The sequence below is a fragment of the Stenotrophomonas sp. B2 genome (assembly GCF_014947095.1).
Taxonomy (GTDB): domain Bacteria; phylum Pseudomonadota; class Gammaproteobacteria; order Xanthomonadales; family Xanthomonadaceae; genus Stenotrophomonas; species Stenotrophomonas maltophilia_P.
In genome coordinates, this window is the sequence record NZ_JADCQA010000004.1 from 57,090 (window position 1) to 112,294 (window position 55,205).

Below are 55,205 nucleotides of genomic sequence, written 5' to 3' on the forward strand. Positions count from 1 at the left end.
GGCACCGAAGCCGGCCAGTTCACGCGCGATGGCCAGGCCGATGCCGGCGCTGGCGCCGGTGATCAGTGCGGTCTGCCCGTCCAGTCGCCACCGTTGCTGTGTCATGTGTCCTCCCGGGCTGCGCCCGCTGTGTTCCGATGCAGAAAGGATACGCGCTCACGGCACGCCCCTGCCGGCGGTGCCACACTGGCCGCACGCCCGTCGTGGAGAGCCGCCATGCGCATCCTGATCCTGTCCGTACTGCTGTCGGCGACTGTATTGCTGGCCGGCTGCCAACGCCCACCGGCACCGGACCCGGAACGGCCGCCGGAACCCCAAGCACTGGCCCGTGCAGCGCAGCAACCGATCGATCGCGCGCGCGCCGTGCAGAAGACCGTCGATGATGGCGCCGAGCGCGAGCGCAGCGCGGAAGCCGACGCAGCGCGCTGATCGCCGCGATGGCGCTGTCAGCGGAGCGCCGCCAAACGAAAACGCCCGGCCAAGGGCCGGGCGTTTTCCGTCGATCCACGCTACGCGTGGCTGGCTGTGCTCAGAACCCGCAGAAGCAGTACGCCAGGGTCTTTACCGGAGCGCCGTTACCCTTCTCGCGCGCGGCGTTCTCGACGAAGCGCAGCTGGGTATCCACTTCCGGCATCGTGCGCGCCAGCATCATCCGCGCCACGCCCGAATCGGACAGCATCCAGGCACCAGTACGGCTGCCGGCAAACCCACTGACGAACTGCGCGAACGGGGTCGCGGCCTTTTCGATGTAACGCACGCGGAACTTGTCTTCGCCGCCCAGCTTGGCGCGGCTGGCGGCGTCGGCCACGGCGTCTTTCAGGCCACCGAAGGCATCGACCAGACCACGTTCCTTTGCCTGCGCGCCACTCCAGACACGGCCACGGGCCACCTCATCAATGGCCTCGACCGGCTTCTTGCGTGCTTCGGCGACACGTCCGGTGAAGTCGGCGTAGCCCTTGTTGATGACCGTCTGGATGACCTGGCCCACCGCCGGATCCATCGGACGGGTGACGTCGAACGCACCGGCGAAGCGCGTGGTACCGACACCATCGGTATGCACGCCGATCTTGTCCAGCGCGCGGCTGAAGTTCGGGATCATGCCGAAGATGCCGATCGAACCGGTGATGGTCGAGGGATCGGCGTAGATGCGATCGGCATTCATGCTGATCCAGTAACCACCGGACGCGGCCAGGTCACCCATTGACACCACCACCGGCTTGCCGGCGGCCTGCAGGGCCACCACTTCACGGCGGATCTGCTCGGAGGCGAACACTTCGCCACCCGGCGAATTCACGCGCAGCACCACGGCCTTGACCTGCTCGTCGTCGCGCGCAGCGCGCAGCAGCGCCGACGTGGACTCACCACCGATGCGGCCGGCCGGCAGGTCACCGCCACTGATCTCGCCGGCGGCAACCACCACGGCCACCTGCGGGCGTGCATCCACCGGACTACGGCGGGCGTCGAGCAGGGCCATGTAGCGACCGAAATCGACATTGCGGAAGCCGCCCTCAGCGTCTTCATCGGCCACGCCGCGTTCGATCATCAGGTCTTCGAACTCCTCGCGGGTCTTCAGCGCGGTCACCAGCTTCTGCTGCAGGGCGAACTTGGCCAGATCGCCACCGGCAGCCGCCACGCCTTCGGGCAGCGTATCGATGCCGGCGGCCAGTTGCGCCGGATCCAGCCGGCGCGCCTTGGCGATGTCGCCCAGATAGCGCTGCCACACGTCGTTCATCCAGTACAGGTCGGCTTCCTTGGCCGCCGGCGAAGCAGCATCAAGCACATAGGGCTCGGCCGCGGACTTGTACTCGCCCACCTTGAACAGGTGCACGTCCACGCCCAGCTTGTCCTGCAGGCCGGAGCGGAAGTACTGGCGGTAGCGGCCCAGACCCTCGAGCACCACCGATCCCATCGGATCCAGGTAGACCTCGTCGGCCTGCGCAGCCAGCAGGTACTGCGACTGGCCCATGCTTTCGCTGTAGGCCACCAGCTGCTTGCCGGACGCGCGCAGGCTCTGCAGCGCGGCGGCGACTTCACGCAGCGAGGCGAAGCCGGAGGGCTGCAGCTTGTCCAGTTCCAGCACCACGCGCTCGATCTTCTTGTCCTCGCGCGCCGACTCGATCACCCGGACCAGGTCACGCAGCTGGACCTCTTCGGCGCTGTTGTCGCCCACGGCCTTGGCCAGCGCGCGGCTGACCGGATCGGCGCTGAACTGCTCGACCAGGCGCCCTTCCGGTGCGATCACCAGGGTCGTGCGGTCCTGCAGCGATTTGCTGGCACCGGCGCCCATGCCGGCGGCGATGACGAACACCACCAGCAGCAGGAACAGCAGGCCGAAGAACACCAGGTTGAGGATCAACCGGCGGGTGAAATTCATGACGTCCCACAGCCCGATGAAGAAACTGGCGACGGGATTGCGACGCGCCTGGGGCAGCGGGGGCACGGGTTGATTCATGGAGCGCTCCGGATGGCTTCTTGCCGTGGTAACAGCATAGCCGGTGCCGTGTGAGGCGGCATCGGACACAAGTCAGGGGATCGCCCGTCACGGGGTGACGGGCGGAGGGTCAGGACAGCGCGGACTGGCCGATGCGCTGGCTGCTGCGACGCAGGCGCCAGCCCATCAGGATGGCGGCGGCAGTGAGGCCGACGATCAGGCCGATCCACATGCCCTGCGGGCCCATGCCCAGCCCCAGGCCGAGCCCGGCGCCGAGCGGCATGCCCAGGCCCCAGTAGGCGAACATGGCGATGAACATCGGCACGCGGGTGTCCTTCAGGCCGCGCAGAGCTCCGGCCGACAGCACCTGGATGCCGTCCGGGAACTGGAAGGTGGCCGCGTACAGCAGCAGCGTGGAGGCCAGGCCGGCCACCGCCAGATCGTTGGTGTACACCCCGACGATGGCATCGTGGCCGAACAGCAGCACCAGCGCGGACAACGTCTGTGTACCCATGATGATCGCGTAGCCGGCCCAGGCTGCACGACGCACACCGAAGCCATCACCCCGCCCCACTGCATGACCCACGCGCACCGTGGTGGCCTCGGCCACGCCCATCGGGATCATGAAGCACAGCTGCGCCACGTTGATCGCGATCTGGTGGGCTGCCGCCTCGTTGGCGCCGAGGCGGCCGATCAGCAGCGCGGTGACGATGAACAACCCACCTTCCATCAGCACGGTGATGCCGATCGGCAGACCGGTGCGCAGCAGGTCCCAGATCGCCTTCCAGCGCGGCCACTCGAAGTGCGAGAACAGCTGCAGATGGGCGAATCGCCGGGTACGCCACAGATAGAGGGCAAATGCGCTTGCCTGCAACCACATCATCACCGCCGAGGCGATGCCCAGGCCCTCGGCACCCAGCTCCGGGAAGCCCAGCTTGCCGTTGGCCAGCACGTAGCCCATCGGCGCCAGCACCACCAGGCCGCCGAAGCCGATCAACATGGTCGGCAGCGTCCAGTGCATGCCCTCGCTGAGATAGCGCATGCAGAAGTACAGCGTCAGCGCCGGCCCGCCCCAGCGCACCGCATGCAGGAACGCTGTTGCGCCGGGCACGATGTCCGGCGCGATGCCGAAGGCGGGCAGCAGCGGCGGCACCACCGTGAGGAAGGTGAACATGATCAGGCCCAGGCCCAGCGCCAGCCACAACGCCTGCCGGAACAGCGGACCGATCTCGCGCTCGCGGCCGGCGCCGTGCAGCTGTGATACGGAGGCGGTCAGCGAGATCAGCGTGCCGATCGGAATCAGCATCGGCAGCCAGAGCAGGGCCGTGCCGATGGTCACGGCCGCCAGGGTTGAGGTGGCGTGATGACCGGCAATCACGTTGTCGACGAAGGAGATCAGGCCGGTGGAGACATGCCCGAGCACGAGCGGCAGGGCGAGCAGACCGGTGGCGCCGACTTCCTTGCTGAAGCGCGGCGTGGAGGTTGCGTTGGACATGGGATGCAGAACGCGAACTGCGGTTGCGCGCGAAGGGCACAGGCACCGGGTTGCGGGCCGTCATCTTACGCGCGCGGTGCGTTCATTCCCATGACATGGCGTGAACGCTGGGTTTGACCGCGCGCTTACTGGCCGGCCTGGCGCTTGAGCCAGGCGTCTCGTTCCGCAGCAGGTACGGCGAGGAACGCGCTGCGCACCGCATCGCGTTCCTGCGGCGGCGTGCGCTGGGCCACCAGCGCCAACTGCGCCAGCTGTGCCGGGCTGAGCTGGTGCAGCACGGCCAGTGCACTGTCGCGCTGCTGCGGTGGCAGGAAGCCGAACAGCCCATGCAGCTTGGGAAACTCCACGCCCAGTTGCGGCCCCAACCGCCAGCCATCGCGGAACGCCTGGTCCTGTGCCTGGAATTGCGAGCGCAGGCGCTCCTGCTGTGCGGCCGGCAGCGCGGCGAACCGCGTGGCCGCCTGACGGATGCGTTCGCGCTCGCTTTCCGGCAGCGCGCGCCAAGCGGCGTAGTCGGCGCGGCGCTGCCGCTGCTGCTGCGCGTCGAGCTGGACGAACGCGGTGGGTGCCGCCGATGGCGGGACCACGGGCGCGGCCGCCGGCGCGGGTGGCAGTGGAACATTCAGGGTCTGGGGCGTTGCGGACAGCGACAACGGGATGGCCAGCAGCAGGCTGGTGATCACGGACTTATTCATCGGCGGCGGCGGTTTCCAGCACTGCGCTGGCCGGCTCTGGCCGGCTCGGCTTGGTCTGCGACTCGTCCACCGGCAGCGGACCACCGGCGGCCGTCCAGGCATACAGATCGGCCTCGGCCAGCAACGGATAATCGCGGTCGGCCAGCATTGCTGCGTCATCGCTGGCCGGGGCGCTGTCCGCCTGCGGCGTGGCAGCGACCGTGCTCGGCGGCAGCGCCTCGACCGTGACCGGGCCGGCCTCGGCAACCACCCCCTCCGGCAGCGGCGCATCGCTCACCAGCGACCGACCGCTCCAATGGCGCCAGCCCAGAGCGGCTGCCAGCAGTACTGCCACCGTCAGCAGCAGGATCGCCGGCCCGCGCCAGCGCGGTCGGGCATCGGGGCGCCGGCGCCGGGGGCTGGCAGCGCTCCGTTCATCGCGCTGCGGTGCCCTCCAGCTGGACGTCGGCGCCTGCGGATTGCTGCTGGTGGCAGCTGCCGGCTGCTGCAGCTGCTGCAGCCGCTGCGCCGGCAGGTCGCGGATGCGCTGCTGCACCTGTTCGGCCAGGCCGCGCCAGGCAACGGCATCCGGCTGACCCTGGGCATCACGCGGGCAGGCATCGGCCAGCAGCTGCTGGTAGCCGGCCTCATCACGATCGAGTACCCGCGTGGCGATGTTCTCATCCAGGCTGCCGCCCACCCGCAGCAGCAGGGCCAGCCGTGGCAGCGGTGCCATGCCGCCCAGTGCGGCGAGTGCCGGCGGCCACTGGCCCGGGGCCGGCTCGCGCAGTGCCTGCCGCTGCCCCAGCAGGGTCCAGAAGCGGGTCGGCCACTGTGCCATCGGCAGATCGCTGGCAACGGCCGAGAAGGCGCGCATCACCGCCACCAGGGTCTGCTCGGCCCGGGCCGGGTCGCCGCATTGCAGCTCCGCCACTACCAGGGCACGGCGCTCTACGCCACGCAGAAACGCCGACAGCGCACCGGCCGCGGTCGAGGAAACAGGGGCGGGCACAGCGGTCATCGGTCACTCCAGAGGTCTGCCGGCATGATAGCGGCAGGCCATCGGCGCCCGGCAGGACTTGCGTCCGTGGGCACTTCATGCTGCAGGTTGTGCACAGCACCACGCTGGCGCCCGGCAAAACCGCGACATCTCGCTGAATTCACTCTGTTTCAGCAATGTTTCACACATAACATATTGATTTTAATACATTTTAAAGTATGGCGATTTTTTGACCAACCCAAGGGCGAGGCCGTCGCCATCGGCGTCCTGCGCAGCCGTTGACCGGTAACGCACAGTGTTATCCACAGAACGTGTGGATAAGACTGAATCTCCAATGGACACCGATATTTAGGTGACATTTATGATTCGGCGACGTCCCCCGTGTGGGCCTTCCGGGCGGCATGCGGGTGCACACGGCCCGTTACACTGCCCCGATGCTCGACCCGATTCCGACCCTGCAGGTCGCCCTGCCCGTCCCCCTGCCCCGCCTGTTCGACTATCTGTCGCCGCAGGGCGATGCCCCGGACGTGGCGGTCGGCTGCCGGGTGAAGGTGCCGTTCGGCAACCGCGAACTCATCGGCGTGGTGGCCGGCCACGGCCAGGCCGACGACGGCCAGGGCCTGCGTCAGGCGCTCGCGTGGTGCGACCCCGCGCCCCTGCTGCAGGGCGAACTGTGGCAGAGCCTGCAATGGCTGGCCCGATACACCCACGCGCCGCTGGGCGAAGTGCTGAGCACGGCCCTGCCGGGGCCGCTGCGGCACGGCGAAGCCCTGCCCGACACCCATCATTGGGGCTGGCAGCTGACCGCCGCAGGCCACGCGCAGCGCGGCACGCTGCGCGCAGGCAGCCGCCCGCGGCAGTTGGCGGAACTGCTGGCCGACGCCGTCGTGGACGAGGACGTGCTGGGGGCGCGCATGGAGGACTGGCGCAGCGCGGCGCGCAGTCTCGGCAAGCGCGCACTGGCCGAGCGCGTTGCACTGAGCGTGGCGCCACAGCACGCGCAACCGCTGCCCGGCCCGACCCTCAATCCGGACCAGGCCGAAGCCGTTGCCGCGATCAACGCCGCGGAGGGGTTCCAGCCCTTCCTGCTCGATGGGGTGACCGGCAGCGGCAAGACCGAGGTCTACCTGCAGGCGATCATCCACTGCCTGGCCCAAGGCCGGCAGGCGCTGGTGCTGGTGCCCGAAATCGGACTGACGCCGCAGACCCTGGCGCGTTTCCGCGGCCGCCTGGGCATCGCCGTGCATGCGCTGCATTCGGGATTGAACGACAACGAGCGCGCGCGCGTCTGGGCAGCCGCCTCGCGCGGCGAAGCGCGGGTGATCGTCGGCACCCGCTCGGCGGTGTTCACGCCGCTGCCGCAGGCCGGCCTGCTGATCGTGGACGAGGAACATGACGGCAGCTACAAGCAGCAGGACGGCATCCGCTACCACGCGCGCGATTTCGCCCTGGTGCGTGCCAAGGCGATGGGGGTTCCGGTGCTGCTGGGCAGCGCGACACCGTCGCTGGAAACCCTGCACAACGCCTATGCCGGTCGTTACCTGCACCTGCGCCTGAAGCAGCGCGCCGGCGACGCTCGGCCGCCACGCGTGCGCATCCTGGATGTGCGCAAGCGTCCCCTGCAGGACGGTCTCTCGGCCGAAGTGCTGGCCGGCATCGGCGAGCACCTGCAGCGCGGCCAGCAGGTGCTGGTGTTCAAGAACCGGCGTGGTTACGCACCGGTACTGCTGTGCCATGACTGCGGCTGGACGGCGCCGTGCCAGCGCTGTGATGCGCCGATGACCGTGCATGGCGGCGGCCGTCGCCTGCAGTGCCATCACTGCGGTGCGCGGCAACCGGCGCCACTGGCCTGCCCCGCCTGCGGCAGCCTGGCCCTGCAGCCACAGGGAATCGGCACCGAGCGGCTGGAGGAGCACCTCACCGCCGCCTTCGCCGAGTACCCGGTGGTGCGCATCGACCGTGGCACCACCGCCCGCCGCGATGCGCTGGAACAGCAGCTGGCCAAGCTGGGGGACCAGGCCGGCATCCTGGTCGGCACGCAGATCCTGGCCAAGGGCCACGATCTGCCCAGACTCACGCTGGTGGTGGTGGTCGGCATCGACGAGGGCCTGTTCTCGGCCGATTTCCGCGCCAGCGAGAAACTTGCGCAGCAGTTGATCCAGGTCGCCGGCCGCGCCGGGCGCGCCCGCGATCCGGGCGAGGTGTGGCTGCAGACCCACCATCCGGGTCATCCCCTGCTGGAGACGCTGGTCAACGGCGGCTACCACCCGTTCGCGCAGGCCGAGCTGAACCAGCGGCAGGCCGCCGGCTTCCCGCCATTCGCGCATCTGGCACTGATGCGTGCCGAAGCGCAGCAGGTGGAGCACGCCAACGCGTTCCTGCTGGCTGCACGGCGACTGCTGGGCGAACAGGCGCTGGTGGAAGCGTACGGACCGATGCCGGCACCGATGCCGCGCCGGGCCGGCTACCAGCGCACGCAGCTGCTGCTCTCATCGGCACAGCGCCCGCCTCTGCACGGCGTGCTGGCGCAGCTGGTACCGCAGCTGTATGCCTTGCCGGAAGCCCGCAAGGTGCGCTGGTCGCTGGATGTGGATCCGACGGATCTGTATTGAATGCAAGCGGAATCCGCCGGGCATGGCCCGGCGCCATCGTTACCGCACGCGATTCCCGCTTACGTCAGCGGTGACATCACGCCGCGCTGGTAAGCGGGTCGCTCACGCAGGCGGGCGTACCACTCGGCCAGGTGGGGCAGGTCCGGACGCTGGATCGGCAGTTCATACCAGGCGTACACCAGTGAACCCAACGGGATGTCGCCCATCGCGAATGTCGCGCCCGACAGCCACGGCTGCGTGGCCAGCGTCGCATCGGCCATCGCCAGGTAATCGGCGGCGCGGACGATGGCGGCATTGATGCGCGATTCGTCGCGGTCTGCCGGCGCGGTGCGCATGATGCCCCAGATCAGATCGCTGTACAGCGGCGCCATCCGCGAGGTGCTCCAGTCCATCCATTTCTCGGCCTGTGCGCGTTCCATCGGATCCTCCGCGTACAGTGTCCCCAGCGCGTAGCGCGCGCTCAGGTAACGCACGATGGCGTTGGACTCCCACAGCGGCAGGCCCTGGTCCTCGATCACCGGCACCAGGCTGTTGGGGTTCATCGCCAGGTATTCCGGCGTCTGTGTGCCACCGTGGCTGCCGCCCACTTCGATGGACTCGTAGGGCAGGCCGATCTCTTCGGCACACCACAGCACCTTGCGGACGTTGCTGGAATTGCGACGGCCCCAGATCTTCAACATGCGGGTATTCCTTGCGGGCAATGCGAGCGGCAACGATACGCCTGATCGGTGTACATGTGGGCGTGCGGAATGATGCGCGGGGGCGTCGGCCGGGCATGGCCCGGCGCTACCGGTTCTTCTTCGGCAGCGCGCGCACGTAGGACGACTTGCCATCCTTCTTCAGTTCGAACAGACCGATCGCCGCCAGCAGATCACTCAGCTTTCCATAGCCATAGTTGCGCGAATCGAACGAGGCCTGGTTGGCGATCTGGCTGCCCACCGGCCCCAGGTGCGACCAGCCGTCTTCGCCTTCCGCTGCGGACACGGCGCGGCGCAGCATCTTCACCAGACGTGTATCGCTGCGCATTTCCGCGCCGCTCTTGCGCGGGCGCACTTCCTCGCCGCTGCCCGTCTCACCGGTGGCCGGCTCGATGGCACCCGGCTCTGCCGTGCCCTGTTCCACTTCCGGCACGCTGGCATGGGCCTGGCCCAGTGCTTCCAGATAGGTGAATTTGGAACAGGCATTGACGAAGGGCTCCGGCGTCTTCTTTTCGCCGAAGCCATACACCTTCACCCCGTCGGTCAACAGCCGCATCACCATTGGAGTGAAATCAGCATCGCTGGAGACGATGGCGAAGCCGTCGAGGTTGCGCGCGTACAGCAGGTCCATCGCATCGATCACCATGGCCATGTCCGAGGCGTTCTTGCCCTTGCTGTAGGCGAACTGCTGGATGGGCCGGATCGCGTACTCGTGCAGCACCGCCTCCCAGCCTTTCAGCCGTGGGCTCTTCCAGTTGCCGTAGGCACGGCGGACATTGGCCACGCCGTAGCGGGCCACCTCCGCCAGCACTTCGTCGATCTTCGATGCGGGCGCGTTGTCGGCGTCGATCAACAGGGCGATGCGCTTTTCCGGTTCGCTCATGGGCCTCTCGCTGGCGGTTGCCTGAATCCGAGTATCGCCGATCCGCGCGCACGCTGACGTGACAGGCCGCCGCCGTGCGAAGATGCCGGACGGTTCCCCATGCCCCCTGGAGTGAGTCGATGAGTCGTGAGCGCGTTCCCCACCTGGTCGTTGTCGGCGGCGGTTTTGCCGGCCTCTGGGCCACCCGTGCGCTGGCACGCGAACGCATCCGCATCACCCTGGTCGACCGCCGCAACCATCACCTGTTCCAGCCGCTGCTGTACCAGGTCGCGACCGCAGGCCTGTCAGCGCCGGACATCGCCGCACCGCTGCGCCACATCCTCGGCCACCAGCGCAACGTGGAAGTGCGGCTCGGTGAGGTCGTGGCCATCGACAGGCAGGTCCGCCAGGTGCGGCTGGCCGACGGCAGCACGCTGGACTACGACAGCCTGCTGCTGGCTACCGGCGCCACTCACGCCTACTTCGGCAACGACCAGTGGGCCGATGATGCGCCCGGCCTGAAGACCCTCGACGATGCCATTGCCCTGCGCCGCAAGCTGCTGCTGGCGTTCGAGCGCGCCGAAGCCGAACCGGACCCGGCCAGGAAGGCGGCGTGGCTCAGCTTTGCCGTCGTCGGCGGCGGCCCGACCGGCGTCGAACTGGCGGGCACCCTGGCCGAGATTGCACGCCATACGCTGCGCAATGAATTCCGCCACATCGATCCGGCCAGCGCCAAGGTGCGCCTGGTGGAAGCCGGTCCACGCGTGCTGTCCTCGTTCCCGGAAGTGCTCTCGCTGAAGGCGCGCCGGCAGCTGGAAAAGCTGGGTGTGGAAGTGCTGACCGGAACGCCGGTGAGCAACATCGACAGCCAGGGCTTCACGCTGGGTGACCAGTTCGTGCCGGCGCGCACCGTGGTGTGGGCGGCCGGCGTGGCCGCCTCGCCGCTGGCGCGCACGCTGGACGTGCCACTGGACCGTGCCGGGCGCGTGCAGGTGCAGCCGGACCTGACCCTGCCCGGGCATCCGGAACTGTTCGTGGCCGGCGATCTGGCCGCGGTGAACCAGGCCAACGGCAAGCCCGTGCCCGGCGTAGCGCCCGCCGCCAAGCAGATGGGCAAGTACGTGGCCGAGGTCATCCGTGCACGCCTGCACGGCAGGCCGGAGCCCGGGCCCTTCAAGTACGCGGACTACGGCAACCTGGCCACCATCGGCCGCATGGCCGCCATCGTGCACCTGGGGCGCCTGCAGCTGTCGGGCGTGCTGGCCTGGTGGTTCTGGCTGGCCGCGCACGTGTTCTTCCTGATCGGCTTCCGCAACCGCATCGTGGTGCTGCTGAACTGGGCGGTGGCGTATTGGAGCTACCAGCGCAGCGCACGCATCATCTTCGGCGATGACCAGGATGACCGCCGGCCGAAACGGTAGCGCAGGTCTGCAACGGGGTCAGATCCCTTTCCTGCGGAAAGGGATCTGACCCCACGTTGGGCACGGCGCTACAAAGATGCGGAATCCAATGCCTGCAACCACGCCAGCTTGCGCTCGCGCGGCAGCTGTTTGAGCTGCCATTCGGCGCGCGAGGCGGCGGAGCGGTCCGGGTACTCGCGCACGGCCAGGATGCGCAGCGGCGGGCGGGCCCGGGTGTAGCGCGCCCCCGTGCCGGCGCGATGGGCGGCGAAACGCGCGTCCACGTCGGTGCTGATGCCAGCGTAGTAGCTGCCATCGTGGCATTCGAGCAGGTACAGGAACCACGGGCGGTGGGACGGGGCCATGCCGGGATTATGCCGTGCTGCACCGCAGCGGATATACTGCCCGCGAATGCAGGAGAGAGGCGCCGCGCTGGCGCCCGCCGAAGGCGCAGGCTCCCATGATCGCTCAGGCCGGTGGGCTGGAATCCCACCAACCATGCATTCGACTCGCCGAGCTGGAGAGAGGTCACCGGGCATGCCCGGTACGATCCGCCGAAGGGGCACGCGGCCTACGCCGCTGAACTCTCAGGCAAAAGGACAGCGGGAGCGGCACCGGTCATCGTCATCCCGTCATTGCGCAGGCAATGGCGGCGTCCGCGCATGGCCGGCCCCACCGCGTCCGGAGCCTGCCCCATGTTGCTGTCCATCATCTACCTGATTGCCATTTCCGCCGAAGCCATGACCGGCGCACTGTCCGCGGGACGCCGCCGCATGGATCTGTTCGGCGTGGTCATGATCGCCTGCGTTACCGCGCTCGGCGGTGGTTCACTGCGCGACATCCTGCTTGGCCACTATCCGCTGGGCTGGGTCAAACATCCCGAGTACCTCGGCTTCACCGTGTGCGCGGCGCTGATCGCCACCTGGGTCGCACGCTGGATGCACCACTTCCGCCGCACCTTCCTGGTGCTCGACGGCCTGGGCCTGATCGCCTTCACCCTGATCGGCTGCTCGATCGCGCGCGAGGCCGGTCATGCCACGCCGATCGTGCTGATCGCCGGCATGCTGACCGGCGCGTTCGGCGGCGTGCTGCGCGACATTCTGTGCAACGAAGTGCCCCTGATCTTCCAGAAGGAGCTGTACGCGATCATCGCGCTGCTGACCGGCGCCGCCTATCTGCTGCTGCTGCACTGGAACGTGCCCGATGCCACGGCCATCCTGTGCTGCCTGGCGGGCGGCTTCGCCCTGCGCCTGCTGGCGATCCACTACCGCTGGGAAATGCCGAAGTTCGTGTATCACGACGAAGTGCATTGAACGATGGCGTGTTCGCCGGGCGTGGCCCGGCGCTCCCCTTCGTGCCCTGCACCACCCCGGCGATGGACCTGGCGCTGTCGCTCATGCGCAGCGCCAGGCGCATCGCCGGTGCGGACGGGCCGGTCTCCAACTCCGACCGGCCCTGATCGCGGCCGCACCCCCGCAGGCGCAGGCCGCCATCCACACACATGCCGCGCTCAGGCGGCTTCTGACACCGTCACTTCGCGACGGGCGCGCACGGCCGCAGCCAGTCGCTCCAGCACCGTCACCGTGGTGTCCCAGTCGATGCAGCCATCGGTGATGCTCTGCCCGTAGACCAGCGGCTGGCCTTCCACCAGTTCCTGCCGGCCTCCCACCAGATGGCTCTCGATCATCACGCCCACGATGCGCTGTTCGCCTTCCTCCAGCTGAACGGCGATGTCTTCGATCACCTTCGGCTGGTTTTCCGGGTTTTTCAGGCTGTTGGCATGGCTGGCATCGATCATCAGCCGCGTCGGCAGCCTGGCCTTGGCCAGTGCCTGGCAGGCGTCGGCCACGCTGGCCGCGTCGTAGTTCGGCTGCTTGCCGCCGCGCAGGATCACATGGCAATCCGGGTTGCCGGTGGTCGAAACGATGGCGGTGCCGCCCTGCTTGGTCACCGACAGGAAGTGATGCGGGTTGGAGGCCGCGCCGACCGCATCGGCCGCGATCTTGACGTTGCCATCGGTGCCGTTCTTGAAGCCCACCGGGCACGACAGGCCGGAGGCCAGTTCGCGGTGCACCTGGCTTTCGGTGGTGCGTGCGCCGATCGCGCCCCATGCCACCAGGTCGGCGATGTACTGCGGCGAGATCACGTCGAGGAATTCAACGCCGGCCGGCAGGCCCAGCTTGTTGATGTCGCGCAGCAGGCCGCGGGCAATGCGCAGGCCCTTGTCGATCCGGAAGCTGCCGTCCAGGTCCGGGTCATTGATCAGGCCCTTCCAGCCCACCGTGGTGCGCGGCTTCTCGAAGTACACGCGCATGACGATCTCCAGCTCGCCGGCCAGCGCGTCGCGCAGCGGCTTCAGGCGCTGTGCGTACTCGATGGCCGCATTCGGATCGTGGATCGAACACGGGCCGACCACGACCGCCAGGCGATCGTCGCGGCCATGCAGGATCTGGTGCAGGGCCGCGCGCGAAGCACTGACGGTGTCGGAGGCTTCATCGTCACACGGCAGCATCGCCAGCAGCTGGGCAGGCGGTGTGAGCGGTTCGATGGTGCGGATGCGCAGGTCGTCGGTATGGGGGGGCATGGGGGAGGTCTCCGGTACGTAGGGGGGTCCCCAGCGAGGCGGCATGAAAAAAGCCGCCAGGTTCGCTGGCGGCTTTCGGGAATGCGTCTGAAGCTTTCTTCAGGGTGAGCGCAGTCCTTCCTCCGCCAGTGGCTTCGGAAAGTAATACCAGTAAAAGCGGGTAGCGGCTGCGTTCATGGGGTGTATTGATAGCACAGCTTCTGCGCAGCACAAAATGTTTCATCCGCAACTGGGGAAGCGGTTCAGCAGCACGGCGATCTAGCGACTGCCATGCACTTCCACGTCCAGCAGCAGGCCCTCGTGGATATCGGCCCAGCGCTCCAGCACCTGATCCAGCTCCCGCCTCGCCTCCTCCAGCTGCTCGGGGTTGAGCAGGGACCGCGCCGTGTAGAGATCGGAGACCAGCCGCCGCAGGGTCGATTCCGGTATCGCCACCGAGGGCCCGTCCACATCCGGCAACTGCAACGCCGGGGTGTCGCCGGGAGGGCCGAACAGCGTGACCTGGAGCGTGCTCTGCATGATCGACTTCCCTGTGGGTAGACGTGGGCAATGCACTGTTTACCGCGTTCGGATGACCGGCGCATGTGCCGGTGTACGGATCGATCGTGTCGCGACTGGACCGATGGTGCCACCACGTTGAGATCTTCCTTCCAGGCTTCCCACTCTCCGGCCTGGAGGGGCCTGCAGGCGCTCAATGCGCGGTTATACGGGCAACGGCATATGCGATACTTCCTCCGTCTCCATGACGTGTCGCGTACTGCCTTGGCATTCCACGCGGACATGTGCTCAAGATGGTTTGCCACCGGAAAAGGGTGGCCGGGTCGGCAAAGCCCGTGTGTCACTGAAGTTCGCGTTTGTCAGCCGGCGTCGCCTTGGGCGGCGCCGGCTGGCAATCCGTCCGCGTTCCATGGCGGGCGGTGCGGGGGGGCGCTTGCGCCCGCCGGATCAGTGACCCGGTCTTTGCCGCCACGTACCGTCCGCCACCTCTTCCGGTGGCGGTGTCGTCTGTCCTGTACGGAGCACACGCCATGAAAACACCACACGTTCCCTTCCCGGGTGCCCACCCCGATCCGGCCAATGCCGATCAGGCGCCGATCGATCCCAACAGTCTGGTCGCCAATCTGCAACGCATCGGCAGCGGTGCGGCCGCCGATGGCCAACCCTGGCCCGAACGCCATCCAGCGAACGGCCGGCGCATGATGCTGGCCGATGCCGATGGCGCACTGGCCGGCCTGCGCATCGTGCAGGAGGTGCTGCTGGCCGCCGAACGCTGCCGCCAGAATGCCGCGCCCGAACATCACGTGAGCGACCGGGTGATGGAAGGGTTGATGCTGGCATCCCTGGGACTGGCCACGCATGCGGCCGAACGCCTGCAGCCCCACTAGCCGCGTCCGCGCAATGTGACCGGGCCCGAGGGCCCGGTCATGGGCCGGCACCCGCCGGATCACAGTGAACGCAGTGCGCGCCTGCGGATGTAGGCGTTGGCAGGGCTGTCGCGCTCGCGTTGCCAGCGTGTGCACAGGTCACGCAGCCACTGCGGCTGGGTCTTCCCGGCATCGTTGAGCCAGTTGCCGACGGAATCCTGCACATAGCGTTCGGGATCATCAGCCAGTGCCTCCAGCAGCGAATGCGCGTGTTCGGGATGCTGCTTGAAAAGAGCGATGTGCGCCGCCCAGACGCCACGGGGACGCAGTGCTTCACAGGCAAACCGGCGCAGATGCGCGGACGGTTCCTGCGTCCACGGCTGCAGGCATTCAAGCGCCAGCAGTGGCCCGGCAACGATGTCGGTGCGCAGTGCCAGCCACGCCCATTCGCGCACGCCGAAATGCGGATCATCTGCCAACGGGCGCATCTTCTCCAGCTTCACCGGCAGGGAGGCGGTGGCATCGCCACCGATCAGGTAGCAGGCCCAGCCGCGCACGGTGTCGGATGCATGCGACTGCCATTGTGCAGGATCACCCTGCCTGGCCTCACGCAACAGCGTTGCCGCCAGAACCATGCGCTGGGTAATGCCTTTGCTGGCGGCATCGCGCATGCATTGAATGGCAGTCTCCGGCAGCACCGCAACGGTCTGCAGCAACACCGCGAAGTCCACGGCCAGACATTCCGCCAGATGCGTGCTGGCGGCTGCCCCGGTATTCAGCTGATGCTTTCGCGCCGGGCTGATCGCTGCGCTCACTGCAGGTCCTTCCGTCCGCCGCCGGTGTGCTGCCACACCTTGGCCAGCAGCTGTGAGAGCTGCACCTGCTCGGCAGTGTCCAGGCCGTTGAACAGGCCCGCGATCCACTGCGTGTGCTGATTGAAGAGGTCTTCGGCCAGGCGCTTGCCCTGCGCGGTCAGCACGATCTGCAGGCGACGACCATCGTCCGCATCGCTGCGCCGCTGCAGCAGACCTTCGCGCTGCAGGCCATCGAGCAGGCCGCTGATGGTGGCGCGGGTCACGCCTGCACGTTCGGCCAGCGCATGCGGCGACAGTGTGCCGCCGGCACCGTGCAGCAGGAACAGCACGATGAAGCGGCCTTCACTGAGCCCGTGCGGTGCCAGCCGGCGGGCGCAGTCGCGATCGATCGCCGAGGACAGCGACAGCAGCTGGAAGCACAGATGCAGCAGGGCGACATTGGCGTGGCCACGTCGCCGGGCCTCGTCCAGAAGGGCGCCATGTTTTGCATCAAGCACGGTGATTTCCAATATGTTTAGGCGCCTAATCATACTCATGGCGGGATGGAACGCAACACCTACGGGGCCTGCCGCCGGGCCCGGCCGGGCGCACTCCTCGCGCAGGGGGCTGCAAGCAGCCGAAGCTGCGGTAGCATCGCGCCACGTCCCGCCAGGAGTTCCACGCATGCGCCGTGCCGTCCTGCTGTTGCTGACGCTGTTCCCCGCCGCCGTAATGGCCGCTCCCCCTCCCGTGCCCTCCCCGGCCCGGATCGATGCCGAAGCCATGCGCCTGATGCAGGTCGCCCACGCCCGCGGGATGGCAGTGGCCGTCGTCGACGGTGGCAAGGTCGTGCACGTCGCCGCCTATGGCGAGCGCAACGCTGCCGGCGAACCGCTGCAGACCGACACGGTGATGTATGCGGCATCGCTGACCAAGATGGCCTTCGGCCACCTGATCGCGCAGCTTGCACAGGACAAGGTGATCGATCTGGATGCCAGCATCGCCAGCGCGCTGGACAGACCGCTACCGGACTATCCGGCCGAGCCGAAGAAGTACGCCGATTACACCGTGCTGGCCGGCGACGAACGTTGGCGCCGGCTGACCCCGCGCCTGCTGCTCAACCATGCCAGCGGCTTTGCCAACTTTGCATTCCTGGAACCGGACGGAAAACTGAAATTCCACTTCGACCCGGGCAGCCGCCATGGCTATTCCGGCGAAGGCCTGATCCTGCTGCAGTTCGTGCTGGAGCGCGGGCTGGGCCAGGACGTGGGTACGCTCATGCAGCAGCGCGTATTCGACCGCTTCGGCATGCCCCGCACCAGCATGATGTGGCGCGAGGATTTCGCCACGAATCTGGCCGACGGCTGGACCGCCGAAGGCACGACGGAACCGCACGATGAACGCAGCCGCGTGCGTGCCGCCGGTTCGATGGACACGACCATCGCCGACATGGGCAATTTCGCGGCCGGCTATGTCAGTGGCCAGGGGCTGTCGGCATCGATGCGTCGGGAGCTGGTGCGGCCGCAGCTGCCGATCACCACCGCCAGCCAGTTCCCGACGCTGCAGCCGGAACTGCCGGTGGCGCAGCGGCGCAGAAACTTGGCTGCGGGACTGGGCGTGGTGACATTCACCGGTCCACAGGGCGCAGGCTTCTACAAGGGCGGACATGACGATGCGGTGGGCAACACGCTGGTGTGCGTCGAACAAGGCCAACGCTGCGTAGTGATCCTGGGCAACGATGTGCGCGCCGAAGCGACCTTTCCGGCACTGGTGCGCTTCGTGCTGGACGAGACGGGGGTGCCGTGGGAATGGGAATACGGCGCCACGAAGGCATTCGTGCGCTGACAGGTCGACCACGGTCCACGTCCAGCAGAGGGGGCGGAACGCCCACAAAAAAACCCCGCCTTGCGGCGGGGTTTTTCACTTCATCGGGAACAACGCAGACCTTAGAAGTCCATGCCGCCCATGCCACCCATGCCGCCCATGCCACCGGCGCCGCCCAGGGCCGGCTCGTCCTTCTTCGGAGCTTCGGCAACCATGGCTTCGGTGGTGATCATCAGGCCAGCGATCGAGGCCGCGTTCTGCAGCGCCGAGCGGGTCACCTTGGTCGGGTCCAGGATGCCGAACTGCAGCATGTCGCCGAACTCACCGGTGGCGGCGTTGTAGCCGAAGCTGCCGCTGCCTTCCTTGACCTTGTTGACGATGACGGACGGCTCTTCGCCGGCGTTGGCGACGATCTCGCGCAGCGGGGCTTCCATCGCGCGCAGGGCGATCTGGATGCCGTGGTTCTGGTCTTCGTTGGCGCCCTTCAGGCCGGCCAGCGCGGTGACCGCACGGACCAGTGCAACGCCGCCGCCCGGAACCACGCCTTCTTCAACGGCTGCACGGGTAGCGTGCAGGGCGTCGTCGACGCGATCCTTCTTTTCCTTCATTTCGATTTCGGTGGACGCACCCACCTTGATCACGGCAACGCCGCCGGCCAGCTTGGCCACGCGTTCCTGCAGCTTCTCGCGGTCGTAATCCGAGGAGGTGTCCTGGATCTGGGTCTTGATCTGCGCAACGCGCGATTCGACCGCAGCCTTGTCGCCCACACCGTCGATGATGGTGGTGTTCTCCTTGGAGACCTGCACCTTCTTGGCGCGGCCCAGGTCCTTGATGGTGGCCTTCTCCAGCGACAGGCCCACTTCTTCGGAGATCACGGTGCCGCCGGTCAGCACGGCCATGTCTTCCAGCATCGCCTTGCGACGATCGCCGAAGCCCGGGGCCTTCACGGCCACGACCTTGACGATGCCACGGATGGTGTTGACCACCAGGGTCGCCAGCGCTTCGCCTTCGACTTCCTCGGCCACGATCAGCAGCGGCTTGCCGGCCTTGGCGACGCCTTCCAGCACCGGCAGCAGGTCACGGACGTTGGAGATCTTCTTGTCGTGCAGCAGGATGAACGGGTCATCCAGGTCAGCGGTCTGCGACTGCTGGTTGTTGATGAAGTACGGGGACAGGTAGCCGCGGTCGAACTGCATGCCCTTGACCACGTCCAGCTCGTTGTCCAGGCCCGAGCCTTCTTCAACGGTGATCACGCCTTCCTTGCCGACTTCCTTCATCGCGTCAGCGATGATCTGGCCGATCGACTCGTCCGAGTTGGCCGAGATGGTGCCGACCTGGGCGATCGCCTTGTCGTCAGCGGTCGGCTTGGAGATGTTCTTCAGCTCGGTGACGGCAGCCACGACGGCCTTGTCGATACCGCGCTTGAGGTCCATCGGGTTCATGCCGGCAGCAACGGCCTTGGCGCCTTCGCGGATCAGGGCCTGGGCCAGCACGGTGGCGGTGGTGGTGCCGTCGCCGGCGTCGTCGTTGGTGCGCGAAGCAACTTCCTTCACCATCTGCGCGCCCATGTTCTCGAACTTGTCAGCCAGTTCGATTTCCTTGGCGACGGAGACGCCGTCCTTGGTGATGGTCGGGGCGCCGAAGCTCTTCTCGAGCACGACATTGCGGCCCTTCGGGCCGAGGGTGGCCTTGACGGCATTGGCGAGAACGTTGACGCCGCGCACCATGCGCGAACGGGCGTCTTCACCGAAACGGATATCCTTGGCAGCCATTGCAATTACCTCATTGGTCGCGCCGGGCCGTGCCCGGCGGCTGGGATGTGGGGATCAGGTTGAAACAGGTCGCGGCGGGGCTCAGCCGATGACGGCGAGCACGTCGTCTTCGCGCAGGACCTTGTACTCGACGCCTTCGCTCTTGTACGAGCTGCCGGCGTACTGGCCGTAGATGACCTTGTCACCGACCTTCAGCGACGGCGCGCGCACGCTGCCGTTGTCCAGCGGCTTGCCGGGGCCGACGGCCACGACTTCACCCTTGGTGGACTTTTCCTTGGCCGAGTCGGGGATGACGATGCCACCGGCGGAGATTTCGTCGGCTTCGATCGGCTTGACCACAACGCGGTCGTGCAGCGGCTTGATGCTCATAGGAGACCTCTTAAGTGATTGATTGGTCTAAAAAAGTCCGGCGATGTTAGCACTCGCACCAGGCGAGTGCCAGAACCGCACGTGAAGAAACCCGACAAGGTCGGGAGCACGGCAGAGATGGAGCCCCCCGGGAGGCTTTCAAGGGGCGTCGCGAAAAAAGTTTCCGCGCCGGACGCTGCGGCAGTGCGGTGGGGTGGCCCCGAATTAGGTGACCAACGTCGCACTGTCAGATATCTGACGTTCATTTACGACAAAGTGTCACTGGATCGGCCTTAGGCTCGGCCGCGCATTCCCAATCACAAGGAGTCGTCGATGCGATTGCTGTCCCCGCTCGCCACCGCCTGCGTGCTGGCCCTGGCCACCGCGCCGGCCCAGGCCGAGGTCTTCATCAACGAACTGCATTACGACGACAGCACCGCAGCCGGTGACGTCGGCGAGGCGATCGAGGTCGTGGCCACCGCCGGCGAGGATCTGTCCGGCTATCGGCTGTATCTCTACAACGGCAGCACGCCGTCGGCCGCTTCGGTGTACGCCAACACGGCCGTCCCTGCCGGCAGCGCCGCCGGGTGCGGCAGCGCCACCCTGGCCGTGGTCAGCTATCCGACCAACGGCATCCAGAACGGTCCCAACGACGGCATCGCGCTGGTCGACGCCAGCGGCAAGGTGGTCCAGTTCCTCAGCTATGAGGGCACGATCACTGCCTCCGGCGGTCCTGCCGCAGGCATGACCAGCCAGAACATTCCGGTGGCCGAGACCAACAGCACGGCCCCTGGCACCTCACTGCAGCTGACGGGCAGCGGCAGCCAGTACGCCCACTTCACCTGGGCCGAATCGGCGACGCAGACCTTCGGCAGCTGCAACAACGGCCAGACCTTCAGCGGTGGGGGTACGCCCGGTCCCAATACGCCGCCATCGGTGTCCACCACCACCCCCGCCCAGGGCAGCAGCACGTTCCCGGCCGCGGCCGATCTGGAAGTGGTGTTCAGCGAGACGGTGAACCTGGCCAGCGGCGCCTTCGCGCTGAGCTGCGGCGCCTCCGGCAGCGTACCGCTGACCCACCCGGCCAGCGGCAGGAGCGTGAAGCTGTCCACCAACACCGCGCTGGTGGCCGGTGAGGCCTGCCGCTTCGACATCCGCGCCGCGCGCATCACCGACCTGCAGGGCGCGCATCCGGCTGCCGACAGCCGCATCGCCTTCACCGTGGCCAGCGCCACGGGCAACCCCGATCCGGGCAATCCCGGCGTACCGGCGGGCTACTACTCCAGGGTCAACACCTCCAGCCCGAGCCAGCTGCGCTGCTCGCTGCACGCGACCATCAAGGGCCACACCGCCTATCCGTACAGCGGGTCGGGCACCAGCACCTGGACCATCCTGGAGATCGCCGACGAGGATCCGAACAATCCCAACCGCATCCTCGATGCCTATCGCAACCGCAGCTACGCCAAGGTCAGCGATCGCGCTGGCACGGGCAGCGGCCTGACCTACAACCGCGAGCACACCTGGCCGAACTCGCTGGGCTTTGCCAGCACCACCGGCGACAAGGGCCTGCCCTACGCGCCCTACACCGACACCCACATGCTGTACCTGACCGATGCGCAGTGGAATGCCGACCGCGGCAACAAGCCGTTCGGCAAGTGCGATGCCAACTGTGGCGAGCGCGCCACCGAGGCCAACAACGGCCATGGCGGCGGCAGCGGCGGCTACCCGGGCAATTCCAACTGGGTGCGCACGCCGGACGGCAACACCGGCACCTTCGAGGTGTGGGGCCATCGCAAGGGCGACATGGCGCGCGCGGTGATGTACATGGCGATCCGCTACGAGGGCGGCAAGGATGCAGCCACAGGCCAGTCCGAGCCGGACCTGGAGCTGACCGACGACCGCAGCCGGATCGTCAGGACCAGCAGTTCGCCGGCCTACATGGGCCTGCTCTCGACCCTGATCGACTGGCATCTGTCCGATCCGCCGGACGACGCCGAGCGCGCGCGCAACGACGTGATCTACAGCTTCCAGGGCAACCGCAACCCGTTCATCGACCACCCCGAGTGGGCGACGCCGGCGTTGTTCACCTCGGCCAAGCCGGCGACCTGCCAGCTGGCCAACTGACCGCGCAACGCAGCGGTCCATCGCCGCCGTCGGACCTTGATCCGGCGGCGGCCCTATACTCGACGGTCATGCCGACCGTCGATCCCGTCCTGCTGCTGTTGACCACCTGCCCGGACCGGGCCAGTGCCGAGCGCATCGCGCATGCGCTGGTCGGCGAGCGCCTGGCCGCCTGCGTGACGCGCCTGGAAGGGGCGCAGTCGACCTACCGCTGGCAGGGCGAGGTCACTACCGATGCCGAGCTGCAGCTGCTGGTGAAGACCACGGCCAGCCGCGTGGAGGCAGCGATGGCGCGGATCGTCGAACTGCATCCGTATGAACTCCCCGAGTGCATCGCGGTCGAAGCCCGGGCCGGACTGCCGGCCTATCTGGATTGGATCCGGGCGCAGACCCGGGAGGACACCGCTTGATGAATCTGTTTGCCCGTGCCGCCGCGCTGTGCGCCCTGCTCTCGCTGGCCCTGCCTGCATTCGCCCTGGACGAGAAAGATCTGCTGCCGGTGGACCAGGCGTTCGCGCTGACCGCCAGTGCGCCGGAGCGGAACCAGATCCAGCTGCAGTTCAAGATCGCGCCGGGGTACTACCTCTATCGCCACCGCACCAGCGTCAAGGCCGACCCGGCCTTCAATGCCGGTGCGCTGCAGATGCCCAGCGGCACCAAGCACCACGACGATTTCTTCGGCGAGGTCGAGACCTACCGCGAACGCCTGCAGGTTTCGCTGCCGGGCGCCCCGACGGATGCGGCCGGCACCCTCAGCTTGGAAGTGCGCTACCAGGGCTGCGCCGATGCCGGTGTCTGCTACCCGCCGCAGAAGCGCGTGGTCCAGGTGACACTGCCCGGTGGTGGCGGTGGCGCCGCAGCCGCCCTGCCAACCGCGCGGGTCACCGGCGTGAACGCGTTCAACACTCCGCTTGCCGGGGCCGGCAGCGGTGGTGGCCTGCGCCTGCCCGGCAGCAGCAACAGCCAGGCGCTTCCGCTGCCCTCCGAACAGGCCTTCGGCTTCGACGCGATCGCCAGCGATGGCAACACCCTGCTGCTGCGCTTCAGTCCCGCGCCGGGCTACTACCTGTATCGCGATCGCACCTCGCTGAAGCTGGAAGGCAGTGCCGGTGTGCTGGCAGATGCGCCGCGCTGGCCCGCCGCGCAGTCGCATCGCGACGAGCACTTCGGCGATGTGTCGGTGTACTTCAACCAGGTCGAAGTGCCGCTGCCGCTACGCCGCACGGTGACCGACGCGGTGGACAGCACACTGGTGGTGACCTTCCAGGGTTGCCAGACCGATGGCATCTGCTACCCGCCGATGACCCGCCGGGTGAAGCTGTCGATCCCCGCGGGAAAGATCAGCGCCCACGCCGGCCAGCCTGCGCCACGCAGCGAAATGATCCGACCGCTGCCGGCGGGCAGCGCCGCACCGCGCGAGGCGGCCAACGGCACCCCGTTGCGCCTGCTGCCTACCGTGCCGAACAGCGAACCAGCGCGTACCGATGTGGACGGCGCGCAGGCAGGGTTCGCCGCCGATGCGCGGGGCGACAACGCGCTGCGTACCCGCCCGCCGGCCACCACCCCGGATCCGGACCGTTCGTTCCTGTGGGTGCTGCTGCTGGCACTGGCCGGTGGTCTCGTACTGAACCTGATGCCCTGCGTGCTGCCGATCCTGTCGCTGAAAGTGCTGGGCCTGGCACAGAGCGGTGAGAGCGCCGAGCGCGCCCGCAGCCACGCCATGTGGTACACGCTGGGCGTACTGGTCGCCTTCGCGGTGATCGGCGCGCTGATGGTCGGCCTGCGCATGCTTGGCAATGCGGTGGGCATCGGTTTCCAGCTGCAGCACCCAGGCGTGGTCGCGGCACTGGCCTACATCATGTTTGCGGTTGGCCTGAGCCTGTCCGGCGTGTTCACCCTCGGCGGTGGCCTGGGCAACCTCGGCCAGTCACTCGCCCGTCGCAGCGGTCCGGCCGGCGATTTCTTCACCGGTGCGCTGGCCTGCGTGGTCGGCAGCGCGTGCGTCGGTCCGTTCATGGGAGGCGCGGTCGCCTATGCCTTCGTTGCCACGCCCGTACAGGCGATGGCCGTGTTCCTGTTCCTGGGCCTGGGCCTGGCCCTGCCGTTCCTGCTGATCGGCTTCGTGCCGGCGCTCGCGCGGCGCCTGCCCAAGCCCGGCCCGTGGATGGAAACGCTCAAGCACGTGCTGGCGTTCCCGATGTATGCCACCGCACTGTGGCTGCTGTGGGTGCTGGGCAAGCAGCGTGGCGTGGACGGCATGGCGCTGGCGCTGGGCGGACTGCTGCTGCTGGCCCTGGGCCTGTGGTTGTTCGAGCGCAGCCGCTGGCGCAGCCAGCGCGCCGCCGGCCTGCTGGGCGTGCTGCTGGCAATCGCCGCGCTGGTACCGGTGTGGGGCGTGACCCAGCTGAAGCCACCGGCACGTGCGGCACAGGCCACCAGCGAGAACGTCGTGGAGTATTCGCCGCAGCTGCTCGACCGCCTGCGTGCCGACAACCGCGTGGTGTTCGTCAACATGACCGCCGACTGGTGCGTGAGCTGCAAGGCGAACGAGCGCGCCGTGCTGTCGCGACCGGAGTTCAGGGAGCTGCTCAGGCGCACCAACGCGGTTTACATGCGCGGCGACTACACCAACGTGGACCCGCAGATCACCGCTTTCCTCGATGAGCACAAGGCCGTGGGCGTTCCGCTTTACGTGGTGTACGGGCCCGGCGCACCGCCGACGGTGCTGCCGACCCTGCTTACCCAGGCCGTGGTCGAAGAAGCGCTGCTGCGCACCGCACGATGAGGTGGCAACGGCCAGCGCTGCTGTGGACCGCGGTGCTGGCTGCCGGACTGGGCCTGTGGGCCGGCCATCGGCTGACGCCGGTGCCGGCGGCAGACGCTGGCGATCCAGACGTGCAGCCACCTGCAGCACCGCTGCCCGTGCTGCAGGCAGGCGATGCCCTGCCCGCACTGGTGCTGCCGGACCTGCAGGGACAGCCGCTCGATCTGCGCCAGCGTTTTGCCGGCCGGCCGCTGCTCATCAATGTCTGGGCCAGCTGGTGCGGGCCCTGCGTTGAGGAAATGCCGGAACTGTCGCGCTTCGCGCAGGCGCAGCAACCTGACGGCGTGCAGGTGCTGGGGCTGGCGCTGGATACACCCGAAGATGTGCAGCGCTTCCTGCAGCGGGTGCCGGTGGACTACCCGATCGTGCTGGAGACGCCCGGTCCGCGCGATGCCAGCGTGCAGCTGGGCAATGCCCAGGGGCTGCTGCCTTACAGCGTGCTGGTGGATGCACAGGGCCGCATCGTGAAGCAGAAGCTGGGGCCGTTTGCCGCCGGCGAAGTGCAGACGTGGGCCCGGCTGTAAGCCTGGCCGCGGCCGGCATCCACGCGTCCTGATCCCGGTCAGACCAGTGAGCGCGCCCAGAGCTGGGACACCTGTGGCTGGCCGAACAGCTGCTCGTGCTGCTCGGTCATCAGTTCGAAGCCGGCCCGTTCGTACAGGCCGCGGGCGTCGATGAGCGCGGCATTGGTCCACAGCACCATGCGCTTGTAGCCCACCGCGCGCGCGAAGCTCATCGCCTCGTCCACCAGTCGCTGCCCGATGCCCCGCCTGCGCGCGCTGGCATCGACATGCAGCAGCCGCAGCTTGGCATTGTGCGCGTCGTGCCGGACCACGAACACCGACCCCACCGGGGTGCCGTCCAGTTCAGCGATCCAGCAGCGCTCGGTCTGCGGGTCGTGTTCGCGCAGGTAGCGGGTGACGATGTCGGCCACCAGCGCTTCAAACTCCGCGTTCCATCCGAATTCGCGTGCATACAGCGCGCCGTGCTTCTGGATCACCCAGCCCATGTCGCCGGGGCGGGGATCGCGCAGCACGCAATCCGACGATGCACCTCCCAGCAGTGCCTGGATGTGCGCCATCGCCTCAAGAAGGCGCTGGCATCCTGCTTCGCTGATATCTCCCAGCATGGCAGCGACGCTTTCGCTGGACGCTGCATCCAGCTGTGCGAAGGCGGCGCGGCCCGACTCGGTCAACACCAGCCGGTTCGCGCGCGCATCCATCAGCGACGGTTCGCGTTGAACCAGACCGCGCGCCTGCAGCCCGCTCAGCAGCCGGCTGAGGTAGCCCGCGTTGAGGTCCAGCCGATGGCCCAGCTGCGCAGCCGTGATGCCCTGGCCCGCCGCCAGTTCGAACAGCACCCGCGCCTCGGTGAGGGTGAAGTCGCTGTGCAGCAAACGCTCCTCGAGCACCGCGATCCTGCGGGTGTAGAAGCGGTTGAAGGCGCGGACCTGTGCGACGGGATCGGAAGTGAGCGCAGACACGGGGACGTTCCTGATGGTTGCCTTGGGCACATAGTACATGCCTTGAGCAACCATATAAGGCTGTTTTGCGATCCATTCCGCGTCTTGGCGCCTTAAAACGAAAGATTCGTTGCAGTACGGTTTACGTTCTGTTAATTCTGCGTTTAGCGACCAGGGCCCTGGCTGCAAGGAGAACCAACAGGATGAACGACTGACCGACAAACCACTCAAATCGACTGCAGGGTGCATGCATGAAACACGGAATTCGCAGAAGTGTTCAGGCTCCAGACGCAATCACGCCATTGGCATCCGCAGTAATGGTGGCCCTCGCCACCGCGCTGCTGTCCACCAGCCCCGTTGCACGGGCGCAGCACAGCGGCACATCGACGACGCCCGACGCGGCCACCACCCTGGATACCGTTTCGGTACTGGGCAGCCGCACCAAACCGCGCACGGTGTCCTCGTCGGCGGTGCCGATCGACATCATCAGCGGTGAAGAGTTCCGCAACCAGGGCGCGACCGACGCCCTCGACCAGCTCAAAGTGCTCGTGCCTTCCTTCAACGTCAGCACGATTCCCATCGACGATGCGGCCAGCCTGGTGCGTCCGGCCAACCTGCGTGGCCTGCCGCCGGACAACACCCTGCTGCTGGTCAACGGCAAGCGTTTCCACCGCTCGGCGGTGATCACGTTCCTCGGCCACGGACTGTCCGACGGCGCACAGGGACCGGACCTGTCCGTGTTCCCCTCGCTGGCGCTGGAACAGGTGGACGTGCTGCGCGACGGCGCAGCGGCACAATACGGCTCGGACGCCATTGCCGGCGTGCTCAACTTCAGCCTGAAGAAGCTGCGCGAAGGCGGCACCGCCGAGGTGTTCGCCGGCCAGTACTACGAGGGCGACGGGCTCACCACCCAGTACTCGGCGCAGATCGGCCTGCCGCTCACCGAGCACGGCTTCGCCACCCTTACGGCCGAATGGCGCAACGCCGACGACACCTCGCGCAGTGTGCAGCGCGACGATGCCGCCGCGGTCGCAGCGGCAGGCTACCCCGGGGTGAAAGATCCTGCGCAGATCTGGGGATCGCCGAAGGTGGACGACGACCTCAAGCTGGTCGCCAACCTCGGTTACGACACCGAGAACGTGGAGTTCTACCTGTTCGGCAATTACGCCAAGCGTGAAGTGGATGGCGGGTTCTACTACCGCGACCCCACCGCACGTTCGGGCGTCTACTCCAACGATGGCGGCCAGACATTGCTGGTGGGCAACCTGACCGGCGTGGGCGCCTGCCCCACCATCGCCCTGCGCGATGGCGCCGGCAACCTGCTGCCGTACGGCACCGTGAGCGGCGCGGTGGCTGCCCTGCCCGCCAACTGCTTTACCTTCCTGTCCAGCCTGCCCGGCGGCTTCACCCCACGCTTCGGCGGGAAACTGGAAGACGCCTCGGTGTTCGCCGGCGCCAAAGGCACCTGGGGTGAGTGGTACTGGGACGTGAGCGGCTCCTGGGGACGCAACGACATCGAGTTCACCATCTACAACACCGTCAACGCCTCGCTCGGTCCCGACCAGCCGGCCGGGCTGTTCTTCCGCCCGGGTGGCAATACCCAGACCGAAAAGAACCTCAATGTGGACGTCAGCCGGGACATCCCGGTCAGCTTCAGCAGCCAGCCGCTGCGCCTGGCGATGGGTGCCGAATGGCGCGAGGAGAGCTTCAGGATCAGCCCGGGAGACGGCCCGTCCACGGCCATCGGGCCGCTGACCGAGCAGGGCTTCGCGCTGGGCTCCAACGGGTTCAACGGCTTCAGCACGCGCACCGCCGGCACCTTTGATCGCCGCAACTGGGCCGCCTACGCCGACCTGGAAGCCCAGCTCACCGAGCGGCTGCTGCTGGCCGGTGCGCTGCGCTACGAGGACTACGATTCGTTCGGCAGCACCACCACCGGCAAGCTCACCGCGCGCTTCGACTTCAACGAGCACTTCGCTCTGCGCGGCGCCTACAACACCGGCTTCCGTGCGCCGACTCCCGGCCAGGCCAACATCAGCCAGATCAGCACCGTGTTCGGCGGTACCGCACTGGAAGACATCGCCACCCTGCCGCCGACCAATCCGATTGCCCAGCTCAAGGGCGCGCAGCCGCTTACTCCGGAAGAGTCCAGGAATGTGTCATTGGGCGCGGTGTGGACCGAAGGTGACTGGCTGGTCACCCTGGACGGCTATCAGATCAAGGTGGAAGACCGCATTGCCCTGAGCACCAGCTTTGCAGTCACTCCGGAGGAGCGTGCGGCGCTGGTGGCCGGCGGCAATGCAGAAGCCGCTTCCATCTCGCAGGTGACCTACTTCGGCAACGCCTTCGATACCACCACCACCGGCGTGGACCTGGTGACCAGCTTCAAGAGCAACCACTTCGGCGGGGTCACCACCTACTCGCTGGCGGCCAACTGGAACCGCACGAAGGTGGACCGCTACGACACCGACTTCATCGACGAAGCGCGCGTGTACAAGCTGGAGAAATCGCTGCCCAGGACCAAAGGCTACTTCAGCATCAATCACCAGCGGCAGATCTTCCACGCCAATCTCCGGTTCAACTATTACAGCAGCTGGTACGAGGATCACCTGGACAGCGGCGTGATCTCCGCCGAGGACGGCGGCCTGCCGATCTACGGGGGCAGCGCGTTGATCGTGGATGCGGAAGTGGGCTGGAAGTTCGATTCGGGCCTGTACGTCAGCGTGGGCGCGCAGAACCTGTTCGACCGTGTGCCGGCCAGCAACCCCTGGGGGGGTGTGGCCGGTGCGCAGTATCCGGTGCATTCGCCCTACGGATTCAACGGCGGGTTCTATTACACGCGGGTGGGCTGGAAGTTCTGACGCAGGTGCAAGTGCACGCAACGGTGGCCATGGAAGGCCCCGTCGCTGGCGCCACCCCACCGGCTTGACCGCAGGCAGGGCGCCCCCGAGAATTACGCGACTAATTCTCATTTGCTGTTGCGCAGGATGCGAGCGGCAGCCCTCCTGGCTTTCATCCCCCGATGTTCAAGAACGTCCTGTTCCAACTGCACTGGCTGCTGGGCATCACGGCCGGCACCGTTCTGGCCATCATGGGCCTGAGCGGCGCAGCCCTGTCTTTTGAAGATGAACTGCTGCGCGCCGCCAACCCCGGCTTCGCCGCCATCGCCGAACATCACGCCGAAGGCCAGCAGCCGCTGCCCCTGAGCGAGCTGGTGCCGATGCTGCAGGCCGACAGCAAACGGCCGTTGCAGCGGCTGCGCGTGGATGCCAGCGGCCAGCGCCCATCGGTGGCCCGTTTCGCCGGCGGCAAAGCGCACTGGGTGTACTTCGACCCATACAGCGGCGAGCGCTTCAGCGCCCTGCGCGGGCAGGCCTTCTTCGACTTCGTCGAAGACCTGCACCGCCACCTCGCCGCGGGCGAGCGCGGAAAATGGATCACCGGCAGCTGCGCAATCGCCCTGCTGTTCTTCACGCTGTCCGGGCTCTACCTGCGCTGGCCCCGCCGCTGGTGGCACTGGCGAAGCTGGCTGGCCGTGGAATGGAAGCGCAGCGGCCGCGGCTTCCTGTGGAGCCTGCATTCGGTGGCCGGCACCTGGGTGCTGCTGATCTACCTGATGAGTGCCCTGACCGGCCTGTGGTGGTCGTTCGACTGGTATCGCAGCGCGGCCAATGCCCTGCTCGGCGTGGCGCCACCGGCCAAGCAGGTGATCGATGCCGGCGCCGTGCTCGACCTGCGCCGCGTGGAAACGACGCTGTACGCGCAGGCCGGGGTGCGCACCGGTTACATCGACCTGCGGCTGCCCGAGAAGCCCGGCCAGGCACTGAATGTGCGGACCATGGCGGGCGATCCAGCATTGCGCGGCGGCCATCATGACCGCGCGCACGATCTGCTGCAGCTCGACCCTGCCAGCGGTGCGATTCTGGACGCGCGTCCCTACGCGCGCCAGGGCGCTGGCGGTCAGCTGGCTACCAGCGTGTTCGCGCTGCACTCGGGCAGCTACTTCGGGATTCCCGGGCGCATCATCGTGATGCTCAGCAGCCTGGGCATGAGCCTGTTCTTCATCACCGGCTGGCTGCTCTATCTCGACCGTCGCCGCAGCCAGCGCGCCGCACGTGCGCTGCGCCAGCCGCTGCCGGCGGCCGCAGCCAACGGCGCCGCATGGCTGATGGTGCATGCCAGCCAGAGCGGCCTGGCCGAGCAGCTGGCATGGCGCGCGGCAGCGCAGCTGCAGGCCAGCGGACAGGCGGTGCAGGTATTGCCGCTGGCAAGGATCGACGCGCACCGCCTTCAGGCGGCGAGCCACGCGCTGTTCGTGCTCAGTACCTTTGGTGACGGCGAACCGCCGGATTCGGCACGACGTGCCTCGCGCCAGCTGCTGGGCCGATCCCTGGACCTGGCCACACTGCAGTTCGGCATGCTCGCGCTGGGCGACCGCCAGTACCCGCACTACTGCGCCTTCGGCCGCCAGTTCGATGCGTGGCTGCTGGGCAACGGTGCCCGCGCGATGTTCGACCGCATCGACGTGGACGCTGCATCGGTCGCGGCATTGCGCCAGTGGCAGCAGCAGCTCGGCCTGTTGACCGGCATTGCTGCCGACGACAGCGTGCTGCCGGCGGCCACCCGCATGCACGACTGGCAGCTGCTGGATCGCCAGCAGCTGAACCCGGGCAGCGTCGGTGGTCCGATCTGGCGGATCCGGCTGGCCGCGCCGGATGACGTGCAGTGGCAGGCCGGCGACATCCTGCACATCGCGCCGCGGCACAGCGCCGCGCATGCCCGTGCGGTACTGCTGGCGCATGGACTGGACCCGCTGCAACCGCTGCTGATCGAAGGCGGCACGCAGACCCTGCAGTGCCTGGCCAGCGAACGCGAACTGCCGGACGCGGCCAGTGCGCTGCAGGTGCAGGATGCCGGACGCTGGCTGACGGCCCTGCCCGTACTGCCGGGCCGCGAGTATTCGATCGCCTCCTGCCCGGCTGATCGCGTGGTGGAACTGGTCGTGCGCCTGGTGCACGACAACAACGGGCGCCCGGGGCTGGGGTCGGGCTGGCTGTCGCTGCATGCGCCGGCAGGCGCGCACATCGCCGCGCGCGTGCACCGCAACCGCGGCTTCCATCGCGTGCCGGGCGCACCCATGGTGCTGATCGGCAACGGCACCGGCATCGCCGGCCTGCGCGGCCTGCTGCGCGAGGCGGCACACGCAGGCGAGCACGGCCACTGGCTGCTGTTCGGCGAGCGCCAGCGCGCTCATGACTTCCTGTTCGCCGATGAGGTGAGCGCATGGCAGGCGCAGGGCCATCTGATCCGGGTCGACCTGGCGTTCTCGCGCGACGCAGCGGGCGGTTACGTCCAGGACCGCCTGCGGTCGGCCTGCGATGAACTGCGGGAATGGATGCAGCGTGGCGCCGTGATCCATGTCTGCGGCTCGCTGCAGGGCATGGCCGAGGGCGTGGATCAGGTACTGCGGGGCGCGCTCGGTGACGAGGTGGTGGAAACGCTGCTCGAGAGCGGCCGCTACCGGCGCGACGTGTATTGAGCCGCGCCGCCGGGCTGGACCCGGCGGCGGACGCGATCACGCCGCCGCGCGGGCCTGACGGTCCGGCTGCAGGCGGAACGCGGACACGGCTTCGGCCAGCGCGCGCACCTGCGCCTGCATCTGCGCGGTCGACGAGCCGGCTTCTTCCACCAGGCTGGCGTTGCGCTGGGTACTGGCCTCCATCTGCACGATGGCGTGGTTCACCTGGGCGATGCCTGCGTGCTGATCCTGCGAGGCGCTGCGGATGCCGGCGAGCAGGTCCGCCAGTTGCTGCACGCTGCCGACGATCTCGTCCATGGTGGTGCCCGCCTGCGCGGCCTGCACGCTGCCCTGGCCGACGCGTGCCACGGAATCCTCGATCAGCGCCTTGATCTGCCTGGCTGCCTCGGCACTGCGCTGCGCGAGCAGACGCACTTCCGCCGCCACAACCGCGAAACTGCGGCCCTGCTCTCCGGCACGCGCAGCCTCCACGGCGGCGTTGAGCGCAAGGATGTTGGTCTGGAACGCGATGCCGTCGATCAACTGGGTGATGTCCCCGATGCGGCGCGATGCTTCACTGATGCCCTGCATGGTCTCCACCACCTGACCGACGGCCATCCCACCCCGCTGTGCAACCGCTGCAGCCCCCTGCACCAGCGCGTCGGCACGTCCGGCGGCGTCGGCGTTGCGGCCGACGGTGTCGGTCAGCTCATGCATCGAGGCTGCGGTCTCTTCCAGATTGGCCGCCTGCTGCTCGGTACGCTGCGAGAGGTCGTGATGGCCAGAAACGATTTCACCGACACCGCTGTCCAGGCTGGCAGCGGCGCGCTGGATGCGGGTGACGATGCGGCCGAGCTGTGCGACGGTTGCATTGGCGTCGTCGCGCATGCGTGCGAACACGCCCTGCAGCTCACCTTCCATGCGCACGCTGAGATCCCCACGGGCCAACGCCGCCAGCAATGCCTGCAGGTCCCCCAGGTTGGTTTCAAAGGTGGACAGCAGGCGGTTGATGCTGGTGGACAGCGTATGCACGAAACCGTGCTTGCCCTGCAGCGAAATGCGCCCGTGCAGGTCACCCTGCGCGGCAGCGTCGACCAGTGCCGCCACCTCGGTCTCCAGCAGCGTTTCCAGCGCACGGCTGCGCCACTCCAGCGCCACGCCCAGGAACTGGTCGTCATCGACGATGGCATTGGCGATCAACTGATAGCGCACACCGGCATGACTGATTTCCCGCTCCTGGCGGTGGCGCGCGTCGACCAGGCCGGCCAGGGCCGGATGCAGGTCCCGCGCGTCAGTGCCGACCAGCGCGTCGGCCTGCAGGCCCAGCACGTGCCGCAACGCAGGATTGGCGTAGGCCACCTGGCCTTCGGCATCGACCACCATCAGCCCGGTCTGCGCGCAGTCCAGGGCCTGGCGTACGCGCGTGTTGCCACGGGCCATCGCACGCTCGGTCTCGATGCGCGCACGCAGCCGCTGCTGCATGTCCACCAGGCGCTGTGCCAGCTGGCCGATCTCGTCGTTGGCGTTGTGCACGCGCAACGTGGTATCGAGCCGGTCATCGGCGATGTCGCTGGCGAACCGCAGGGTGTCCTGGATCGGCCTGCGCACCGCGCGCAGCACCAGCAGCAGGCTGGTGATCAGCACGCCGGCCACCAGCAGCAGGGTGAGGGCGAACAGCACGCTCATGGTGCGTGCACCGGCCTGCTGCCGCGCCTGCGCCAGGGCCAGCGCATTCACCTGTGCCTGCTGGAAGGCGGCGAGCGCGGGCGCCACGCCGGCAGCCGTCTCCATCAGCGATTGCGTCTCCACATCAAGGCCGACGCGGGCAGCGGTATAGCCGAGCAGTGCCGACTGATAGGCGTCCATGCCGGTGCGGAGCGCCTCCTGCACGTCGGGCGGCAGCCCCGCCAGCGCCAGATCGAACGGCAGCTTCTCTTCGCTTGCACGGTCGGCATGAGTCGAATCGCCATCGAGCAGCAGCAGCGCTTCCTGGCGCCGCATCTTCTGCAGGTGCAGCGCCAGTGCCGGCCGGTCCAGGCCATCCACCCGCTGCTGCAGGGCATCGGCGGCCTGCTGCAGTTGTGCAGCCAGGCCGGCATCACCCCGCCCCATCTCATCCACACGTTCGAACAGCGCGGCCACTCCCTGCGAGAATCCCTCGGCGGCCTCGGTGAGCGCCTGCAATGCCTTGCGGCGACCGGCATCCATCGGCATCGCCCTGAGCGCATTCAGATCGACCTGCAATGCCTGCTGGGCAGCCTGCAGCTGGCTGCGGTCAGCGTCGTCGAAACTGCGTGCATACTGGGTCTGCAGGCGACGCGCCTCCGCCACCCGTGTCGCCAGGCGTGCGGCCAGATCGCTGCCACGCTGGTAACTGGCCTGACTGCGTGCGGCCTGGCTGCTGGCATGGCCGGTCCAGGCATGGACGGCGGCGATCGCCACCAGGCCCGCGCCGCAGACCAGCAGGGTGGCCTTGAGTTTGTTGGCCACGCTGAGTCGATGCGGCTGCAGCCAGACCAGCAGGCGTGGAAACGCCGAGCGCATCGCGATGAGACGGGTGCGCAGGGACCGAAGGGGGACGGCGGCCGACATCACAGACTCCAGGCAGAAGGACGCACCTGTATCGGCCTGACCAGCGGCAACTTTAGGCACATTGCCGAAGCCGTGGCACGCACCGTGCCGGTTGCGCTATTTGTACCGGCCCCAGGCGACGGAGACGTGACACAGCGCCCGCGCTTGACCTCAACCCCGGTTGCGGTTGCACAGTGTGATTCTTCCAACCGGCCGCCCTCGCCATGACCCCGCTCGACGTCCCCCGTTATCTGCAGCGCCTGCAACTGGATGCTCCGCCGTCGCTGGACCTTGCCGGACTGACCCTGCTGGTGCAGCGCCACAACGCCCTGCTCCCCTTTGAAACCCTCAGCAGCCTGCTGCGCGACGCGGTACCGATCGATCTGGACAGCGTGCAGCACAAGCTGCTCGACCAGCAGCGCGGCGGCTACTGCTTTGAACTCAACGGCGGCCTGCTGGCGCTCCTGCAGGCAGTGGGCTTCGACGCACAGCCGCTGAGCGCGCGCGTGCTGCTGGCGGCACAGGACAATGCCCCGACGGCGCGTACCCACCTGCTGCTGCGCGTGCACGTGGAGGGAGAGGACTGGCTGGTCGATGCCGGCTTCGGTGGCCTGACGCCGACGGTGCCGCTGCGGCTGTACGAAACGGCCCCGCAGGCCACGCCGCACGCGTCTTTCCAGCTGCAGCAGCTGGCGGGTGAGGACGACTTCGTGCTTTCCGCCCAGGCGGGCGACGCATGGCGAGCGCTGTACCGCTTCGACCTGCGGCCGCCAGCGCCGATCGACAACGTGGTGGCCAACTGGTACGTGTGCACGCACCCGGATTCGAGTTTCCCTGGCCAGCTGCGCGCCTCACTGGCCGGCCCGGACTGGCGGCGCACCATCGGCAGTGGCAACTACACCGAGTACCGCCCCGGGCAGGCGCCGCTCAAGCGTCCGCTGCGCGATGCCGCCGACGTGCGCGACGTCCTGCAGTCGGCATTCGGCCTGCGCGTGCCGGACGATGCGCGGCTCGACCCGGCGATCAACGATTGGCTGCAGCGCTCGCACGCCGCATCACGGTAGCACCGCGCGGCACGGTGCCCGGGTTACAACGTCACCGGCGCCTGCAGCGCAATGCGGTTGCCCTCGCTGTCGCAGATCTCGGCCACCCGCCAGTGGCCGGCATCATGCAGTTGCAGGTAGAAGGCGATGGCGCGAGCCAGGTCGCTGGCCGGAATCTCGACATGCGCGATGGGGTTCATCGTCGCAGGATGGCGCCGCCCTGACATTCCGTGCGCATCGTTGCGGGCATGCTGGCCTGCCCCCCTTCGCGGAGCGCTGCATGACCCTGGCCGATCACCGAAGTGCACTGGCGCCACGGGGCCATCTGCGCGTCGCCATCAATCTGGGGAATCCGGTCCTTGCGCAGGGCGACGCACGATCGCCGCGCGGCCCCTCGGTGGAGCTGGCCACCGCGCTGGCGCAGCGGATGGGCGTGCAGGCGCGATTCACCTGTCACGATGCGGCCGCATCGGTGGTCGCGGCGGCAGCCGACGACGCATGGGACCTGGCTTTTCTCGCCATCGATCCGGCACGTGCCGGCCGCATCGCCTTCAGTGCACCGTATGTGGAGATCGAAGGAACCTACCTGGTGCGCGAGGACAGTCCCGCGCGGCAGGTGGCCGATCTGGATCGCGATGGGCTGCGTATCGCCGTTGGCCGCGGTGCCGCCTACGATCTGTTCCTGAGCCGGGAACTGCGGCACGCCACGATCGAGCGTGCCGACACGTCGGCGGCGGCCATCGATCTGTTTGACGCGCGGCGCCTGGATGCCGCCGCTGGCGTGCGCCAGCCGCTGCAGGCCTGGGCACTGCAGCATCCGGGACACCGCGTGCTCGCCGACCGCTTCACTGCGATCCAGCAGGCCGTGGCCGCACCTGCGGCGCGCCCCGCTGCCGCCCTGCGGGCCCTGTTCGACGAGGTCGAGGCGATCAAGGCAGGGCCCCTGCTCGAGGACGCTTTCGCACGTTCCGGACAGGCGGTCACCCTGGTGCGATGACGCAGCAGTGGCCCGCAGCACGCGACAGGTGGCTGCGTGCGCCGGGCCGGATCAGCCCTGCGTCTCCATGTGCCGCGCATGCTCGCTGGCCTGCGCATGCAACCACTCACGGAAGGCGAGGAATCCACGGTGGCGCGCCGAGCGCTGCGGATACACCAGCCAGTGCGGCCAGGCCGTTTTCAGCCGCTGCTCCGACAACGCGACCAGCTGGCCCGAATCCAGCAGCAGGCGCGCGCGCGTCAGCCGGCCCAGGGCCACGCCGACACCATCGAGCGCTGCACGGTGATGCGCTTCCGAGTCGTCGAGCACCGCCACGAACCGCGAAGGGGGGCTCTGCCCGATCAGGGCGAACCACGCGGCCCATGCGCCATCCGGATCGCCCAGCAGCGGCCACTGCGCCAGTGGAGCACGGTCGATGCCGCCCATCCGCGCGATCAGCGCCGGGCTGGCCATCGGCACCAGCCACTCATCGAACAGCCGCTCGACCACCAGCCCGGCCCATTGCCCGCCGCCTACGCGCAAGGCCGCGTCGAACTGCAGCTGCCGATCGAAATCGACAAGGCGCTCGCTGGACTGCAGGTTGATCTCGATCTGCGGGTGTGCGGCGACGAAATGACCCAGCCGTGGCACCAGCCATGCGGAGGCCATCGACGGTACGGCGCTGATCGTCAGCACATGTTCGGCGCGCGCGGCGTAGCGCTGGAACACCTCGTTGATTGCATCCAGGTGCGGCCCGACCCGATCGAGCAGGCGCTGGCCCTCCAGGGTCAGTGCGACCCCGCGCGCCTGGCGGACCAGCAGCGGCTGGCCGAGGCGTTCTTCGAGCTGCCGCATCTGGTGGCTGAGCGCGCTGACGGTCAGGTTCATCGACGCCGCGGCGCGTGACAGGTTGCCCAGGCGCGCGGCAGCCACGAAACCCTGCAGGGCATGGAGGGGTGGGCGGGACATGAGGCTTGAATCCTGTTCAAGTTAAGCTTGCGGAAATGTCGCTTTTTTACGTCCTCATGCTGCCCGTATCGTTCAATCCACTCAAGTGGAGCGACGATCATGAACATCTTCAGCAGTCTGTTGTTCCTGCACGGTCACATCGCAAGCGCCGAGCTGGCCCGCCAGTTGGCCACGCCGGTGGCCAGCACGACCGGGGCACCGGCAAAGCCGTACCGGAGCACACACCTCGACCGTCCAGCTGCGGCAAAGGTGCCTTGCCCCACCTGCCCCGCCCCGCGCTGAGCGCGACAGCGGCGGGCTCACAGGGGCCGGGCCGCTAGTGCCCGTACCAGGCCTGCACATGGGGCGGCAGCGATGGCAGCGGGTCGATGTCCAGCGCGCGATAGCCATCGAGGGTATCGCGCAGCACCGCCGGTCCGGGGCTGCCCGGCATGCGCAGGCTTTCCTCTTCCGGCAGCTGCAGGGCGGCCCAGTCATGCAGGCGATCCAGCCGCTGGACCATGGCGGCGCGCAGCCAGGGGCGCAGCGGGAAGGTCCGATATCCGCGCCCATCCAGCGCACGCACAGCATCGGACAGGGCCTGGTTCGCGCCACGCACCCATTCGGTGCGCCCGCCGGCCTTGTCCTGCACGGTCATCGGTGCCGGCGCGCGATGTGCTCGGAAGGGGGCACGCAGCTCCAGCTCCAGGTCACGCGCATCGCGCTCGGTTTCCGCCTCCACCAGCGCCCCGGCGCACAGATCGAAGAACTCGAACCAGCGCCGATGCAGTGCGCTGATGCGGCCGAGCGGGTCACGCGTAAAGCCGATCTTGGCGTAATCCTCCCAGGCGCAGGGAAAGACGTAGGCGAAGACACGACCATCGATGCGGATCTGCGGTTCCATCGGCGCAGGCTGCATCGCCCCGGACGCGATGGCAACCGGGCCGGACCGTGCACTGTTCTGCTCAAGGCCGCTGCAGTACGTCCTGCACTGCGGCAGCCACGTCGGTGTTGTCGATGTAGCTGCCATCATTCCACCGCACATGCTGGCGGTAACCGGCGTCGATGCCGCGCACTCGGGCGGTGAGCCGCTCGGCGCCGGCGCCCTTGGCCCACAGCGGTACCAGTGCGTTGGAGTGATTGCCGGTGGGGCGGAAGCTCATCCCCGGCATCCGCCCGCGCCCGTTGTTGCGCACCGGCTCGAACGCCACCTGCTGCGCGTCGGGCCCCATCGGCATGCTGTTGTCGTGGTCGGTGGTGACGATCAGCAGATTGCGCTGCCATCCGCCGTTGCGCTCGATCCACGCCACCACCGCCGATACCGCATCGTTGAACTCGACCGTCTCTTCGATCAGGCGGCCGTACTGCGGCTGGTCGCCGCACTGGCCGTAATGCCATTCGGTGCCGCACGCACTGGTATGCGCGGCCCAGTCGGTGGCCCCGCCTTCCACCATCAGGAACAGGCCCTTGGACGAGCGCTGCTGCAGGAACTGCAGGGCGCCGCGGGTCATGGTCGCCAGGTCCGGCACGCTGTCGATCTTCCTCACGCCGGAGGGAGTGGTCTCATCCCTGCCCAGGACCTGCAGCTGACGCGCCTGCTGCAGGGTGCTGGCCACACGCGGTACGCCGATCAACGGGCGGTCGGCTGGCAACCTCCCCTGTGCAAGCGCAGCGAACGCTTCCTTGCTGCGGATCAACCGCCACGGTCCGGCAGGATTGCCAGCGATGGGGGTGCCTGCTTCCAGCTGCTGCCACTCCTGCTGCGACACCCACTCCCAGGGGTTCGCGCAACCCTCTTCCTTCACTGCGCCTGCATCGTCATCGCAGGCGCGGCCATCGACGCTGTAACCGGGGCCGCCGGTTCCCATGACCAGGTCCATGTGGCCCTGGGCCAGCATCTGGTGGGCGATGGCATGGTAGTTGTTGCGCGACGCGTTCTGCGCGGCGAACGCGGCCGGTGTCGCGTGCGAGAACGGCACCGAGGTGACCACACCGGTTGCCATGCCCAGGCGCTTGGCGCGCAGGGTGTTGAACTCGACCGCGACGCCGTCGTTGTCGACGTTGATGGCGTTGTTGTACGTCTTGATGCCCGACGACAACGCCGTGCCCGCCGCGGCGCTGTCGGTCGCCACCGCGGCCAGGTACTGATAACCGGCGAACGGAAGATCCGCTGCCGGTACCGGGGTGGCATCCCATGCTTTCGCGGTGTCGTAGCCGAGCGTCTGCGCCGAATCGTGCGTGGGCTGGCTGCTGGCGTTGAGCGGGAACGTGGCCACCGCGAGGCGCTGCGGGAAGTGCGCGTACGGGGCGCCTTCGCGGCTGCCATACTGCCAGTACGCGGCGGCATCCCAGGTTCCCCAGCCCGCGCCGTCGTTGATCATCACGATCACGTTGTGCGGGTAGCCGCCGGTCGCCACCGGCGCCTGCGCACGCGGTGCCGGCTGGCAGCCGGCGAGGGCTGCCAGCGCGGCCAGAATCGAAGGGTAGAGCCAACGGCGCGGCGTGTGTGCGGTCATCGTGCATCCTGTGGGGTCGGGCAGGCGGCCCGGAATGCGCGACGTTATATCATTGCAATATTGCAGATTCACGCATCCTGGCAGCGGTATCCTGTGAACGTCTCCCCTGCCGCACTGCCATGCCGTTTCCACGTCCCCCGGTCTCGTCGATCACCCTGGATGCCGGCAGCTTCGCGGTCATCCACCAGGAACACGCCGACCTGCAGCGTCCGCCTGCTTCACTGACCAAACTGATGACCGCGTACGCGGCCTACGAACAGGTCGCATCCGGCGCCGCCGCTTGGGAGATGCCGGTGACCGTTGCCGCCGAGGACGTGCACGCGGTTGCTGACGATGAAACGCGCATGGGCCTGGTGCCTGGCGAAACGGTCACACTGGGCCGGCTGCTGCAGGGCATGCTGGTGGTATCGGGCAACGACGCGGCCCTTGTGCTTGCCCGCCATCTGCACGGCTCGCAGGCGGCATACCTGCAGCACATGAACGCGCTGGCGCGGCGTCTCGGCCTGGGCAGTACCTGGTTCGCGTCGGTGTCCGGCATCACCACGCCGCGGCACGTATCCAGCGCACGCGACATGGCGGTGCTGGCGGGCCGCCTGCTGGCAGATCATCCGCAGGTGCTGGCCATCACCGCACAGCCGGCGTTCGCGCACAGGACGTTCAGCCGCAGCAACCAGAACGCACTGCTCGCCGATGAAGGTGTGGACGGCCTGAAGACCGGCTATACCCGCGCGGCCGGGTTCTGCCTGGCGGCTACGGCGCGCCGCCCCATCGCCGGACACGCGCAGCCGGTGCGATTGATCACCGTGGTGCTTGGCTCGGAAGACCGCGAAGCACGCGATGCGCGGGTGCGCAGGCATCTTGCCAGTGGATTCGCCGCGTTGGCCGGCGACACCGTCGCAGAAGCCTGAGCTGCGCGGGCAGTCAGTCCCGTACAACGGTGGATACGATCACCCGCTGCAGTTCGCGTTCCGCGTCGGCTTTGCCGATCGCGCCATTGGCCACCGCTTCGGACAGCGCTTCGGCAGCGCCGAGGATCGCCCAGCGCCCCTCCACCGGTACCTGGCCGTCACCGGCGAACGGGCCCAGCCAGTCCGCGCAGTTGTCGATGAACTCCTGCTGGTAGCAGTGCCGCACCTCGCGCAGCTCCGGCGCGCCGACCAGCGCTGCGAGGATGCTCTGCACATCACTGCCCTGGCTCAGCACGCAGTCGATGTAACCGGACGCGATGGCCGCTGCGCGCGCGGTCAGTTCTGCCGGCGCCGCGGCGATACGGTCATTGAAAATGAGCGTCTGCCGCTGGTCGTAGTCATGGTAGAGCGCCGCCAGCAGGCCGTTGCGCGTCACGAAGTGATCGTAGGCCACCGGCTTGGTCACGCCCGCCGCTTCGGCCAGGCGCCCTAGGGTCAAGGCATCGGTGCCTTCGGCGCCTACCAGCGCCCATGCGACATCCAGCAGCTGGCGGGCCCGCTGCTCGCGGGTCAGTCGGCGACGCGTGGGGGTGTCGGTGGCAGGCATCGGCGGAACACGGCTGTCAGCTCGTTGGATGTCCGATTTTACGGCCGATCTCCATCGCGGTCTGCAGATGCGCCGCGGCCGCCCCGGTGTCCGCCTCCAGCAGCAGGGTGGAGGACAGCACGCGCGCGCCGCAGTAATCGAAGATGCCCATGTCGATCTGCGTGTTCATGGCCGCGCCATAGCCACGGCGTTCAATCATCGCGGCATCGGCACCCCCGATGCCGACCAGATGCACCTGCAGCTGCTGCAGCCGCTTCTCCACTTTTCCATCGGCACCCTCGGCGTAGGCCCAGCCCTGGGTGAAAACGCGATCGATCCAGCCCTTCAGCAGCGCCGGGAACGACCACCAGTAGAGCGGGTAGACCAGCACCAGCGTGTCGGTCGCATCCAGCCGTGCGTGCTCGGCCGCCACATCGGCCGGTGGCGGCGCGATGCCGCGGAACAGGGCCTGGTCCTGCCCGTTGAAGCGCGGGTCGAAGCCTTCGGCCATCAGATCGGCCATGGCGGTGGTATTGCTCTCATCGGCATCGGCGATGGCCTGCGCGATGCGAGCGGCTACCGCGTGGGTCAGCGAGGCAGGATCGGGATGGGCAACAACAATCAGGCTGTGCATGGGCAACTCCGTGGAGATTAGTTACTAATGGTAACTAGCGAACCCAGCCCGATCAGCACTGCCAGCAGGACACTGTTTCTGGCGTTCTGTATCGCCTCAAGTCAAATGCAAATGATTCGTGATACGATTGTTAAGGAGATCTGAAACCCCACACGGACGTCCCAGCCATCGCCAGTGGACCCCTCACCCGGAGTACCGCGCGATGTTGCATGCCAGTCTGAAGTCCCGTCGTTCCGTTGCCACGCTGGCCGTGGCCATCGGCCTTGCCCTCGCCTCCCAGGACCACGCCGAGGCGTCAGCCGATGCCGCCGCCAAGCAGATGGACACCGTGGTGGTCACCGCCACCGGCGCCCAGCAATGGATCCGGGATGCCCCCGCCAGCATCAGCGTGATCACCCGCGAGGACATCGAGCGCAAGCCGGTCAGCAGCATCGGCCAGCTGCTGAGCACCGTGCCCGGCGTGACCGGCGGTTACGCGCTGTCCGGTGCGCAGTCGAAGATCCGGCTGCGCGGCCTGCCCGAGCAGTACACACTGATCCTGATTGATGGCCGCCGCCAGGGCAGCTCGGCCGGCGTGAACTATCGTGATGACCTGGGCCCGCAGGATCTGAACTGGCTGTCGCCGGACATGATCGAACGCATCGAAGTGGTGCGCGGCCCGATGTCCTCGCTGTACGGATCGGACGCGATGGGGGGTGTGATCAACATCATCACCCGCAAGATCGCCGACCACTGGGGCGGCTCGGCCACCTTCAACTACAGCAAGCCCGATTCGGACACCCGCGGCAACACCACGCAGATGGGAGCGCTGTTCAGTGGCCCGCTGACCGACAACCTGGGCGTGCGCATCGGCGCCAACGTCACTGACCGCGAATCTGACCGCGGCGCGCGGCAGACACCGGGCAACAAGGCAGAGAACGCCAACGTGCTGTTCGACTGGCGCATCAGCGACAGCCACGTCGTGGGCGTGGAGGCCTCGCGCGGAACGCAGCGCAACAGCGGGGCCGGCCAGGTCAACAGCTGGGGCCTGTCCAAGCTGGTGCAGACCGGCTACGTCATCCGCCATGACGGCACCTACAGCGACGCCACCACGTCGAAGACCACGCTGGTGCAGAACGAATACGAAGACAAGGGCAGCGACGTCGGCAACCGTTCGAAGGAAACGGTGTTCGATACCGCCTTCAACACCGGCTTCCACTGGGGCGTCGAGCACAGCCTGAATGTGGGCGGGCAGTGGAAACGCGAGGAGTTGGAGAACAGCGACACCATCGGTACCGTTCCGGTCACCTGGACGGGCAGCGGCCGCATCAGCCCGACCAGCGAGGCCGACTCCTGGGCGCTGTTCGCCGAGGACCACCTCACCCTGCACGAGCGCTTCGTGCTGACCCTGGGCCTGCGCTGGGACAACACGGAAAACTACGATGACAACCTGAGCCCGCGCATCTACGGCGTCTGGCACCCGGCCGATGCATGGACCGTGCGCGGCGGCATTTCCAAGGGCTTCCGTGCCCCCAACCTGAAGCAGGGAACGGCCGGCGCTGCGACCCAGTCCGGCGGCAACGGCTGCCGTGCCCTGACCGCCGAAGGCTGGAGCAGCCGTTCGGTGAATGCCGACGGCACGCGCGGCTGCTACATGGCCGGCAACCCGAACCTGGAACCGGAGACCAGCACCAACTACGAGCTGGGCGTGGGCTTCGACCGCGAGGGCTGGTCGGCCTCGGCCACCTACTTCCTGACCAACTTCGACGACAAGATCGAACAGGTGCCGCTGAGCCAGATCCCCGGCCAGACCACCAGCTTCGTCAACGGCTACTGGTGGACGGTGGCACAGAACATCCAGAAGGCACGCACCCGCGGTGTGGAGGCCAGCGTGACCGTGCCGCTGCACGAACGCCTGAGCTGGACCACCCACGCCACGCGCATGCTGGAATCGAAGAACCGCACCACCGGCGCTACCCTGCTGGTAGTACCGGAGCTGACAGCCAACACCTCGCTGGAATGGCAGGTGACCGATGCCTGGTCGTTGAATGCCAGTGCGCAGCACATCGGCAAGCAACTGGTATCGGCCACCAGCGCGACCTTCGCCAAGGCGTACACCACCTGGGATCTGGTGACCGGCTTCGACGTGAACGAGAACCTGACCCTGCGTGCCGGCGTCCTGAACGTGGGCGACGTGTCCACCATCGACGAAGGCAACAACTACGACGGCGGCGCGCGCACCTTCTTCGTGGGCGCCACCGCACGGTTCTGATGCAGCACTGGCTCGGATCCCTTCGCGCAGCGAAGGGATCCTGCCGTGCATCCGCGGCCCTGCCTCAGCGGAACAGCGCGTTCAGCGCCGCACCCGATGCTGCCGCCTGCAGGCCATCAAAGCGACCTTCCTGCTGGATGGGATCGGTGGCCCGCATCAATCCCCCCCACGCCGCACGGGCCAACGCCCCGCCCAGGCTGACCCGGCGTACCCCCATCGCAGCGATGTCCTGCAGCGTCAGTGACGTCGGTCCGCCCACCAGCAGGTTCACCGGCTTGCCGCCGGCCGCGGCCACCACCGCCTGGATCTGTCCGGCCGTGGTGATGCCCGGTGCGTACAACACATCGGCACCTGCGGCCGCGTAGGCACGCAGGCGCTGCAGCGTGTCTTCCAGATCCGGTACGCCCACGAAGAAGTTTTCCGCCCGGCCCACCAGCAGCACATCGGCCGCGGCGCGATCGATGGCCGCACGCGCCGCACGCAGGCGTTGCACGGCCTCCTCCAGCGGGCGCAGCGGCGCGTCGGCCAGACCGCTGGCATCTTCAATCGACAGAGCGGCGATGCCCGTATCCAGGGCCGCCGTCACGGCCTCAGCCACGTCCTGTGGCGTGGCGCCGAAGCCATCGCCGAAGTCTGCGTTCACCGGCAGGTCGGTGGCGGCCACCATCAGCCGCAGGTGGTCAAGCGTCGCCTGCAGCGATACCGCACCATCGGGGCGACCTTCGCTCCATGCACATCCCGCGCTGGTGGTGGCCAATGCCAGGAAGCCCTGCCGCTCCAGGTAGCGCGCGCTGCCGATGTCCCACGGATTGGGCAATACGAAGCAGCCCTGCGCATGCAACTGCCGGAACGTGGCACGTCTGCGGGCAGTGCTGGCATCTGCGCTGTTCATGGCGGGTATCCGTGCGGTGAGCTGACCACCCTATCCGGGCCGCGCACAGGACTCAACGCACCTGCGGCGCAGCATCAGGTGATGCCACCGGATCATTGGACGCGGCCCCCGCATCCGTCCGACGGTGACGGTCCGCCGTCCACGGAAACAACCATGCCGCGCTCACCGCATTCCCCTGACGCCATTGCTGGCGACGACACCGATGCACACCAGGCCGCGCCGTTCTCACCCAGCCGGCGCCGCCTGATCGCATCGGCCGGCCTGGCCGCAGGTGGCCAGGCCGGCGCGACGCGTCCGGCCGCCGCAACACCGGCCCGAGAGGTGGCGAACACGACCGCACCGGGGCGTCCCGGATTCCAGGCGATCGTCCCGCCGCCGGCGCAGGGCCGCAGTCCCTGGGGACAGGACACCGCCAGCGAACCGACCCCACGACCGCGCAGCACACGCCCGGGCGAATCGCCATTGCCGACCCACCCACGCCCCTACACCGACATCAAGAGTTACCACGCCCACATCTATTTCGACGAGGACACCTCGGCCAAGGCCGCACTGATCCGGCGCTGGGTGGCGGAACGCTTCCCGGTGGAACTGGGCAACTGGAATCCGGAGCCACGCGGCCCCCATGTCACTCCGTCGTTCTATTTCGGCTTCACCAACGATCTCCTGCCGGTCGTGGTGCCATGGCTGCAGCTCAACAGCCTGGGCCTGACGATTCTCATCCACCCCAACACCGGCGATGGACGGGCCGACCACCTGCACTACGCGCTGTGGGTGAACCGCGCGCAGCCGGTGAACGCCTTCGACTGGCCCGCGCCCCGGCCGGGCGAGCAGGAGCCGCTGGAACAGGTGTTCCCCAACGTCGTGCCGACGCGGCCGCTGGAAACCTGAGCAGACCCGCCCGGCCTGGCCGGGACAGGAGCGGCTGGCCGCCATCGTCGGCGTACGTGCGGGTATCAGCAGCCGTCGCCACGTTCAGCGCGCCTTGAGGCGCTGCCCGGCATACGGGCACAAGCGCTTCCAGCGATTTCAAACAATCGATTGAAACGCGGCAAACTTCGCCGAACTGGACAGCATCGGCCGCTTCCGCCAGACTGCCGCCCTTTCCAGTCGATCGGATCCCATGGCGAAGCTGCTGGTCCTGCACGGCCCCAACCTCAACCTGCTCGGTACCCGCGAGCCGGAGGTCTACGGCCACACCACCCTGGCCGACATCGACCAGGCGCTGGCCCGCCAGGCCGACGCCGCCGGGCACGTGCTGGAGAGCCTGCAGTCCAACGCCGAACACGCGCTGGTGGACCGCGTACAGGCCGCCCGCACCGACGGCACGGCGTTCATCCTGATCAACCCGGCCGCGTTCACCCACACCTCGGTCGCCCTGCGCGATGCGCTGGCGGCCGTGGCCGTGCCGTTCATCGAAATCCACCTGTCCAACCCGCACGCCCGCGAACCGTTCCGCCAGCACAGCTATTTCAGCGACAAGGCGGTCGGCGTGGTGTGCGGCTTCGGCGCCGACAGCTACCGCTACGCGATGGACGCGGCGCTGCTGCGGTTGTCCGCCACCTGATTGTCGACCCGGGCGCCCACGGCGCTCTCCTCACCTAGATAGAAACCCAAGAGGCCCTCATGGATCTGCGCAAAATCAAGAAGCTGATCGACCTGCTGGAAGAGTCGAACCTGGCCGAAATCGAAATCAAGGAAGGCGAAGAGTCCGTGCGCCTGTCGCGCGCGCCGGTCGCCGGCTATGCCGCCCCGGTCGCCGCTCCGGTATATGCCGCCCCTGCCGCGCCGGCGCCGCAGGCAATGCCGATGCAGTCGCCGACCGAAGCCTCCACCGGCGGCACCGCCAAGCCGGGCCCGGCGCTGCCGGAAGGCCACGTGCTGCGTTCGCCGATGGTCGGCACCTTCTATGCCTCGTCCGCTCCGGACAAGCCGGCCTTCGTCACCGTGGGCCAGCAGGTCAAGGAAGGCGAAACCCTGGCCATCATCGAAGCGATGAAGATGTTCAACCCGATCGAAGCCGACGCGTCCGGCACCATCGTCGCCATCCTCGGCGAGAACGGCCAGCCGGTGGAGTTCGACCAGCCGCTGTTCGTGATCGGCTGAGGGGCACGCCATGCTCGACAAAGTCGTCATCGCCAACCGAGGGGAGATCGCGCTGCGCATCCTGCGCGCGTGCCACACCCTGGGCATCCGCACGGTGGCCGTGCACTCCACGGTCGACCGCAACCTCAAGCATGTGGCCATGGCCGACGAGTCGGTCTGCATCGGCCCGGCGCCGTCGCCGCAGAGCTACCTCAACATCCCCGCCCTGATCGCCGCGGCAGAAGTCACCGATGCCCAGGCCATCCATCCGGGCTACGGCTTCCTGTCGGAGAACGCCGATTTCGCCGAGCGCGTGGAGGAATCCGGCTTCATCTTCATCGGCCCCAAGGCCGACACCATCCGCATGATGGGTGACAAGGTCGAAGCCATCCGCGCCATGAAGGCCGCCGGTGTGCCGTGCGTGCCCGGCTCGGGCGGCCCGCTGGGCGAGGACATCGTCGCCAACACCAAGATCGCCCGTGAGATCGGCTACCCGGTCATCATCAAGGCAGCGGGCGGCGGCGGCGGTCGCGGCATGCGCGTGGTGCACGCCGAAGCCTCGTTGAAGACCTCGATCGAAACCACCAAGAGCGAAGCGAAGGCGGCGTTCGGCAATGGCGAGGTCTACATGGAGAAGTTCCTGGAGAACCCGCGCCACGTGGAGATCCAGGTGCTGGCCGACGGCCAGGGCAATGCCATCCACCTCGGCGAGCGCGACTGCTCGATGCAGCGCCGTCACCAGAAGGTGGTCGAGGAAGCGCCGGCACCGGGCATCACCGCCGAGCAGCGCGAGCAGATCGGCAAGGTCTGCGTGGAGGCCTGCATCCGCATCGGCTACCGCGGCGCCGGCACGTTCGAGTTCCTGTACGAGGACGGCCGCTTCTACTTCATCGAAATGAACACCCGCATCCAGGTGGAACATCCGGTCACCGAAATGGTCACCGGCATCGACCTGGTGGCCGAGCAGCTGAAGATCGCCGCCGGCCAGAAGCTGTCGATCAAGCAGAGCGACGTGGTGCTCACCGGCCATGCCATCGAGTGCCGCATCAACGCCGAAGATGCTGAAACCTTCGTGCCGAGCCCGGGCACCATCACCGGCTTTCATCCGCCGGGCGGCCCCGGCGTGCGCGTGGACACCCACATCTACAGTGGTTACCGCGTGCCATCGAACTATGACTCGATGATCGGCAAGCTGATCGTGCACGGCCCGGACCGCGAAACCGCGATCGCCCGCATGCGGGTGGCGCTGAGCGAAATGGTGGTCGACGGTATCAAGACCAACATCGCCCTGCAGCAGCGGATCATGCGCGACAAGGGCTTCCAGGCCGGTGGCCAGAACATCCACTACCTGGAAAAGCGTCTGGCCGAGCGCAAGAACAAGCCGATCGCGCTGACCTGATCGGCACAGGTGCCGGACACGAAAAGGGCGGGGATATCCCCGCCCTTTTCTGCTTTCTGCAGCGCCTTCCCCCGCGCCCGGCGTACCGGGAAACGCAGCCGCGCGTGAGGGCCCGGCGCTGCAGGATCGGTGTCAGCGCCTGTCGGCCGCGGTTGCCGGAATCTGCGAGTTCGGCAGCGGGCGCACACCATTGGGCGAGGTCGGATCGACGATCACCATGGTCTCGGTCGAGCCATCGGGCCAGACCACCTGGAAGGTGCTGCCCGCCGGCAGCGATGCGAACGGCACGCCGCTCTGCGCGCGATAGACCGCAGCGACCTGGCTGGCGCCGGCGCGGCGCAGGTCTTCCTGTGCCTTCACCGTGGTCAGCTCCACCTTCGACAGATGCCGGTAGCGATCCTCGTAGGTATCGATCATCAACAGGCCCACCGCGCCGGCCGAATAGGCCACGAACAGTGCCACCCAGAACCAGAACTTGGCCCCGTGAAGGAATCGACGGTAGTTCATGGCCTGCTCCCCCTTCCAATCAATCGCTTGATCCATTCGTTCATCTTCCCAGCACCTTGCCGCGAAACCGCAGCGTCATACACGAAATCCCGGAAATCCTGCGTCTCATCCTGCGAACAGATCCCTCCATTCGCACAAAAACTGTTGACCAGCACGCTGTCGGCCCCACACGGTAGACCGAGTTCGCAGGCCGCAAGCCGCCACGCCATTTCGCTGAGCTGCTCGCCGGCCACCAGCCCGTCCAGTGCACTGTCACCGGCGGCGCGCACGCCCATTCCCGGAGCGAGGGCCATGAATGCCTCCGGATCGCGCGACAGGCGCACGCGCTCGACCAGGCCACGGCGGTAGTCCGCGCTGTCATGCAGCGGCTCACCTTCAGCGAACAGCGCAGCTTCGGCCGCCAGATTGCCCTGCGCGGCCGCCTTGCGACGCTCCGCCAGCACCAGCGCCGCGCCCAGTTTGTCGCCGGGCACGAACCCGCCGCAGCGCTGGGCCACGCGCTCGCGCGCATCGACCATGGCCGGTGCGGCACTCAGGCCCAGCCCCGCCAGCACGTTGTTGTCCAGGCGATACCCCCCGGGATCGACCGCGTACTGCGCGCAGTAGTCATACACCCGGCTGAGCATCCAGCGCGCTTCGTGGTTGCCACCGTCGGCCTGCGCACGCAACCGCTGCGCATAGGCGAACAGATCGGTGGCGCCCTCGATGTCGGCCCGGATGTCCAGCGGCAGGCCGGACGGCAGTGCGCCGCCCCGCTCGAAGGCCGCCAGACGCCGCGCCAGCGCCTCGGGCATGACCGGCATCGTCGTCCCATCCTCGTTGCCCGCCACTTGGGCCGTCGGCAGCCCGGAGGCCGCGACCGGAGACGATACCGAGCCCACGTGCCCGCTGGCCCGATACCCGGCCACGCCCAGCACGGCCACCGCCGGCAGCACGAGCAACCAGGTTTTCAGGGTCGGAGCGAGGGCCATCGGCAACGGAAAGCGTCGGGGGCGCACAGGAAAGCGCGCAGTTTAGCAAGGCCCGGCAGGCCTGTCTGAACGGGGGCCGTTCATCTCAGAGCATACGGAGACGCCCCGATGGTCTAGCATGGCCCCCTTTCCCGCGATTGCCCCCGATCCCATGCCGTTCCTGGAACTGACCCTGCGTTGCACCGAAGCCACCCAGCCCCGCTATGAGAATGCGCTGGAGGACGTCGGGGCGTTGGCCGTGACCCTGCTCGATGCCGAGGCCGACACCAGCAACGAGCAGGCAATCCTGGAACCGGGCGTGGGCGAGACGCCGCTGTGGGACAGCCTGGTGCTGACGGCGCTGTTCCCGGCTGACAGCAACGCGCTGTTGCTGCTGGCGGCGCTGGAAGCGTTCGACCCGGAACTGGACTGGAGCGGTGGCAGCTTCCGCGCCGTCGAGGACGAGGACTGGGAGCGTGCCTGGCTGGACCAGTTCCAGCCGATGGACTTCGGCAGCCGCACCTGGATCGTGCCGTGGAACCATGAGCTGCCGGAGGCGGCGCAGGCCGCCGACGCGGCCGTCGTCCGGCTGGACCCGGGCCTGGCCTTCGGCTCCGGTACTCATCCCACCACCGCGCTGTGCCTGCGCTGGCTGGACCAGCTGGCCGTGGACGGCCAGCTGCAGGGCCAGCGCGTGCTCGATTTCGGGTGCGGCTCGGGCATCCTCGCCTTGGCTGCGCTGAAGCTGGGCGCCGCCGAGGCGATCGGCGTGGACAATGATCCGCAGGCCCTGGTCGCGACCGCCGACAATGCCGAGCGCAATGGCGAGCAGGGCCGCATGCAGGTCTATCTGCCACAGGACGAGCCGGTGGCAACCTATCCCATCGTGGTCGCCAACATCCTCGCCTCGGCCCTCGATGCGCTGGCCGAACTGCTGGCCGCGCGCGTGGCCGGCGGTGGCCGCATCGCACTGTCGGGCATCCTGCATGGACAGGAGCACGAACTGCTGCAGCGTTACAGTGCCTGGTTCGACGACCTGCAGGCGACCCGCGATGGCGACTGGATGCGCATCACCGGCGTGCGCCGCGCCTGATCGTGTTTGAATGAGCGCTCGACCCGAACCCGCACCGTGAGCATGTCCGAGCCGACCCCCGCACGACGTCCACTGGCCACCTTCCTGCGCCCGGCGCCGGAAGGCGGAACGGCACCTGCCGTCGAGGCGCACGTCGATATGCCTGCACAGGCCGGTCCGGCGCCCGAACCCACTGCGGCGGAGATCGAACATGCGCCGGCAGCGGCGGTGATCACTGCGCAACCCGTTCCGCAGCACACCGATGATGTGCCCCCGCATGCCGCGGCGGTGGCATCACCATCGAACCATGACGCACCCGGTTTCCTCGCCCGTGCACCTTCACGCTCGCGCCCGGCGCCGCGCTGGCACTGGCTGCTGGTGGCGGGGCTGGCGGCGCTGCTGATCCTGCAGAGCGTGCTCGCCGACCGCGCGCGGCTGGCCGCCGATGCCGGCCACCGCACATGGCTGGTGGCGCTGTGCAGCGTGCTGCGCTGCAGCCTGCCCGCCTGGCACGAACCCACCGCCTTCACCATGACCAGTCGCGACATCCGCCCGCTGCCTGGTCAGGCCGGCGTACTGCAGGTCCAGGCCAGCATCCGCAATGACGCGCGATGGCCACAGGCCTGGCCCGACCTGCGGCTTTCGCTGTCCGATGCGGACGGACGGGTCATCGGCAGTGACGTTTTCAGCCCCACGCAGTACCTCGGCGAGAACCCGGGTACCGCCGTGCTGGAACCGGGTCAGAGCGCACACATCGCGTTCCGCGTGCAGGAGCCTGCGGCGTCCACTGTCGCATTCACCTTCGAGTTCCTGTGATCGGGACGAAGGCGACCAGCCATGGCAGGTCGGGCACGCTCGCGCTAGACTGACCGCCACCACCTCATCCGGCCGCGCGCTCCGCGTGCACGGGCCAACCAGATCGGGAACCCCCTTGAACGCTGTCCTTTCTCGTCCTGACAACAGTCGTGGCGCTCCCCGGCCACCGCTGCGCGAACACGTCGCCCAGTCCGTGCGCCGGTACCTGCGCGACCTTGATGGCTGCGATGCAGACGACGTCTACGAGATCGTGCTGCGCGAGATGGAGATTCCGCTGTTCGTGGAAGTGCTCAACCACTGCGAAGGCAACCAGAGCCGGGCCGCGGCGATGCTGGGCATCCACCGTGCCACGCTGCGCAAGAAGCTGAAGGAATACGGCATCAGCGCCTGAGCGCGGATGGCGACGTCGTGGAAGCGGGGTCACCCGCCGCCGCCCGCCTTCCAGTAATACCGCACCACGTGGAAGAACACCGGTGCGGCGAAGCACACCGAATCCAGCCGGTCGAGCATGCCGCCATGGCCCTCGATCATGTGGCCCCAGTCCTTGATGCCACGGTCGCGCTTGATCGCCGACATCACCAGGCCACCCCAGAACCCCATCAGGTTGATCAACAGCGACAGGCCGAACGCCTGCAGCGGCGTGAACGGCGTGATCCACCACAGCGCAGCGCCCACCACGCTGGCACTCAGCACGCCACCGATGAAGCCCTCCACTGTCTTCGACGGCGACAGCCTGGGCGCGATCAGGCGCCTGCCCAGCAGCTTGCCCCAGATGTACTGCAGCACGTCCGAGGACTGCACCACGATCACCAGGAACGCCAGCAGCAGCACGTTGCGCGCGGGCTCATGCCCGGGCACGCGCAGGTTCAGCAGCAGGGGCACGTGCGAAATGCAGAACACGCAGATCATCAGCCCCCACTGCACCTTGGCCGTGCGCTCCAGGTAATGCGTGGTGTCACCGCCGATGGTGGCCAGGATCGGCAGGAACAGGAACGCATAGACCGGAATCAGCAGCGTGTACATGCCATACCAGTCGATCCACACCAGGTAGTACTGCCAGGGCAGCACGATGTAGAACGCCGCCAGGAGCGCGTAGTAGTCACCTGACCGGGTGGGTGCCAGGGTGATGAACTCGCGCAGGGCAAACAGCGAGATGATCGCGAACAGCACGATCACCCCGGCCCGGCCGAACAGCAGCGCCAGGCCGACCACGATCGCCATCACCCACCAGGCGCGGATGCGCGAGACCAGATTGGCGATGACCGCGCTGGGCCGTCCACGCTGCCGCCAGCGCAGGGTCTCGGCCACCAGCGTCGCCAGCACCAGCACCGCGCCGACCCCGGCGAACAGCAGCCCGGTCTGCTGGCCCACGCTGCGCGCGGCGAGGTCACCCGATACGGCGATCAACCCGCTCATGCGCGTCCTCCGTCCGGCGCCAGATCCAGCAGCGCCTGGCGGCTGCGCTGGAGAAACGCCGTCTTGTCCTCATCGGCCTGCAGCCGCAGCGGAGTACCGAAGGTGGCCGTGCACAGCAACGGCAATGGCAGGAACCGTCCCTTGGGCATCACCCGCTTCAGGTTGTCGATCCACACCGGGACGAATTCCAGTTCCGGACGCTGCCGCGCAAGATGGTAGATGCCACTCTTGAACGGCAGCAGCGGCTCATCGCCGACGTTGCGCGTGCCTTCCGGGAACAGGATCAGTGAGCACTCCGCATCCACCGCGTCACGCAGCGCCTGCAGCGGATCCTGCTGGCGGCGCGCCGCTTCGCGCTCGACCAGCACGCCGTTGAACACCGCATCGATCAGGTAGCGCCGCAGGGCGTCGCGCTGCCAGTATTCGGCGGCCGCCACCGGACGCACCTGCCGCCGCAGTGCCGGCGGCATCGACGACCAGATCAGCACGAAATCCCCGTGGCTGGCGTGGTTGCCGTAGTAGACACGGCGCTCGCTGGAGGGCGCGCATCCGACCCATAGCGCCCGCGCGCCGGTGAGCACATGGATGGCGCCACTGCAGGCGCGGGCGATCAGTTCAGCAAACATCGATGTCTCCCCTCAGGTCTGCGGCCACAGCACGGCCAGCAGCAGCGTGGCGAACTGCAGCAGCGCTGCCGCGTACTGGCGCAGCAGCAGGCCCCGCATGCCCGCCCAGCGCACATCCCATCCGCGCGTAGGCGCATGTGCGTCGCGGCGGCGCAGGCCGGCGACATGCAGGGCCGCGTCCACCCGTTCGGCCGCCGCCTCACCGTGCAGATTCTCCTGCAACAGCAGCTGCAGGAGGCTGGCGTCCAGCTGTACGCGCACCGCGTAGTACGCCTGCACCATCCCCGCCGCCACGCTCAGCAGCAACAGGCCGGCCGCGAACATCGCCAGTCCCGGCTCGATGCCCAGCAGCAGCAACGCCACCAGCAGCAGTCCCAGTGACAGCGCAGCGGGCAGCCGGCCCTGGCGCAGCAGCAGGCGCATCATCGGCAGGTCGACAGCGAGGCTCATGCGGGGCTCTCCGAGGTGATGGCGGCCTGGATGGCGCGCAGGTGGTCGTCATGCAGAACGATGGAGGGCCGCGCGGCACGTATCCGTGCCACCGCCTCGGCTGCGTCCCGTGCCCGGCCGCTGCACAGCAGCCAGGTCGCTACGCTGGCCGCACTGCGCGAATAGCCCAGGGCACAGCACACCAGTACTGGCCCCTGCATGCGCAGGCGTTCGATGGCGGCAGCGGCCTCGCGCAGCTGCGCCGGCGAGGGCACCACCATGTCCAGCATCGGAACGCTGGCATACGCAGCACCTGGCGCCCGGCACGACAGCTCTGCGCAGGTATCGACCACGCCGTGCAGTGGCGACGCCAAGGCCGCCCGTGGAATCCGTCCCAACCACACGCCATCGGCCACCGCCGAGGGCTGCGGTGCCCGCCATGTCCATAGCCGCGAATTGATCCAGGCGGCGCCCAGGTAAGGCGCGAGCAGCCAGCGCGCGGCCATGGTCAGGCGCCCGTCGTCGCGCTTCTGGAACATGGCCGTGCCCAGTCCGGCGTACGCCAGCGCCACCAGCAGCAGCGAGATCGCCGGCCACAGCAGCCACAGCGCAGTGCCTCGCAGCGCCAGCGCCGGCACCAGCAGCACGGCGGCACCCAGAAGGTAGAGCAGCGCCAGCCGCCACCGCGCGGGATCCTCCGCGGACTGCCAGGCACGCAACGGCGGTGTTCCCTGGTCCGGCCACAGCCACACGCACAGCCAGCCCACCAGCAGGCCGGTGGGAATGTCGATGAAGTGATG

General features: G+C 67.9%; 53 protein-coding genes and 2 riboswitches (2 of these 55 cut by a window edge). Of the genes, 24 read left to right on the forward strand and 29 right to left on the reverse strand.

Annotation, left to right across the window (positions count from 1 at the left end; all coding sequences use genetic code 11):
* On the reverse strand, nt 1-105 hold the 5' end (the start) of the coding sequence (locus IMX13_RS05430) for an SDR family oxidoreductase (RefSeq protein ID WP_065181584.1). 672 nt of this gene lie to the left of the window's left edge; 105 of the gene's 777 nt are visible here — the first part of the coding sequence; it begins with the start codon at nt 103-105; the stop codon falls past the left edge of the window.
* 111 nt (nt 106-216) lie between these two features.
* Between IMX13_RS05430 and IMX13_RS05435 the strand changes: the two genes are divergently transcribed.
* Nucleotides 217-429, forward strand: coding sequence for a hypothetical protein (locus IMX13_RS05435; RefSeq protein ID WP_053515748.1), 213 nt, complete (start codon nt 217-219; stop codon nt 427-429).
* 100 nt (nt 430-529) lie between these two features.
* Here IMX13_RS05435 and sppA read toward each other — a convergent pair whose 3' ends face one another.
* The 4 genes from sppA to IMX13_RS05455 all read right to left on the reverse strand — a co-directional run bounded on the left by sppA (nt 530) and on the right by IMX13_RS05455 (nt 5,621).
* On the reverse strand, nt 530-2,452 hold the full coding sequence (sppA, locus tag IMX13_RS05440) for a signal peptide peptidase SppA (protein WP_053515746.1): 1,923 nt from the start codon (nt 2,450-2,452) through the stop codon (nt 530-532).
* Nucleotides 2,453-2,561: 109 nt separating this feature from the next.
* The gene (locus IMX13_RS05445) at nt 2,562-3,926 is read right to left on the reverse strand and encodes an MATE family efflux transporter (protein WP_053515745.1); all 1,365 of its coding nucleotides are present in this window, start codon (nt 3,924-3,926) and stop codon (nt 2,562-2,564) included.
* A 125-nt stretch (nt 3,927-4,051) separates the two neighbouring features.
* Complete coding sequence (locus tag IMX13_RS05450) at nt 4,052-4,621, reverse strand: DUF3106 domain-containing protein (RefSeq protein WP_193395968.1); 570 nt, start codon at nt 4,619-4,621, stop codon at nt 4,052-4,054.
* Nucleotides 4,614-5,621: a hypothetical protein gene (locus IMX13_RS05455; protein WP_128987728.1), complete on the reverse strand. Its 1,008-nt coding sequence runs from the start codon at nt 5,619-5,621 to the stop codon at nt 4,614-4,616. Before IMX13_RS05455 ends, IMX13_RS05450 begins: the two co-directional genes overlap by 8 nt.
* Before the next feature lie 413 nt (nt 5,622-6,034).
* Here IMX13_RS05455 and IMX13_RS05460 point away from each other — a divergent pair, with 413 nt between their 5' ends.
* The gene (locus IMX13_RS05460; RefSeq protein ID WP_193395969.1) at nt 6,035-8,212 is read left to right on the forward strand and encodes a primosomal protein N'; all 2,178 of its coding nucleotides are present in this window, start codon (nt 6,035-6,037) and stop codon (nt 8,210-8,212) included.
* Nucleotides 8,213-8,271: 59 nt separating this feature from the next.
* Here IMX13_RS05460 and IMX13_RS05465 read toward each other — a convergent pair whose 3' ends face one another.
* Together IMX13_RS05465 and IMX13_RS05470 are read right to left on the reverse strand one after the other, a co-directional pair.
* Entirely contained in the window at nt 8,272-8,892 is a 621-nt protein-coding gene (locus IMX13_RS05465) for a glutathione S-transferase (RefSeq protein ID WP_065174440.1), read from the reverse strand.
* Nucleotides 8,893-8,998: 106 nt separating this feature from the next.
* Nucleotides 8,999-9,793: an NYN domain-containing protein gene (locus IMX13_RS05470; protein WP_053515735.1), complete on the reverse strand. Its 795-nt coding sequence runs from the start codon at nt 9,791-9,793 to the stop codon at nt 8,999-9,001.
* A 119-nt stretch (nt 9,794-9,912) separates the two neighbouring features.
* Between IMX13_RS05470 and IMX13_RS05475 the strand changes: the two genes are divergently transcribed.
* Nucleotides 9,913-11,193 carry an NAD(P)/FAD-dependent oxidoreductase gene (locus IMX13_RS05475; protein WP_065181581.1) on the forward strand — a complete coding sequence of 427 codons (1,281 nt, stop codon included), beginning with the start codon at nt 9,913-9,915 and terminating at the stop codon, nt 11,191-11,193.
* Nucleotides 11,194-11,261: 68 nt separating this feature from the next.
* Here IMX13_RS05475 and IMX13_RS05480 read toward each other — a convergent pair whose 3' ends face one another.
* Complete coding sequence (locus IMX13_RS05480; RefSeq protein WP_111186267.1) at nt 11,262-11,537, reverse strand: GIY-YIG nuclease family protein; 276 nt, start codon at nt 11,535-11,537, stop codon at nt 11,262-11,264.
* A 39-nt stretch (nt 11,538-11,576) separates the two neighbouring features.
* Nucleotides 11,577-11,666, forward strand: a riboswitch (glycine riboswitch).
* A 13-nt stretch (nt 11,667-11,679) separates the two neighbouring features.
* A riboswitch (glycine riboswitch) is annotated at nt 11,680-11,785 on the forward strand.
* Nucleotides 11,786-11,867: 82 nt separating this feature from the next.
* Between IMX13_RS05480 and IMX13_RS05485 the strand changes: the two genes are divergently transcribed.
* Nucleotides 11,868-12,485: a trimeric intracellular cation channel family protein gene (locus IMX13_RS05485; protein ID WP_193395970.1), complete on the forward strand. Its 618-nt coding sequence runs from the start codon at nt 11,868-11,870 to the stop codon at nt 12,483-12,485.
* A 197-nt stretch (nt 12,486-12,682) separates the two neighbouring features.
* On the opposite strand, the gene IMX13_RS05490 is transcribed toward IMX13_RS05485, so the two are convergent.
* Nucleotides 12,683-13,756, reverse strand: coding sequence for a 3-deoxy-7-phosphoheptulonate synthase (locus tag IMX13_RS05490; protein ID WP_193395971.1), 1,074 nt, complete (start codon nt 13,754-13,756; stop codon nt 12,683-12,685).
* A 258-nt stretch (nt 13,757-14,014) separates the two neighbouring features.
* Complete coding sequence (locus tag IMX13_RS05495; protein WP_053515725.1) at nt 14,015-14,275, reverse strand: hypothetical protein; 261 nt, start codon at nt 14,273-14,275, stop codon at nt 14,015-14,017.
* Nucleotides 14,276-14,784: 509 nt separating this feature from the next.
* Here IMX13_RS05495 and IMX13_RS05500 point away from each other — a divergent pair.
* Entirely contained in the window at nt 14,785-15,141 is a 357-nt protein-coding gene (locus IMX13_RS05500; RefSeq protein WP_193395972.1) for a hypothetical protein, read from the forward strand.
* Nucleotides 15,142-15,200: 59 nt separating this feature from the next.
* Here the strand turns inward: IMX13_RS05500 and IMX13_RS05505 are convergent, their stop codons facing one another.
* Nucleotides 15,201-15,935 (reverse strand): DNA alkylation repair protein, encoded by a 735-nt coding sequence (locus tag IMX13_RS05505; protein ID WP_193395973.1) that lies wholly within the window; start codon nt 15,933-15,935, stop codon nt 15,201-15,203.
* Nucleotides 15,932-16,432: a MarR family transcriptional regulator gene (locus IMX13_RS05510; protein WP_193395974.1), complete on the reverse strand. Its 501-nt coding sequence runs from the start codon at nt 16,430-16,432 to the stop codon at nt 15,932-15,934. The genes IMX13_RS05505 and IMX13_RS05510 overlap by 4 nt, the downstream gene beginning before the upstream one ends.
* A 166-nt stretch (nt 16,433-16,598) precedes the next feature.
* Between IMX13_RS05510 and IMX13_RS05515 the strand changes: the two genes are divergently transcribed.
* On the forward strand, nt 16,599-17,759 hold the full coding sequence (locus tag IMX13_RS05515) for a serine hydrolase domain-containing protein (RefSeq protein WP_193395975.1): 1,161 nt from the start codon (nt 16,599-16,601) through the stop codon (nt 17,757-17,759).
* Nucleotides 17,760-17,860: 101 nt separating this feature from the next.
* Here the strand turns inward: IMX13_RS05515 and groL are convergent, their stop codons facing one another.
* On the reverse strand, nt 17,861-19,510 hold the full coding sequence (gene groL / locus IMX13_RS05520) for a chaperonin GroEL (protein WP_053515717.1): 1,650 nt from the start codon (nt 19,508-19,510) through the stop codon (nt 17,861-17,863).
* 81 nt (nt 19,511-19,591) lie between these two features.
* Complete coding sequence (locus tag IMX13_RS05525; RefSeq protein ID WP_006396661.1) at nt 19,592-19,879, reverse strand: co-chaperone GroES; 288 nt, start codon at nt 19,877-19,879, stop codon at nt 19,592-19,594.
* Between the two features lie 312 nt (nt 19,880-20,191).
* Here IMX13_RS05525 and IMX13_RS05530 point away from each other — a divergent pair, with 312 nt between their 5' ends.
* The 4 genes from IMX13_RS05530 (at nt 20,192) to IMX13_RS05545 (ending at nt 25,327) form a co-directional block, all read left to right on the forward strand.
* Complete coding sequence (locus IMX13_RS05530) at nt 20,192-21,982, forward strand: endonuclease (RefSeq protein ID WP_065174432.1); 1,791 nt, start codon at nt 20,192-20,194, stop codon at nt 21,980-21,982.
* A gap of 68 nt (nt 21,983-22,050) precedes the next feature.
* A complete protein-coding gene (cutA, locus tag IMX13_RS05535; protein WP_053515713.1) occupies nt 22,051-22,389 on the forward strand; it encodes a divalent-cation tolerance protein CutA in 339 nt (112 codons plus the stop codon).
* Complete coding sequence (locus IMX13_RS05540; protein WP_193395976.1) at nt 22,386-24,764, forward strand: protein-disulfide reductase DsbD; 2,379 nt, start codon at nt 22,386-22,388, stop codon at nt 24,762-24,764. The genes cutA and IMX13_RS05540 overlap by 4 nt, the downstream gene beginning before the upstream one ends.
* A complete protein-coding gene (locus IMX13_RS05545) occupies nt 24,761-25,327 on the forward strand; it encodes a TlpA disulfide reductase family protein (RefSeq protein WP_053515709.1) in 567 nt (188 codons plus the stop codon). Before IMX13_RS05540 ends, IMX13_RS05545 begins: the two co-directional genes overlap by 4 nt.
* 38 nt (nt 25,328-25,365) lie before the next feature.
* On the opposite strand, the gene IMX13_RS05550 is transcribed toward IMX13_RS05545, so the two are convergent.
* Nucleotides 25,366-26,286: a helix-turn-helix domain-containing GNAT family N-acetyltransferase gene (locus IMX13_RS05550; protein WP_319637172.1), complete on the reverse strand. Its 921-nt coding sequence runs from the start codon at nt 26,284-26,286 to the stop codon at nt 25,366-25,368.
* Between the two features lie 296 nt (nt 26,287-26,582).
* On the opposite strand from IMX13_RS05550, the gene IMX13_RS05555 reads away from it, so the two are divergent.
* Together IMX13_RS05555 and IMX13_RS05560 are read left to right on the forward strand one after the other, a co-directional pair.
* Nucleotides 26,583-29,126 (forward strand): TonB-dependent receptor, encoded by a 2,544-nt coding sequence (locus tag IMX13_RS05555; protein WP_193395978.1) that lies wholly within the window; start codon nt 26,583-26,585, stop codon nt 29,124-29,126.
* 161 nt (nt 29,127-29,287) lie between these two features.
* The gene (locus tag IMX13_RS05560) at nt 29,288-31,804 is read left to right on the forward strand and encodes a sulfite reductase flavoprotein subunit alpha (protein WP_193395979.1); all 2,517 of its coding nucleotides are present in this window, start codon (nt 29,288-29,290) and stop codon (nt 31,802-31,804) included.
* A gap of 36 nt (nt 31,805-31,840) precedes the next feature.
* On the opposite strand, the gene IMX13_RS05565 is transcribed toward IMX13_RS05560, so the two are convergent.
* Nucleotides 31,841-34,375 (reverse strand): methyl-accepting chemotaxis protein, encoded by a 2,535-nt coding sequence (locus IMX13_RS05565; RefSeq protein WP_193395980.1) that lies wholly within the window; start codon nt 34,373-34,375, stop codon nt 31,841-31,843.
* A gap of 203 nt (nt 34,376-34,578) precedes the next feature.
* Between IMX13_RS05565 and IMX13_RS05570 the strand changes: the two genes are divergently transcribed.
* Nucleotides 34,579-35,418 (forward strand): arylamine N-acetyltransferase, encoded by an 840-nt coding sequence (locus tag IMX13_RS05570; RefSeq protein ID WP_193395981.1) that lies wholly within the window; start codon nt 34,579-34,581, stop codon nt 35,416-35,418.
* Nucleotides 35,419-35,441: 23 nt separating this feature from the next.
* Here IMX13_RS05570 and IMX13_RS05575 read toward each other — a convergent pair whose 3' ends face one another.
* Complete coding sequence (locus IMX13_RS05575) at nt 35,442-35,597, reverse strand: hypothetical protein (protein WP_193395982.1); 156 nt, start codon at nt 35,595-35,597, stop codon at nt 35,442-35,444.
* An 80-nt stretch (nt 35,598-35,677) separates the two neighbouring features.
* On the opposite strand from IMX13_RS05575, the gene IMX13_RS05580 reads away from it, so the two are divergent.
* The gene (locus tag IMX13_RS05580; RefSeq protein ID WP_193395983.1) at nt 35,678-36,394 is read left to right on the forward strand and encodes a transporter substrate-binding domain-containing protein; all 717 of its coding nucleotides are present in this window, start codon (nt 35,678-35,680) and stop codon (nt 36,392-36,394) included.
* A 51-nt stretch (nt 36,395-36,445) separates the two neighbouring features.
* On the opposite strand, the gene IMX13_RS05585 is transcribed toward IMX13_RS05580, so the two are convergent.
* Nucleotides 36,446-37,342, reverse strand: a complete 897-nt coding sequence (locus IMX13_RS05585; protein WP_065174425.1) for a LysR substrate-binding domain-containing protein — start codon at nt 37,340-37,342, stop codon at nt 36,446-36,448.
* A 99-nt stretch (nt 37,343-37,441) separates the two neighbouring features.
* On the opposite strand from IMX13_RS05585, the gene IMX13_RS05590 reads away from it, so the two are divergent.
* On the forward strand, nt 37,442-37,624 hold the full coding sequence (locus IMX13_RS05590; RefSeq protein ID WP_080375201.1) for a hypothetical protein: 183 nt from the start codon (nt 37,442-37,444) through the stop codon (nt 37,622-37,624).
* Nucleotides 37,625-37,658: 34 nt separating this feature from the next.
* Here IMX13_RS05590 and IMX13_RS05595 read toward each other — a convergent pair whose 3' ends face one another.
* Nucleotides 37,659-38,225: a GIY-YIG nuclease family protein gene (locus IMX13_RS05595; RefSeq protein ID WP_193395984.1), complete on the reverse strand. Its 567-nt coding sequence runs from the start codon at nt 38,223-38,225 to the stop codon at nt 37,659-37,661.
* 61 nt (nt 38,226-38,286) lie between these two features.
* A complete protein-coding gene (locus IMX13_RS05600) occupies nt 38,287-39,837 on the reverse strand; it encodes an alkaline phosphatase (protein WP_193395985.1) in 1,551 nt (516 codons plus the stop codon).
* 119 nt (nt 39,838-39,956) lie between these two features.
* On the opposite strand from IMX13_RS05600, the gene IMX13_RS05605 reads away from it, so the two are divergent.
* The gene (locus tag IMX13_RS05605; RefSeq protein WP_193395986.1) at nt 39,957-40,745 is read left to right on the forward strand and encodes a D-alanyl-D-alanine carboxypeptidase family protein; all 789 of its coding nucleotides are present in this window, start codon (nt 39,957-39,959) and stop codon (nt 40,743-40,745) included.
* A 13-nt stretch (nt 40,746-40,758) separates the two neighbouring features.
* On the opposite strand, the gene IMX13_RS05610 is transcribed toward IMX13_RS05605, so the two are convergent.
* Together IMX13_RS05610 and IMX13_RS05615 are read right to left on the reverse strand one after the other, a co-directional pair.
* Nucleotides 40,759-41,352 carry a TetR/AcrR family transcriptional regulator gene (locus tag IMX13_RS05610; protein ID WP_053515691.1) on the reverse strand — a complete coding sequence of 198 codons (594 nt, stop codon included), beginning with the start codon at nt 41,350-41,352 and terminating at the stop codon, nt 40,759-40,761.
* 16 nt (nt 41,353-41,368) lie between these two features.
* Nucleotides 41,369-41,965 (reverse strand): NAD(P)H-dependent oxidoreductase, encoded by a 597-nt coding sequence (locus IMX13_RS05615; protein WP_193395987.1) that lies wholly within the window; start codon nt 41,963-41,965, stop codon nt 41,369-41,371.
* A 202-nt stretch (nt 41,966-42,167) separates the two neighbouring features.
* Between IMX13_RS05615 and IMX13_RS05620 the strand changes: the two genes are divergently transcribed.
* Entirely contained in the window at nt 42,168-44,216 is a 2,049-nt protein-coding gene (locus IMX13_RS05620) for a TonB-dependent receptor (protein WP_193395988.1), read from the forward strand.
* 64 nt (nt 44,217-44,280) lie between these two features.
* On the opposite strand, the gene IMX13_RS05625 is transcribed toward IMX13_RS05620, so the two are convergent.
* On the reverse strand, nt 44,281-45,108 hold the full coding sequence (locus tag IMX13_RS05625; protein ID WP_193395989.1) for an isocitrate lyase/phosphoenolpyruvate mutase family protein: 828 nt from the start codon (nt 45,106-45,108) through the stop codon (nt 44,281-44,283).
* Nucleotides 45,109-45,261: 153 nt separating this feature from the next.
* On the opposite strand from IMX13_RS05625, the gene IMX13_RS05630 reads away from it, so the two are divergent.
* The 4 genes from IMX13_RS05630 (at nt 45,262) to accC (ending at nt 48,589) form a co-directional block, all read left to right on the forward strand.
* Nucleotides 45,262-45,996 carry a DOPA 4,5-dioxygenase family protein gene (locus IMX13_RS05630; RefSeq protein ID WP_193395990.1) on the forward strand — a complete coding sequence of 245 codons (735 nt, stop codon included), beginning with the start codon at nt 45,262-45,264 and terminating at the stop codon, nt 45,994-45,996.
* A 232-nt stretch (nt 45,997-46,228) separates the two neighbouring features.
* On the forward strand, nt 46,229-46,672 hold the full coding sequence (gene aroQ / locus IMX13_RS05635) for a type II 3-dehydroquinate dehydratase (RefSeq protein ID WP_053515684.1): 444 nt from the start codon (nt 46,229-46,231) through the stop codon (nt 46,670-46,672).
* 59 nt (nt 46,673-46,731) lie between these two features.
* Nucleotides 46,732-47,211: an acetyl-CoA carboxylase biotin carboxyl carrier protein gene (accB, locus tag IMX13_RS05640; RefSeq protein WP_053515682.1), complete on the forward strand. Its 480-nt coding sequence runs from the start codon at nt 46,732-46,734 to the stop codon at nt 47,209-47,211.
* A 10-nt stretch (nt 47,212-47,221) separates the two neighbouring features.
* Complete coding sequence (gene accC, locus IMX13_RS05645) at nt 47,222-48,589, forward strand: acetyl-CoA carboxylase biotin carboxylase subunit (RefSeq protein WP_014648613.1); 1,368 nt, start codon at nt 47,222-47,224, stop codon at nt 48,587-48,589.
* A 132-nt stretch (nt 48,590-48,721) separates the two neighbouring features.
* Here the strand turns inward: accC and IMX13_RS05650 are convergent, their stop codons facing one another.
* Entirely contained in the window at nt 48,722-49,096 is a 375-nt protein-coding gene (locus tag IMX13_RS05650; RefSeq protein WP_111186284.1) for a hypothetical protein, read from the reverse strand.
* Nucleotides 49,093-50,067 carry a hypothetical protein gene (locus IMX13_RS05655; protein WP_053515678.1) on the reverse strand — a complete coding sequence of 325 codons (975 nt, stop codon included), beginning with the start codon at nt 50,065-50,067 and terminating at the stop codon, nt 49,093-49,095. The genes IMX13_RS05650 and IMX13_RS05655 overlap by 4 nt, the downstream gene beginning before the upstream one ends.
* Nucleotides 50,068-50,218: 151 nt before the next feature.
* On the opposite strand from IMX13_RS05655, the gene prmA reads away from it, so the two are divergent.
* From prmA to fis, 3 genes are all read left to right on the forward strand, one after another.
* Nucleotides 50,219-51,139: a 50S ribosomal protein L11 methyltransferase gene (prmA, locus tag IMX13_RS05660; RefSeq protein ID WP_053515676.1), complete on the forward strand. Its 921-nt coding sequence runs from the start codon at nt 50,219-50,221 to the stop codon at nt 51,137-51,139.
* Nucleotides 51,140-51,181: 42 nt separating this feature from the next.
* Nucleotides 51,182-51,934, forward strand: a complete 753-nt coding sequence (locus IMX13_RS05665) for a DUF3426 domain-containing protein (RefSeq protein WP_053515674.1) — start codon at nt 51,182-51,184, stop codon at nt 51,932-51,934.
* 115 nt (nt 51,935-52,049) lie between these two features.
* Nucleotides 52,050-52,325, forward strand: coding sequence for a DNA-binding transcriptional regulator Fis (gene fis / locus IMX13_RS05670; protein ID WP_005419706.1), 276 nt, complete (start codon nt 52,050-52,052; stop codon nt 52,323-52,325).
* A 29-nt stretch (nt 52,326-52,354) separates the two neighbouring features.
* Here fis and IMX13_RS05675 read toward each other — a convergent pair whose 3' ends face one another.
* The 4 genes in view from IMX13_RS05675 to IMX13_RS05690 are tightly spaced (at most 12 nt apart) and all read right to left on the reverse strand, a layout consistent with a single transcriptional unit that may run on beyond the window.
* On the reverse strand, nt 52,355-53,350 hold the full coding sequence (locus IMX13_RS05675) for a phosphatidate cytidylyltransferase (RefSeq protein WP_053515673.1): 996 nt from the start codon (nt 53,348-53,350) through the stop codon (nt 52,355-52,357).
* A complete protein-coding gene (locus IMX13_RS05680) occupies nt 53,347-53,976 on the reverse strand; it encodes a lysophospholipid acyltransferase family protein (protein WP_193395991.1) in 630 nt (209 codons plus the stop codon). Before IMX13_RS05680 ends, IMX13_RS05675 begins: the two co-directional genes overlap by 4 nt.
* Nucleotides 53,977-53,988: 12 nt before the next feature.
* Nucleotides 53,989-54,426, reverse strand: a complete 438-nt coding sequence (locus IMX13_RS05685) for a hypothetical protein (RefSeq protein ID WP_193395992.1) — start codon at nt 54,424-54,426, stop codon at nt 53,989-53,991.
* Nucleotides 54,423-55,205, reverse strand: partial view of a phosphatase PAP2/dual specificity phosphatase family protein gene (locus tag IMX13_RS05690; protein ID WP_193396066.1) — the 3' portion only. 555 nt of this gene lie beyond the right edge of the window; only the last 783 of its 1,338 coding nucleotides appear in the window; its start codon lies beyond the right edge, outside the window; the stop codon is at nt 54,423-54,425. Before IMX13_RS05690 ends, IMX13_RS05685 begins: the two co-directional genes overlap by 4 nt.

What these genes read in the sequence shown, in the direction of transcription:
- IMX13_RS05435 (WP_053515748.1), top strand. Translation starts at nt 217, where the DNA reads ATGCGCATCCTGATCCTGTCCGTACTGCTGTCGGCGACTGTATTGCTG.
- sppA (WP_053515746.1), bottom strand. Translation starts at nt 2,452, where the DNA reads ATGAATCAACCCGTGCCCCCGCTGCCCCAGGCGCGTCGCAATCCCGTC.
- IMX13_RS05445 (WP_053515745.1), bottom strand. Translation starts at nt 3,926, where the DNA reads ATGTCCAACGCAACCTCCACGCCGCGCTTCAGCAAGGAAGTCGGCGCC.
- IMX13_RS05450 (WP_193395968.1), bottom strand. Translation starts at nt 4,621, where the DNA reads ATGAATAAGTCCGTGATCACCAGCCTGCTGCTGGCCATCCCGTTGTCG.
- IMX13_RS05455 (WP_128987728.1), bottom strand. Translation starts at nt 5,621, where the DNA reads ATGACCGCTGTGCCCGCCCCTGTTTCCTCGACCGCGGCCGGTGCGCTG.
- IMX13_RS05460 (WP_193395969.1), top strand. Translation starts at nt 6,035, where the DNA reads ATGCTCGACCCGATTCCGACCCTGCAGGTCGCCCTGCCCGTCCCCCTG.
- IMX13_RS05465 (WP_065174440.1), bottom strand. Translation starts at nt 8,892, where the DNA reads ATGTTGAAGATCTGGGGCCGTCGCAATTCCAGCAACGTCCGCAAGGTG.
- IMX13_RS05470 (WP_053515735.1), bottom strand. Translation starts at nt 9,793, where the DNA reads ATGAGCGAACCGGAAAAGCGCATCGCCCTGTTGATCGACGCCGACAAC.
- IMX13_RS05475 (WP_065181581.1), top strand. Translation starts at nt 9,913, where the DNA reads ATGAGTCGTGAGCGCGTTCCCCACCTGGTCGTTGTCGGCGGCGGTTTT.
- IMX13_RS05480 (WP_111186267.1), bottom strand. Translation starts at nt 11,537, where the DNA reads ATGGCCCCGTCCCACCGCCCGTGGTTCCTGTACCTGCTCGAATGCCAC.
- IMX13_RS05485 (WP_193395970.1), top strand. Translation starts at nt 11,868, where the DNA reads ATGTTGCTGTCCATCATCTACCTGATTGCCATTTCCGCCGAAGCCATG.
- IMX13_RS05490 (WP_193395971.1), bottom strand. Translation starts at nt 13,756, where the DNA reads ATGCCCCCCCATACCGACGACCTGCGCATCCGCACCATCGAACCGCTC.
- IMX13_RS05495 (WP_053515725.1), bottom strand. Translation starts at nt 14,275, where the DNA reads ATGCAGAGCACGCTCCAGGTCACGCTGTTCGGCCCTCCCGGCGACACC.
- IMX13_RS05500 (WP_193395972.1), top strand. Translation starts at nt 14,785, where the DNA reads ATGAAAACACCACACGTTCCCTTCCCGGGTGCCCACCCCGATCCGGCC.
- IMX13_RS05515 (WP_193395975.1), top strand. Translation starts at nt 16,599, where the DNA reads ATGCGCCGTGCCGTCCTGCTGTTGCTGACGCTGTTCCCCGCCGCCGTA.
- groL (WP_053515717.1), bottom strand. Translation starts at nt 19,510, where the DNA reads ATGGCTGCCAAGGATATCCGTTTCGGTGAAGACGCCCGTTCGCGCATG.
- IMX13_RS05525 (WP_006396661.1), bottom strand. Translation starts at nt 19,879, where the DNA reads ATGAGCATCAAGCCGCTGCACGACCGCGTTGTGGTCAAGCCGATCGAA.
- IMX13_RS05530 (WP_065174432.1), top strand. Translation starts at nt 20,192, where the DNA reads ATGCGATTGCTGTCCCCGCTCGCCACCGCCTGCGTGCTGGCCCTGGCC.
- cutA (WP_053515713.1), top strand. Translation starts at nt 22,051, where the DNA reads ATGCCGACCGTCGATCCCGTCCTGCTGCTGTTGACCACCTGCCCGGAC.
- IMX13_RS05545 (WP_053515709.1), top strand. Translation starts at nt 24,761, where the DNA reads ATGAGGTGGCAACGGCCAGCGCTGCTGTGGACCGCGGTGCTGGCTGCC.
- IMX13_RS05555 (WP_193395978.1), top strand. Translation starts at nt 26,583, where the DNA reads ATGGTGGCCCTCGCCACCGCGCTGCTGTCCACCAGCCCCGTTGCACGG.
- IMX13_RS05560 (WP_193395979.1), top strand. Translation starts at nt 29,288, where the DNA reads ATGTTCAAGAACGTCCTGTTCCAACTGCACTGGCTGCTGGGCATCACG.
- IMX13_RS05565 (WP_193395980.1), bottom strand. Translation starts at nt 34,375, where the DNA reads ATGTCGGCCGCCGTCCCCCTTCGGTCCCTGCGCACCCGTCTCATCGCG.
- IMX13_RS05570 (WP_193395981.1), top strand. Translation starts at nt 34,579, where the DNA reads ATGACCCCGCTCGACGTCCCCCGTTATCTGCAGCGCCTGCAACTGGAT.
- IMX13_RS05575 (WP_193395982.1), bottom strand. Translation starts at nt 35,597, where the DNA reads ATGAACCCCATCGCGCATGTCGAGATTCCGGCCAGCGACCTGGCTCGC.
- IMX13_RS05580 (WP_193395983.1), top strand. Translation starts at nt 35,678, where the DNA reads ATGACCCTGGCCGATCACCGAAGTGCACTGGCGCCACGGGGCCATCTG.
- IMX13_RS05585 (WP_065174425.1), bottom strand. Translation starts at nt 37,342, where the DNA reads ATGTCCCGCCCACCCCTCCATGCCCTGCAGGGTTTCGTGGCTGCCGCG.
- IMX13_RS05590 (WP_080375201.1), top strand. Translation starts at nt 37,442, where the DNA reads ATGAACATCTTCAGCAGTCTGTTGTTCCTGCACGGTCACATCGCAAGC.
- IMX13_RS05595 (WP_193395984.1), bottom strand. Translation starts at nt 38,225, where the DNA reads ATGGAACCGCAGATCCGCATCGATGGTCGTGTCTTCGCCTACGTCTTT.
- IMX13_RS05600 (WP_193395985.1), bottom strand. Translation starts at nt 39,837, where the DNA reads ATGACCGCACACACGCCGCGCCGTTGGCTCTACCCTTCGATTCTGGCC.
- IMX13_RS05605 (WP_193395986.1), top strand. Translation starts at nt 39,957, where the DNA reads ATGCCGTTTCCACGTCCCCCGGTCTCGTCGATCACCCTGGATGCCGGC.
- IMX13_RS05610 (WP_053515691.1), bottom strand. Translation starts at nt 41,352, where the DNA reads ATGCCTGCCACCGACACCCCCACGCGTCGCCGACTGACCCGCGAGCAG.
- IMX13_RS05615 (WP_193395987.1), bottom strand. Translation starts at nt 41,965, where the DNA reads ATGCACAGCCTGATTGTTGTTGCCCATCCCGATCCTGCCTCGCTGACC.
- IMX13_RS05620 (WP_193395988.1), top strand. Translation starts at nt 42,168, where the DNA reads ATGTTGCATGCCAGTCTGAAGTCCCGTCGTTCCGTTGCCACGCTGGCC.
- IMX13_RS05625 (WP_193395989.1), bottom strand. Translation starts at nt 45,108, where the DNA reads ATGAACAGCGCAGATGCCAGCACTGCCCGCAGACGTGCCACGTTCCGG.
- IMX13_RS05630 (WP_193395990.1), top strand. Translation starts at nt 45,262, where the DNA reads ATGCCGCGCTCACCGCATTCCCCTGACGCCATTGCTGGCGACGACACC.
- aroQ (WP_053515684.1), top strand. Translation starts at nt 46,229, where the DNA reads ATGGCGAAGCTGCTGGTCCTGCACGGCCCCAACCTCAACCTGCTCGGT.
- accB (WP_053515682.1), top strand. Translation starts at nt 46,732, where the DNA reads ATGGATCTGCGCAAAATCAAGAAGCTGATCGACCTGCTGGAAGAGTCG.
- accC (WP_014648613.1), top strand. Translation starts at nt 47,222, where the DNA reads ATGCTCGACAAAGTCGTCATCGCCAACCGAGGGGAGATCGCGCTGCGC.
- IMX13_RS05650 (WP_111186284.1), bottom strand. Translation starts at nt 49,096, where the DNA reads ATGAACTACCGTCGATTCCTTCACGGGGCCAAGTTCTGGTTCTGGGTG.
- IMX13_RS05655 (WP_053515678.1), bottom strand. Translation starts at nt 50,067, where the DNA reads ATGGCCCTCGCTCCGACCCTGAAAACCTGGTTGCTCGTGCTGCCGGCG.
- prmA (WP_053515676.1), top strand. Translation starts at nt 50,219, where the DNA reads ATGCCGTTCCTGGAACTGACCCTGCGTTGCACCGAAGCCACCCAGCCC.
- IMX13_RS05665 (WP_053515674.1), top strand. Translation starts at nt 51,182, where the DNA reads ATGTCCGAGCCGACCCCCGCACGACGTCCACTGGCCACCTTCCTGCGC.
- IMX13_RS05675 (WP_053515673.1), bottom strand. Translation starts at nt 53,350, where the DNA reads ATGAGCGGGTTGATCGCCGTATCGGGTGACCTCGCCGCGCGCAGCGTG.
- IMX13_RS05680 (WP_193395991.1), bottom strand. Translation starts at nt 53,976, where the DNA reads ATGTTTGCTGAACTGATCGCCCGCGCCTGCAGTGGCGCCATCCATGTG.
- IMX13_RS05685 (WP_193395992.1), bottom strand. Translation starts at nt 54,426, where the DNA reads ATGAGCCTCGCTGTCGACCTGCCGATGATGCGCCTGCTGCTGCGCCAG.